Here is a 57671-nt window from a genome sequence, read left to right as displayed (position 1 = left end):
TTTCTGCATTCAACGCGACGTGAACGACCTCTTCTTTTGACCCGGCATCCCGCTGGCCTGCCAATTTTGGCAGATCCTGTTTTCTGGGGGAAACGATTTAAAATGCTCAAATTAATCCACGCTCTGTCGCGGTCGCAGAAGGTTTATGTCCTGCTGGCTGTCGACCTTGCCCTTATTCCGGCTGCGCTGCTGTTTACCTATTCTGTGCAGTCCCTGCCCAACTCTGCCTATGACACGCTGATTCAGACGCTGCCCGTTCTGCCTTATTTGATGCTGATCGGGGCTGGCCTGTCGATGTGGCTGGGCATCCCGCATATCCAGTTAAAAGCCTATGAGCACCACGCGGTGGGGCTGACAGCGATCTTTGCGATGCTGCTGGCCGGTGCGTCGGCGCTGCTGTCGGGCTTTGCCGGGCTGAACCTGCCGGCGGGCACCCATGTGATCTTTGGCATCGGGTATTTCCTGTTCTCGGTGGCCAGCCGCGCGGTGCTGTACCAGATCGTCACAGCCGTCTATCGCCGGGCGCAGCCACGCTGCCGGGTGCTGATTTATGGCGCTGGCACCACCGGCACCCAGCTGGCTCAGGCGCTGCGCGCGCATGACAGCATCGACCCCGTTGCCTTTGTCGACGACAACACCTCGCTGCAGGGTCTGCTGCTGGCGGGGCTGCCGGTCTATCCGCCAGCCCGCATCGCCGAACTGGTCCGCGACCGCGACATCAAGCGGGTGTTGCTGGCGATGCCGTCCCTCAGCCAGCCGAAACAGGCCCAGATCGCGCGCCGCCTGCAAAAGATGCGGCTTGAGGTGCAGGCGCTGCCCTCGTTTGCGCAGCTGATCGGCGAAGAGGCCCTGATCGACAAACTGACCCCGCTGCAGGCACAGTATTTCCTGCCGCGCAAATCCACCGACGGCAACCTGGGCGATGCCTGTTCCAGCTACGAGGGCCGCACGGTTCTGGTCTCGGGGGCGGGCGGATCGATCGGATCTGAACTCTGCCGCCAGCTGCTGGGCTGCCGGCCGACCCGGATCATCCTGTATGAACTCAGCGAACTGGCGCTTTATACCGTGCATCAGGAACTGGCTCAGCTGATCGAAGGCACCAAGATTGAAATCGTCCCGGTGCTGGGATCGGTCACGGATCCGCGCCAGGTGCGTCAGATCCTGGCGCAGCACAAGGTCCAGGTGGTTCTGCATGCCGCAGCTTACAAGCACGTGCCGCTGGTCGAAGCGAACCCGCTGGCCGGGCTGACCAACAACGTGTTCGGCACCCAGACTCTGGCCCGCGCGGCCGCCGAATCCGGGGTCGAACGCTTCATCCTGATTTCCTCGGACAAGGCCGTGCGCCCGACCAATGTGATGGGCGCGTCCAAGCGTCTGGCCGAACTGGTGGTTCAGGATCTGGCCACACGGCATCCCAACACCATCTTCACCATGGTCCGCTTCGGCAACGTGCTGGGGTCGTCCGGCTCTGTCGTGCCACTGTTTCAGGAACAGGTCAGTCGCGGCGGCCCGGTCACCGTGACCGACCCACGGGTGAAACGGTTCTTCATGACCATCCGCGAAGCCGTGCAACTGGTGCTGAAGGCCGGTTCCGAAGCGCGTGGCGGCGAGGTCTTTGTGCTCGACATGGGCAAGTCGGTCCCGATCATGCAACTGGCCCGTCAGGTCATCGAAAGCGCGGGTTATACGGTGCGCGACGCCGCCAATCCGGAGGGTGATATCGAGATCGACATCATCGGCCTGCGCCCGGGTGAAAAGCTTGAAGAAGAGCTGACGCTGTCGGGCGACCTGATCGGGACCCGCTATCAGAAGATCTTTTGCGCCCGCGAAGAGGCGCTGTCCGAGATCGAAGTGGCCTCGGTGCTGCGAGGCCTGCGCGAAGCGCTGGCCGCCAGTGACCCCGAAGCCGCCCGCGCGATCATCATCCGCTGGGTCGAAGGCTATAGTCAGAGCAAGGCGGGGCGCAAAACCTCCTGATACGTGGCCTTGGATTCGGCGCATTTTTTGGCCCCCACCGCACCTCACCCCCCTCCCGGACTCTGTGATGGGTAAATCCGCATCACCCTGTCATCCAAATGACGTCGTTTGCAGCACAGTCCAGCACTGTAGCGTTGATCCGCTTCGCCGCTTTATGATCTAAACGCATCAGAATTGCAGCCCTGGCAAGAAGGCCCAAAATCCCCGTGTCCAAAAAGCTCCCGCACACTGCCTGGACCCTTGCCCGCCCCTGTGCCTGGGCCGGTGCAGCGGTTGTGGCCGGATGGGGCCTGACGACCCTGACGACCGGGGCCGTGCTGGCCCAATCCGGCAATCAGGTGACGGTGGCCCCTGTCGATCTGAGCGGTCTGGACACCAAAGTGCGGATTCCCGGGTCCACACCCGGCAGCGCCGAAGCCGCACCGGTGTTCACACCGCTGCCGCCACCCAGCCTGAACTTTTATGGCTCGCCCGGTCTTATGGACATGCCATCGTCCGCGATGCTGCCCGACGGGCAGTTCACCACCGGGATCTCGTATTTTGGGGGCAACAGCCGCTATACGCTGACCTTCCAGGCCACCCCGTGGATGTCGGCCAGCTTCCGCTATAACGGGATCGAAAACTGGAACCTTGGCGGGTTCGAAACCTATTATGACCGTGGGTTCGATGTTCGGTTCCGGCTGCTGAAGGAAGGCCGCTATCGGCCCGAGATCACGATGGGCCTGCAGGATTTCGTCGGCACCGGGATTTATGCTGCGGAATATTTCGTGGCGAGCAAGAACTTCAAGACCCCCGGCTGGGGTGCCTACAGACTGCCCGGACACCTGAAGGTCACCGGCGGCATCGGTTGGGGCCGGCTTGGCAGCTACAACAGCTTTGGCGGCTATGGAGAACGTCCGTCCTTCGATCCCAATTCGACCGGTGGTCAGGTCGCCTGGGACCAGTGGTTCCGCGGCCCTGCTGCACTGTTTGGCGGGGTGGAATATCGCCCCAATGATCGCCTGGGGTTCAAGGTGGAGTATTCCTCGGACGACTATGTCACCGAGACCCAGACCACCAATGTGTTCACCAAGAAGTCACCGTTCAACTTCGGCGTTGAATACCAGTGGACCGACCGGACCCGGGTCGGGGCCTATTTTATGTACGGCTCGGAATTCGGCCTCACGGTGCAGTTCCAGCTGAACCCGAATCACCCGCCGTCCCCAATGATCGTGGCGCCATCGCCTCAGCCGATCACCCGCCGCCCCGACCGCAAAACCAGCCCCAATGCCTGGAACACCGGCTGGGCTGACAGCCAGGACGCCGCACTGACCTATGTCCAGCGTCTGCGACCGCTGATGAAAGAAAGTGGCCTGGTGCTGGAATCGCTGGATGTCAGCGCGCATGAAGCCGAGCTGCGGTTCCGTAACCTGCGCTATGGCGCGATGACCAACGCGGTTGGCCGTGCCGCGCGGGCACTGGCACTGGTGATGCCGGCCTCGGTCGAAACCTTCCGCCTGGTGCCCGTCCGCGATGGTATGGGCCTGTCGGCCACAGTCTTGCGCCGGTCGGATCTGGAAGCGCTTGAATTTGACGCGCTCAGCGCCGATGCCCTGCTGGCGGTGGCGGGCTTTACCGACGTCGGTGCCCCCAGTGACACCGCAATCAGAGATCCCGATCTGTATCCCGATTACGGCTGGGCGGTATCACCGTATTTCTCGCCGGCCTATTTCGATCCGGATCAGCCTTTCCGCCTGGATGTCGGCGTGACGCTGCGCGGCACCTGGCGCCCGGCACCGGGCTGGATCGTTTCGGGCGCGATCCGCCAGCGCATCGCCGGAAACGTCAAGGATGGGCGGGTGTCGAACTCGGTCCTGCCGCATGTGCGGACCGATCAGGTGAAGTATGCCCAGTACGACACCACGATGAACAACCTGTATGCCGCCAAATACTGGCAACCGCGCAACGATCTGTATGCCCGCATCACCGGCGGCTATCTGGAAACCATGTATGGCGGGATCTCGGGCGAAGTCCTGTGGAAACCGGTGAACAGCCGACTCGCATTGGGGGTTGAAGCCAACTGGGTCAAGCAGCGCGAATATGACCAGCTCTTTGGCTTTCTCGACTATTCGGTCGTCACCAGCCATGCCTCGGCCTATTACGATTTCGGCGGCGGTTATGAGGGCCAGGTGGACGTTGGCCGGTATCTGGCCGGCGACTATGGCGCGACCTTCAGCCTGGACCGGCGGTTCGACAATGGCTGGTCGGTCGGCGCCTTCTTCACGCTGACCAACGTATCGGCAGAAGATTTCGGCGAAGGGTCATTTGACAAGGGCATCCGGTTCCGGATGCCGCTTGGCTGGTTCCTGGGCAAGCCCAGCCAGAAGGGTGTCGGCACTGTCATCCGTCCGACCCAGCGGGATGGTGGCCAGCGCGTATACGTGCCGGGCCGACTGTTCAGTCAGGTCCAGGATGCACATCGCGAGGCGCTTACCAAACAATGGCCGAGGATCTGGGAATGATGTATCTGACCCGTCCGACACGCCCGACACAATTGTTGCGCGCCACAGTCCTGACGATGATCTGCGGGCTGGGACTTGCGGCCTGCACCGGCGGCAACGAAATCACCCCGGCCTCGAATCAGGTTTTCGAGGCGGGGTTCCAGAATATCGCCCGCCGCACCGCCCCCGAGGAAGAGCGTCCGCCCCTGACCCGGGCCGCCCTGGGAACAGTTCAGGTTGCGGCGCTGGAGGTCATCATCGAGCACACCGATACCCTGGCCTATGTGTTCCTCGACAAGACACTGCGCGACAGCAGCCCCGGCCAGATTCAGGTCTGGCGGTCTCAGGATGGCGCCCAGATCAGCACCCGCAATGGCATCATCATCAATACCCGCGGGCTGGGCGGCGACGTGATGTCGGCCACGGTGCCGGTCACCGGGACCGGTGCGGGGCCTTCGCATAGCGGGGCCCAGGTGCTGCAGATCCGCGCGGGCGCCGAAAAGGTCTGGCCCGCGACGCTGACCTGCGATCTGGTCGATATGGGGCCCGAGACGCTGGAAATTGTCGAACTGAAATATGGCACACGGCACCTGCGTCAGGTCTGCGAAGCCCGGGCCAACGAAACCGAAGGCGTGGTCATAAACGACTACTGGGTTGATTCGGGGCGTGGAATTGTCTGGAAGTCGCGACAATGGGCCGGGCCGCAACTGGGGTATATCCGGCTGCGGCGTCTGGTCGAATAATCAGGCCGGCATGGCCTGTGAAACTGCAATTCCGGCGCGCCAGATGCTGTATCATATTGCAGCGCAGCGAAAAAACGCCGAAATACATGGAAACCAGTGCTGGCTCTCGTTGAAAATGACGGGAATCTGCGCTACAACCTATCTCAAGTATAGCCAAAGGGGTTTTGGATTATGAAAAAAGTGTTTGCCGTTACGGCCCTGACAATCGCCGGTCTGGCCGGCGCAGCTTATGCCGATGCGCTTGATGACGCGCGTGAACGCGGCGTCTGCGGTGTCGGTTTTGAACCGATTTCAGCAGAGTATCTGGCCGATGGCCGTCTCTCGGCTGTGTGCCCTCCGGGTTCCGGCGCGGCCGCAGCCGCTGCAGGTAGCACCATTGCGGGCAGCACCGCGGGTGCAGCTGGCGCCTTGGGCGGCACAGCTCTGGCCGGTGGCGGCGCAATCGCAGCCGGTGTTCTCGGCCTGGCCGCGATTGTTGCGATCGCAGGCAGCGATGACAGCACCAGCGGCACAACAACAACCACGACCACGACGACCACCAACTAAATCGTCTGGTTCGACTCAAGTTTTAAAGCAGGCCCTTCAGGGGCCTGCTTTTTTATGTCTGAATGACTTTTACGCTTCAGGATCGGACACTCCGGCGGATCCTGCGCTCTGAGCATCTGACCCCAGGCCTCAGCCCCTTGGTGAATACAGATCGACGCTTTCAAAGGCGGCGCGCATCAACGCCCGCCCGGTTTCAAACGAGAAATTCTGCTGCACATAGGCCCGGGCATTGCCCGAAATCTCGTGCCACAGGGCGTCATCGGTCTGCAGCTGTGCAATCGCGGCGCACCATTCGGACGGGGTGGTGGCAATCAGGCAGTCGTGGCCATGCCGCACACCGATGCCTTCGGCCGCCGTCGGCGTCAACACGCAGGGCACACCATGGGCAAGAGCGGCCAGCACCTTGCCCTTGATCCCGGCCCCAGACAGCAGTGGTGCCACAAAAATCCGGCGCCGGTCATAGGCATCCGCCAGATCGGCGATATAGCCGATGGCATGGATCGCGCCGCCGGTTTCAGCAGAGTCGAGTTCCTGGATCTCATCCGGCATACCCGAGCCATAGATGTGGAACCCCACACCGGGCAGCTCGGTTTCCAGAAGCGGCATGACGTGACCGGCAAACCACTCTACCGCTTCGGCATTGGGCGCGTGATTGTAATTGCCAAGGAAAGACAGGCCCGAGCGCCCATCCAGCGGCGGCACCTCGTCGGGCATCTCGACCACCCAGGGGCATTTGGCAACCTGCACCTGACCACCGGTATGGGACTGGATCACCGAGTGTTCGACGTCATTATAGCTGAGCACAACATCCGCCTTGCCCATCACCGCGACTTCTTTCTTGCGGGTCTTGCGGGCCTTGGCCAACATCTTCTTGTCGTCGGCCACCAGACCGGCGCGCAATTCACGCAGGAAATGCAGATCGGCGTTGTTGAACAGGATCTTGGCCCGCGGCGCCAGCGCGCGGATCTTGTTGATTACTTTTTCGGCCACGTAATAGCGCGTGATATAGACCGCGTCGAAATCGGCGACGTGGCGGGTCAGGTAATCTGTCACCGACCGGGCGAAAGGCGCGCGGATCACCTCGACCCCCATCTTTTCCAGATCGTCCACATATGATCCCAGGTGCGACAGGTTGGCGGGCAGGAAGGTCACCTTGTACCCTAGGCTTTGGACCAGCCGGATTTCCTGCACAGCAGCAAAGCTGCCCGCATCGCGATCGGGGCGGGGAATGCCCTGATCGATGAACAGCACCCGGCCGATGATGCCGCGGTCCTTTTCCAGATCCGGGGTCACGCCTTCGGCCCCATGCCCGATATACGCTTTGGCCCAGCGGCGCTTGAACTTGGGTCGGTTGATCTCTTGATACCGCTTGAAGCCTGACCCGGTGTCGGTGCCGCTGGTCTTGCCTTCAAAATGGTAGACGACCGATGACGGGATGAACCAGGTGCTATAGCCCGCTTCGCGCAGCTTGAACGAAAAATCGGTGTCGTCGAAATACATCGGCTCAAGGTAAGACGACAGGCCGCCGACCTCGTCCCAGATCGTCTTTTTGGTCAGCAGCGCCGCGCCGGTCAGGTAATCGACCTGCCGGGCATAACAGAACCGCGGATCCCAGGGGTTGGCGCGATTGCCATAGTTCCACGGGTTGCCATTGCCCCAGACGATGCCACCGGCATCCTGCAGCTTGCCATCGGGATAGAGCAGCTTGGCCCCCACCGCGCCGACATTGTCAAAGCGCAAAAACCCGTCAACCAGCGCGTCTAACCAGCCGACCGTGACCTCGACATCATTGTTCAGCAACGCCACATAGGTGCCCCGCGCCGCTGCCACACCGGCATTGCAGGCCCGGATGAACCGCTGCGGGGTGTCGTTGCGCACCACGGTGATGCCGGCCACGATATCCTCAAGCCGGGCGGTGTCATCTTCCGACGCATCATCGACCAAGATCACCTCGAAGGTGGTGGTGTTATGGGCCAGCAGCAAGCTGGCCAGCGCCAGATAGGTCAGCTCAACCTTGTCATGCGCTGGCATCACCACCGATACATCGGGATTTTCCACCACCGGGAAGGCCAGCGGCTCAAGCTTGACGTTGTCATGCCCGCCTTCAACCACCTGCAGCGCATGGCCGATCTGGGCCAGCGTTTCGGGCGGGCTGCCTGCGGTCAGATGCGCGCGCAGCGCGCCATAGCGATGTTCGGCCTGCACCGCCAGCGACCCGGGGAAGGGCGCGCGGCTTTCGCGTTGCATGATCTCTATCCGCGTCAGCAGCCGGGGCGGCAGGACATAGGTGTGCAGCAACCGGTGCACCCCGGCCTCATCCGTCACGGTCAGACTGCGGTAATGGCCAGTCTGGTACTCTTGCGGGACGTCGATCCAGTCGCCATTCGGGCCCAGCGACCGGTAAAAGGCAAATTTGCCGTCCAGCAGCACCCGGTACACCGCCTGTTCCGAGGCCCGCACCCGCAGGCTGTTGCCATGATCGTCCAGAATCTCAAGGTCGCGGGGGCGGCCTTCGATCAGCACATGCCGGTCGTCCCCCAGGGTCAGAACCAGCGGTTCTTCGGGCTCGGCCTGACCGGGCAGCGCGGCGCGCAACCAGACGGCGCCCGGCACCGGTGTCCCCGACAGAACGAACCGTTCCAGCCGGTCTGAATCCGCGGCGTCGCTTTCAACCCGTGGGTCAGCGACGAACAACACCGGGGGCAATTCACTGTCGCCGCCCTGATACTTGTCATAGGCGATCGTCATCACCAGCTCGGTCGGATGCTCGGACGCGCCTAAGGTACAGTCGCGGGCCGCATAAGAGTCCGTCTCGTGCCCCCCCGCGCAGGCCGGATCAAAGGCAAGCTCAGCAGACATGGTGACGGTTTCCGCCCCGGCGCCGTCCCGGCGGATCCGGCGCAGCTCAAGATGGCCGCCACCACGATGCGACGCCAGATAGACCCGGAAGGTCAGCGGCGTGTCATGGGCGGGCAGGCGGATCGGCGCGGCCAGTTGCACCCGGGTGTGCTGGTCGTGGTTGTTGAATTCGACCTGAAGCGTCTGACGCCCCGCCAGGGTCCATTGCGCGCTGGCATTCAGCAGGGCAGTACAGGTGCCGTCCGGAACGTTCACCAGCAACGGCTGTTCAAGGAACGGGCGGTAATCCACCCCGCCCACGGGCGGTTCGGCTCCGTCTTTGGCAAAAGGCACCTTGTCGGTCCCAAGCTCAAGCGCCAGCCCCCGTGCAGCCAGAGCCGGCGCGACTTCGGCCAGAACAGTGCCGTCCGAGATGATGATCTGGGCCACGCCTTCGGGCAGATCTGTGGTCTTTGGCGCGCTCGTATCCATCGGTCTTACTCTTTGCTTTTGCGGGAAACCTGCCATGCGCCAGCCTGACCGGCACAGCGTCCTCCCGTTTCTGTCATGACAGGCCCCCGCCATGCGCGGGCCATTGCCGCACCATACCTCAAAGCGGGCAGAACGCGACCCTGCAGAGCATAGAAACCCTTGAGGTGTTTCGTAAAAGCGCCGCAGACCACCCCGCGGCATGGGCCCCAATACGAGTACCGATATGGGCCACAGCACAGATTATCCGAAAACCCCTCTGGCCGAACCCGATCCAGCCTGTATGATCGGGCGGTTATTTCAGGTAAGTCCTCGCAAAAACTGAACAAAAGGGTATCACTTTGGCTATTGTTCATCCCGTGATCCTGTGTGGCGGTGTCGGCACCCGTCTGTGGCCTTTGTCGCGCAAAAGCTATCCCAAGCAGTTCGTCCCGCTGGTCGGAGAAACCTCTCTGTTTCAGACCTGCGCCCAGCGGATGACCGGCACCGATGGCACTGTCGACTATGCCGCCCCCACGATCCTGACCAATGCCGACTTCCGGTTCATCGTCACCGAACAGCTGCATGAGATCGGCATCGATCCCGGCCCGGTGATGATCGAACCCGACGGGCGCAACACGGCGCCTGCCGTTCTGGCCGCCGCGCTGTATCTGGCGGCGCGCGATCCGGATGCGATCCTGCTAGTGGCGCCTTCGGATCATGTGGTGCCCGATGCTGAGGCGTTCCGTGCCGCCGTCGCGACAGGTGTTGCCGCGATCGAGGCGCGCGGTGATCTGATCACCTTTGGCATTACCCCGGACCAGCCCGAAACCGGATATGGGTATCTGCAGCTGTCCGCCCGCCCCGACGGGTCGGGGGCCGCCGTACCTTTGACCCGGTTCGTCGAAAAACCCGATCTTGAGACGGCACAGGCGATGCTGGCCGATGGCAGCTATCTGTGGAATTCGGGCATCTTCCTGTTTGCCGCCCGCGATATTCTGGCCGCCTTTGAACAACATGCCCCCGATCTGATCCCGCCCGTCAAGGCCGCCGTTGATCAGGCCCAGGTCGACCTTGGCTTTCTGCGGCTGGACCCCGAAGCCTGGGACGCAGCCGAAGAAATCTCGATCGACTATGCGGTGATGGAACGGGCAACGAACCTGTCTGTCGTGCCGTTCTCGGCAGGCTGGTCTGATCTGGGCAGCTGGACGGCCGTACGCGACCTTATCGGCCCCGATGAAAACGGGCTGGCCACCACTGGCCCGGTCACCGCCATCGACTGCCGCAACACGCTGCTGCGCGCGGAAAGCGATGATCAGCAACTGGTCGGGCTGGGGCTTGAGAACATCGTCGCCGTGGCCATGAAGGATGCGGTGCTGGTTGCGGATATGTCGCGGTCGCAGGACGTCAAGCTGGCGGTCACGGCGCTGAAGGCCAAGGGGGCGTCTCAGGCCACCGCGCTGCCTGTCGATTTCCGCCCCTGGGGCCATTTCGAGACCCTGATCCTGGCCAACAGGTTCCAGGTCAAGCGCATCGTGGTGAAACCCGGTGCCTCGCTGTCCCTGCAAAGCCACCACCACCGGTCTGAACACTGGATCGTGGTTGAAGGCACCGCCAGGGTCACCGTCGATGACACCGTGCATCTGCTGGCCGAGAACCAGTCGGTCTATATCCCGCTGGGCGCGGTGCACCGGATGGAAAACCCCGGCAAGATCGACATGGTGCTGATCGAGGTCCAGACCGGGTCGTATCTGGGCGAAGATGACATCATCCGCTACGAGGATATGTATGCGCGCGGCCAGGGTGCAAAAGGCTAAGAGCCAAGGGCCAACACATGATCCACACCGACGATTTCGCCTTTATCCACTTCATGAAGACCGGTGGCATGTCGCTGACCCGGTATCTGGTCAATGTTGCCGATGGCCCGGTGCATGCATTTTCGGAACCAAAATCACACCCGCAGACCCACGCGATGGCCACAGCGCCGGACAGCGCCGCAAAGCTGACCTGCCTCAGCGGCCCGCGCCACGCCAATGTCGCCCGCGCGGTGGACCTGATCCACGAGAACGGCCTGACCATGCCGCCCTGGGCCTTTGTCATGATCCGCCATCCTGTCGATCTGATGCTGTCGCTTTATAAGCACCTGCAGAAACCGCATGTCTGGACCCATCGTGGCATGACCCGCGACACGCTGCGCGGGCAGGTCAAGGTGGCCATGGAAAACGACTTTGCGGACTTTGCCCGCCAGTCCCGGTTTTATGCACTGGATGATGACGGGGCGGCGGCCTTTTTCGACCCTTCGGGCTTTGACCGGCTGGACGTGGTGCCGCTGCAGCGGATCAGTGAGTTTCTTGAGCTCCGCTTTGCCCGGACCCGGAATTACGCTGCGGTCAGTCTGAGCCATCAGAACCGGTCGCATGGGGGGCAACGCCCGGACGACATCGACCCGGACACCCGCGCCCATATCTGCAAGACCTACCCGCAGCTGCTTGAGATCTATGAATCCGCCTGCGCGGCACAGTGGCAGGCATGAGCATATGGTGAAACTGGCCTTCATGCATATACCCAAGACCGGGGGGCATTTCGACCGAGCGGGTCATTCTGCAGGCCTATGGCGAGGCTCTTACGGTCTGTCCGGCCTATCACGCGCCCGACTATCGCGGGACAACCCATGCCGATCTCCCGGGTTATGACTTTTATCAGGGGCATTTGCGGGTGGATTTCCTGGCCACGCTGCCCCCGGATACAAAAAAATCACCGTGGTGCGACCGCCGCAGGATCTGCATCTGTCGTTGTACAACCACATCGCCAGCCGCCCCGCCCACGCCCTGCATGCCGCCGCCAATGCCGCCGAAGCCGACTTTGCCAGCCTGATGAATGACAATGGGAGCCTGCACAACACTCAGGCCAAATACATTCTGGGCCATGACGCCTATCTCGATATCTGCCATGCTGGACGGCGACCCCGCGCCGCCCGCGTAACCGAGATGCTGACGGTCGCACGCGAGAATCTAAAGCAGTTCGACCTGATCGGCTGCACCCCGCGTCTGCCCCGGTTCATTGCCGACCTCGGCACACTGCTGAACCGCGATCTGCCCGCCCCCAAGCGAGAAAACCGCAACAAAACCATTGCGCTGAGCAAGGAGACGATGACCGAGGCCGATGCGGTCGCGATGCGGAACGCCAGCTGGGCCGATCAGCCGCTTTACCAGATGATTCGAACCGAGTTCCTCGACCCAGGCGGAGCCTGCCTTCAGGTTTGAGGCACGTGTCCGAGCGCCAAACAAACCCGGATCAAACCGACAGGATCTGCCGGATCAGCTTGCGCGCCGCCAAATCGTGCAGATCGGGCGTGGCATAATACCCGTTCAGCGCGCGGGTCCGGTCAGGCCGATCTGGAAAATCGCGCGCGTTATACACCTGTTCGACCACGCCGGTGCGATCGTTGACCAGCACCTGAGGGGGCATGTCCTTGAGCACGCAGGTCACCACCTCGAACCCCATGCCGGCCACCTTTTCCACCATCTCTGCATCGACGAAATGCGGGAACGTACCGACGGCGGATTTATCGAGTTTCACATTGTCCCCCGGTGCTTCGGAGGACAGCCACAGGAAAATCTTGCGCCCCGGGATCCGGGCCGCCAGATCCTGATGCCGGTCCAGCCACGCGGCCTGCACGGCGGCGACCTGAGCGCGAAACGCGTCTTCGCCATACTCTTCGCGCAGGGTTCGATAGGCTTTCTGTGCCTTGAGAACCTGTCCCTTGCGCGGGCCGTCCAGAAACCTCAGCACCCCGTTATTGCCCCGGGTCTCAAAAACACCGGCGCTGACAGACCGGGCTGACATCGACTGCACCACAACCATCTCGGCACCTGCAAGGCAGGTCATCAGCGGCGGCTTGCCCAGATAGAATTCAGGCCCCGCCCCGGAAAACCCAAGGTTCAGCACGGGTCGGCCAAGGATCTCCCCGATCTGCTGCGCAAAAGGACGGGGCACAAACCGGCCAAAGGTCTGCGCCGCGCCGATGCAGCAGATCGCTCCGGGGGCCGACAAATCTCCGCGCGGCCCGCGAAAGGCCAGCCGTGTGTTACCGTCGGCATACCACAGGTCATAATCTATGACGTTGCGGTCGGTTCCCTGATATCCGATGCCCATATCTGCCCCCTACGCCACCAGCCGCGACAGCCGGTCCAGCGTCACAGCGTCGGGTTCGTGGCAGACATGATCCAGCACGATCTTGCGCAACTGCTGGCAGAAATCGAGCGGCTTGCCGGGGCCCACGGTTTCGATCAGCTCGGCAATCGCAGGGCTGCGGTCGGTCAGTTCGATCCGACCCGCCTTGGCCCGTGTTTTGGGGTCGCCTGCCGCCAGACCGGCCGGAGGACGCAGTTGCATCTGGTCGGCTTCCAGCCGTTCGGGGATCAGTGCCATCAGCCGCGCCATCTCGGAAGCGGGATGGGCACAGAAGGCTTCATAGCTGATCAGGCGAAAGTGCTGGACCCGGGCGTTGTCGGTGATCTTTTTCAGCGCCCGGCTCTGTGCGTTGACCCAGCGCCCCAATGTGTCTTGCGACGCCTCGGTCAGCTTTTGTTCGCGCCACATCTGGCGCGAGGCTTCGACCTGCGACAGGAAGGCGGCGAATGGGCAGCGCAGGATCACGATCAGGGCCGGATAGATGCCCTGATCCGCCGCCGTCTGTAACAGTTTCAGCGACAGATCGACATTGACGCCCCGCGTCGTGGTCTCCTTGATCGCCAGATGCGGCTGGCCGAGCGACGGGGTCAGCCCATTCTCAGCCATCAGCCGGGCCGGATCTGTGGTCGCATAATCTTCGTCGCGGCGGCGGTGCCAGGGTTCGATCAATCCGGCCACTTTCGAATGCGACATGAAGGTGTTGGCGATCAGCGTGGTGCCGCTGCGCGGCGGACCGATCATCACAACCAGCGATGACGGGCGGGGCTGATCCATTGGAGGCTGAGGCGCCTGATCCATTCTGTGCAAATATCCTGAACCTGTTGGAGGCAGGTTTGCCCGCTCTGCCCGGGCTTGTCCAGCACCCGGATCCCAAGGGGGGTCCTAACCTCCGGCGGCCTGCGACCGGGACGCCTGACGCGCGATCAGGATCCGCGCAGCATCCAGAATGGCCAGATCGTCCCGATTGGCCTCTTCCAGTCGCGCATTCACCCGCGCATCCGCGTCGGTTTCGGGGCGGGTCTGCGTGGTGTTGGTCCGAACGGTTTCGGCGTGAAATTCCGGGAAATAGGGACACATCACGGCTTCAAGCCGCCTGAGCGTACCCTCGAAATCCTCGACCATGCCAATCACCGACAAGCATCGCAATGCGACCAACGCCCGAACCCGCTCACCACCCAGATCCGGTATCATCATTGCCAGGCGGTTGGTCTGAAAATTGCGACATTGCCGGTCACCCGTGCGGGCCAGTCGCGCCTCGACATAGCCCTCAAGGTCATGTGCCTTGGCCAGTTGCGCGCCCCAGCTGTCAGATTGCTGGGTCACCTCGAACCGATAGGCAGAGCGGATCCGCGCCACCGGATCACGCAACATCATCACGGTCAGTACCCGCACGCCGGGAATCTGCGGGATCGGCCCCACGGCCGTATGGGTGGAATAGGCCACCGCCTCGGGCGTGGCCTCGATCCAGGCCGCTATCTGGGCGGAATTGTCCCGGGTTTCTGTCGAAAATTCCCGTGTGACCCAAAGATCCCCAAAGTTGGCCTTCAGAATGTAATCCAGAGAACTTCCGGCATTCTTGAACAGATGATAATGCAAAAGAATGGTGCGGGTCATGTCCTAATCACTCGATACCGGAACACATGGTATCCGGGGCAAAATTGCGTGGAAAGGCGATATCACGCTCTGGTCACGATGACACGCATGTCTGTTTTGGAAACATGTGCCTGTTGTGTGCCACCCTACCGGGCACTCAGGCCCATCAGCCGTCCGCCTTGCCCCTGCGCCCTTCCTTTTGACCGTTCACAACATAATGCAGGAACGGGTTTCGCCCTGTCGCGGCCACATCCGGGTTAGCTTGCAAATAATACAGGGTCGAAAACTCCGGGCTCGGATCGCGGCCTTCCTTCCAACCGAACCGGGCATAATGCTCGACCGGATCCCCCCCGGCCTCGGCCACGCCGGGGTTCTTGAACAGATAGAATTCGGTGTCGAATGCGCTGCGGATCCGGTCGATTTCCGCAATCATATTATCATCCTGCGCGGCCTCAGCTGAGATGTCCATATCAACAGAAGCGGGCGCCTCATGCGCGACGCTTGCAAGCATGGGCTCTTCAGCTTCGGAGGGTGTGGTGGCTTCGTCTGGTGACCAGACCATGAGAACATAGTGCAGGAGCGGATTGACACCGGCCTCGGCCACATCCGGATTGGCCTCCAGATAAGCGCGCGTCGAAAAATCCGGGCTCGGATCGCGGCCTTCCTTCCAACCGAACCGGGCATAATGCTCGACCGGGTCCCCCCCGGCCTCGGCCACGCCAGGGTTCTTGAACAGGTAGAATTTGGCGTCAAAGGCGCTGCGGATCCGCTCGATTTCTTCAGCCATATCATCATTAAGCAGGACGTCCCCGGATAAGGCCCCCGCTGCAGAAACGGGCGCTTCAGGTGAGGCGTCTGCGCTGGAAGGAGAAACCTCCAGAGGATCGGAGGTCTCGACCACCGGGCCTGTCTCGTCAGAAGATGCTGTAACATCAGTGTTCGAGCAGATCATTGAGACATAGTGCAGGAACGGGTTGACGCCGGCCTCGGCCACATCCGGATTTGCGTCCAGATAGGAACGCGTCGAGAACTCCGGGTTTGGCTCGCGGCCTTCCCGCCAACCCGACCTGACATAATGCCCCATCGGATCCAGCCCGGCCGCCAGAACATCCGGGTATTTGTCCAGATAGAATTCAGCATCAAAATGCGCTTGAAGCGTTTCAAGAAAACGCAACCGAGATGCGTCATCTGGCATCTCAGTAAGAATTTCCAGTTTATCTAGAAGCAGCATTGCAACCTCTTCACTTAAGTCTTGGTGTTCGGGCTGCAGCCCACCTGTTCGATCTAAAACATCAAAGCTCATGAGACCAGCGTTGATGACGACGCTCGAAGGACGGCTCAAAGATGCCCTTCTCAAGCTCATCAGACTGGTTCAAAAGGCGCGGGACCGCACCGCCAGAACCGATACGTCTTCTGTCATACCGAAGAAAACATTCAGTTTCCCGATCAAAGCCCCTTGCTTGGTCCTTGTATTTCCTTCGAAATGCCCCCAATCCCAACAGGGTGACAGGAATGAAGAGAGTAGGCATTTCATGAAACGGGCATTGATTTCAGGGATCACGGGACAGGACGGAGCTTATCTGGCCGAACTTCTGCTGGCCAAAGGGTACGAGGTACACGGGATCAAGCGGCGCTCGTCCTCGTTCAATACCGCGCGGATCGACCATCTGTATCAGGACCCGCATGAAACCGGTCGTCGCTTCCATCTGCATTATGGCGATCTGAGCGACAGCACCAACCTGATCCGCCTGATCCAGGAAGTGCAGCCTGACGAACTGTATAACCTGGCCGCGCAAAGCCACGTGCAGGTCAGTTTCGACACGCCCGAATACACCGCCAATGCCGATGGCATCGGCACGCTGCGCATGTTGGAGGCGATCCGTATTCTGGGGCTGGAAAAGACCACCCGGTTCTATCAGGCCTCGACCTCGGAATTGTACGGTTTGGTGCAGGAAGTGCCACAATCCGAAACCACGCCGTTCTATCCACGCTCGCCCTATGCCGCCGCCAAGCTTTATGCCTATTGGATCACGGTGAACTATCGCGAAGCGTACGGCATGCATGCCTCCAACGGCATCCTGTTCAACCATGAAAGCCCGCTGCGCGGCGAAACCTTTGTCACCCGCAAGATCACCCGCGCGGCCGCCGCGATCAGCCTTGGCCTGCAGGACACCCTTTATCTGGGTAATCTGGATGCGCGGCGCGACTGGGGCCATGCACGGGACTATGTCGAAGGCATGTGGCGCATCGTCCAGCACGATACCCCGGATGATTTTGTGCTGGCCACCGGCGAAACCCACACCGTGCGCAGCTTTGTCGATGCCGCCTTTGCCGAGGTTGGGATCAAGCTCGACTGGAAAGGCGAGGGGGCCGATGAAAAGGGATATGAGGTCGGCACCAACCGCAGCCTCGTCGAAGTTGATCCACGTTATTTCCGCCCCACTGAAGTCGACCTGCTGATCGGGGATCCCAGCAAGGCGCGCGAAAAGCTGGGCTGGACCCATACCGCGTCGCTGGCCGACATGGTGTCGGAAATGGTCCGCTCGGATCTGGGCGTGGTGGCGCAGGAACGTCAGCGCCGCGATCGCGAGGGGTAAGGCCATGAGCTATGATCTGACCGGCAAACGCGTCTGGGTCGCGGGCCATCGCGGCATGGTGGGCGGTGCCGTGGTACGCCGACTGGAACGAGAGCCCTGCGACGTGATCACGGCCGGACGCGACGTGGTCGATCTGATCAACCAGCAGGCCGTGGCCGACTGGATGGCGGCGGAAAAGCCCGACGCGGTGGTGCTCTGCGCCGCCCGCGTTGGCGGCATTCTGGCCAACAACAGCTATCCGGTCGATTTTCTTTATGACAACCTGATGATCGAGGCCAACATCATCCGCGCGGCCCATGACGTGGGCGTGGAAAAGCTGTTGTTCCTTGGGTCGTCCTGCATCTATCCCAAGCTGGCCGATCAGCCGATTTCAGAAGATGCGCTTTTGACCGGCCCGCTGGAGCCCACCAATGAATGGTACGCGATCGCCAAGATCGCCGGCATCAAGCTGTGTCAGGCCTATCGCAAACAATACGGCGCCGATTTCATCTCGGCCCAGCCCACGAACCTGTATGGCCCCGGCGACAATTACGATCTGCAGACCTCTCACGTGCTGCCCGCCCTGATCCGAAAGTTTCACGAGGCAAAAGAGGCGGGCGCGCCGTCGGTCGAACTCTGGGGGTCAGGCACGCCGCTGCGCGAATTCCTGCATGTCGACGATCTGGCCGATGCGCTGGTGTTCTTGCTGAAAGACTATTCCGACGAGATCCCGCTGAACGTCGGATCAGGAGTCGAAGTCACGATCCGCGAACTGGCCGAAACCATCGCCGAGGTTGTCGGTTATCAGGCCGATCTGACCTTTGACGCCACCAAACCCGACGGCACCCCACGCAAGCTGATGGATTCAGCCCGCCTGCATGATCTGGGCTGGAATGATGCACGACCGCTGAAAGACGGCATCGCGCATGCCTATGCGCATTATCTTGAAAGTCTGTAGTCTGCACCACCCCCGCCTGCGGGAAAACACCCGCGCCCTGACGGCTCGATAATCTGTTCGGGAGCCCAAGCCTGCCCCCTATGCCGCATCGCAGACAACAGAGAATATCTGATCCATCTTTTGCATGGAAGCTCAACGCGGCCCGGTATAGCCTGCCGGGGGCAGGCGTTTTTCTCGCCGCTTTGGGATCACATTAATTTCACCAGGAGTGTCTTTTCTTGACCGACCACGTCAATTCGCTCGCGCAGCGGTTCTGGCAGGCTCCATCCGCTGAAGTTTTTGAACAGATTCAAGAAAACAGCATTTTAGACACAGAAACCCTGCGCAGTGTTGTTCTGCATTACAATGCGGCCATGCACTTGGGAATTATCGAGGGTGCAGAACTGGCCTTGAACCAACTTGCATCACGCTTTCCCCAACATCCGCTGCGCAAACTTTGGCCAGTGGAAATAAATCTGGCTCAGAATGACTTTGACGCTGCCATAGAGATTTTCGCCGCGCTGCCAGACACCCACAAGGCCGATCCGAATTTCCTGCTGAAATGGATCAATATCTGTATTGATGCCCAGCATACCCAAGGACTTGATATTGCCGCACAACATGTTGACGCCCTGCCCGATGGGATCAAAAAATTCGAGGCTGCGGCGTCTATGGCAAAAATACAACAAGACCTCGAAGGCGCCGCCGATAGTTATCGCAAAATTCTGGATCTGAAGCCCGATCATTCCGGTGCGGCTATTGAACTGTCCAAGCTTCTTGCCGCGAAAGGTGATCGGGCACAGGCCAGGAAAATTCTGGAAAACAGTTGGAACGTGGCCCCCGGTGTCCCACAGGTACGAGGCACCCTTCTATCGTTGGTCATTCAGGACGCACCCGAACAGCTGAATCAGGCCGCGCTTGATGATTTCATCACGATTGCGCAAAACAAACCCTTTGCCTTTGGTCTTGCGCTGTCCTGGGCGCAAGCAACAGACAATAGTTCCTACAGGGACAAAATGCTGCTCCGGCTCGACACCGAGTGGCCCGAAAGAGCGGCCGTCGAACGGGCCGAGATGGCTCTGGCCCAAGGCAACGCGAAACAGGCCCTCGCCCTGACCGACCAGACCCCCGAGGACCAAACCCTGCACCACAAGCACTTTATGGTGCGCGCAAAAGCCTTGCGCGCCCTTAGAGAACGCGCGGGTCTGGAAAAAATGATCGAAGAGCTGTCAACGGCTCCCACGTCTCCCAACCGTCTGATCATTGCAGCAGCCGCAGCCAACTTTGCCGACGACATGTCCGCGTCGGCGCGCCTGGCCCGAGCCGCCCGCATCGACGCCCCGGACATGCTAAGCGCCTGGAAATTGGAATCCGACGCCATGATACGGAACGGCGAGGGGCACGCAGTTCTCAAGATCCTGGATACGGTTCCAGATTCCATCACACACTCTGAGGTCATTATCGATTGCCGCTTCAGGGCTGCCCGGGCAATCGGAGATTTCACAACCGCCCGACAGACCCTGAAAGCCCTTGCACTGGAAGGGACCTTGAAGGCCAAATGTTCGTATGTCGAATTCCTTTGTCACATGGAAAACGTCGATGAGGCCCAGGAGTTTCTGACAACCTTAACACCCAGCTCCACTCATGAGATGGCCAGGGTCTCCTATGTCAAAGGCTGCGTCAGCTTGGCCCGGTTTGATCCCGACAACGCTATCGCTGAGTTTGACCAATCCATTCAGGCCGACCCAAACTTTGCGATGGCCTATTCCAAACGGGCCGTCGCACATCTGTTTCGCTTCGCCCCCCAGCATGCCACGGATGATCTCAACAAGGAGAGCCATCTGAAACGTGCTTACGGAACCAGACCGTGGAGAGCCCGGGATGGGATTCAAGGCCAGCTAATCAACGAACTGTTGCTGGCCCCGCAGATGACCGAAGCCGCGAGTCTGGCCCGGCAGACTGAAGATGCGCCTGAAACCCTTCTGAAGCTTTTTGCCGAAAACGATGGCAACACAATGCTGGCCATTGGTATCCTGATCGCGATGCGGCAAGGAAACCGGCTTGATGCCCAAGCGCCGGAACACCCGAATCAGGGGTCCTCCAAATTCATCCCGCCAAAGATTTTTCAGTACTGGGAAGGCGCCCCCCCAACAGCAGGTCTCAAGGCCGCAATGGATCAGGTCGCCGGGCGAAATCCCTGGGCTGAATATCACCGTTTCGATGGTGACAGCGGCCGGGCCTATGTCCGGGCTCATGGCAGTCCCGAAATGGCCCGGGCGTTCATGCTGGCCCGCCATCCGGCAGAGCGGGCCGACCTGCTGCGTCTTGTCGTTCTTGGACACGAGGGCGGCATCTGGATCGATGCCGACGATATCTGCCGCGAGGATCTGTCCGGGCTTCTGCCCCGGAATAGCAAACTCGTTCTGTTTCAAGAATGGTTGGGCAGCACAGCGAACAATTTTATCGCAGCTGCACCCGCCAGCCCGATCCTGCAACAGGTGGCAGAAGAAGCGACCAGAGACATTCTGAGCGGGGCCTCGGAATCTCTATGGCTGCGAACAGGTCCGGGGGCGCTATCGCGTTCCGTCGTGCGACACATGGCACGCTCAGGACATGCCCGTTTACCGGAAGGCATTCACATCCTCGCCGCATCCGAGATACTGAAACGCCTCGCGACAAACTGCCCGTTCCCCTACAAACAAACCCAGTTGAATTGGCAAGCTACGGGATGAAGAGGACTATCTAGCAGCTGTATCTTCAAGTTAATGGAACAGCCCAATTCTGGCTTTTTTTGATCTCCCCGGCTTGGAAAGTGGTTACCAAGCGCAAGATTCTCGTTATCTCAATGGTCTGAAATTTGGTTACCAAACCTCAGGTTTTGATTTCTTTTGGAAGGAGTAATGGGAGGAGCCGGCAAGAAATCGATTTCAACTGGCGACGAACATTCTGGCGTGATCCAGTCCAGTCTGACGCATCTCTTTCGGCGGCCTTGTCGGACGACCCCGGCGTCAGGCGACGGAGGGGGGCCCTAAGCGGCGCCCAGGCCCGCGTCTTCCAGGTGCTCGCGATCCGGCAGGTCGCGCAGGCTTTGCAACCCGAATGCGACAAGGAACGCCTCGGTGGTGACAAAGGTATAGGGCGCGCCGCGGCGGGGGCTGCGCGGGCCGGTCCCGATCAAGCCACGGGCATGCAATCGCCCGATCAGGTCGCGGCTGATGTCCTTGCCGAAAATCCCCTTCAACCCGTCGCGGGTGATCGGCTGGGAATAGGCGATGGCGGCCAGCACCGCGACGTCGAACTCATTCAGGTCCAGCAGCTGGTCGTCCACATCCGCCGCCGCCCGGATCGCCGGGGCATAGGTGGGCCGGGTGCGCAATATCCACCCGTCCGAGACCTGCGCCACCTCAAAAGATCGCCCCTCCAGATCAGCGGCGAGGTCTTCGATCAGAAGGTCAACCGACGCCCCCTGCCCGACCACACGCGCCAGATCATCCCGCGCGACGGGCGACGCGCTGGCAAACAGAACCGCCTCAATCCGCCGCATCCATTCGCGCCAGCGCCCCTCGGGCGGCAGGTGAGACAGCTCTCGGTCAAGTCCCGGTTCAGTTCGACCCTTCGCCATCTCTAAAGCCCGTACAGCCGAAACGTGTCACGCCCGGTCAACTCGCGCACCGCGCCAAGGTCGACCAGCCGATCGCACAGCCGGCGCGCGGCCCGATCCGGCAGCGGCAGGGCCGACGGGGCCACCGCGTCTTGGGACAAAAAGATTTCGACCGCCTCCCCTGCCCCCTTCGCGCGCAATTTCGGCGCGACTGCGTTCAAATGCGCGGCGCGTCGTGCCAGATCAGAGGCCTGGCGCACAACCTCGGCGGCCGAGGCGGTCACCGCACGGTGGCAGGCCTGCCGCAAATCTGCTCTGCGCTTGCCGAGGTCCGCGCGCTTCAGGCCCGCCGCCAGAATGGGCACCATGTGGCCCCATCCCAAGGCCCGCGCCAGCACCGCATCCGCCAGGATCAATGCGGCACCTTCCGACCGGGGTGCGTCTGACACAACGGTTTCGAATACCGCCGCCGCCCGCGTGACCGGCCCCCCTTGCCCCGTATCCAGCCACGCTGCGATTTGCGTCGCATCGACGTTGGCCAACGCGCCGTGCAGCGACTTGACGGACACCGTTCTCTCCGCCGCTCGCCGCCATTGCAGATAGGTTTCCCCGGCCGGGCCGGGCAGATCACCGGGACGCAGCAGGTGAAAGGTGTCACGCAAATCCCCGGCCCGTTCTTGTCGCCCCGAGAACACCATGCAGGCCTCTGCCGCCCGCAAGGCAAGGCGATCCCGCAGCAAGGGCTTGGGAACCTGATCGCCCGCAAGCACAACATGCAGATTGCTCAGGGCAGCACCCGACAAAAACGCAACATCTTCAGGGGTTTCGGCGCGCGCAGAGGTGACCCAGGACGGCATCCGGGCTAGCGTGATCGCATCGTCATTGGGCGTGAGGCGGGTAAATGTCATGGCCGGAACTTACCGGTTAGCGGCGCTTTTTTCCAGAAATATATCGCATAACCGCCCCGCCTTTCCGGCATCATTAATGTCCAATAAGTTTACATTATCGGATATTTATGCATACGCTGCAAAACCAGCGCAAAATCGGTGGGTTTTTGGGGAAAGATGGACTCAGAGAACGAAAAACCGACGCCATCAAACTCTGATCCGTCCAATGACTCTCAGGTCGACGCAAGACGCGATGAGATCGCCCTGCCGTCGCATGTTGCGGGATCTGGCTCGCTGGATCGGCTTGTCGAGACGGCCCAAACCTATGCCCGGGCTGCGGCGTCGGACAACACGCTGAAAGCCTATGCGAAAGACTGGGCGCATTTTGCGCGCTGGTGCCGCATGAAGGGCGCCGAGCCCCTGCCGCCCTCACCCGAGATCATCGGGCTCTACTTGACGGATCTGGCAGCCCCGACGGGCCCCGCCCCGGCCCTCTCGGTGTCGACAATAGACCGGCGCCTTTCGGGCCTGGCCTGGACCTATGCGCAGCGCGGCTTCACCCTGGATCGCAAGAACCGCCATATCGCCAGCGTGCTGGCCGGGATCAAACGCAAGCACGCGCGCCCGCCGGTGCAGAAAGAAGCGATCATGGCCGAGGATATCCTGGCCATGGTCGCCACCCTGCCCTTTGATCTGCGGGGCCTGCGTGATCGGGCGATCCTGCTGTTGGGGTACGCAGGCGGATTGCGGCGCAGCGAAATCGTCGCCCTGGACGTCCACAAGGACGACACGCCAGAGTCCGGCGGCTGGGTCGAGATCATGGACCAGGGCGCCCTGCTGACGCTCAACGCCAAGACCGGCTGGCGCGAGGTCGAAATCGGGCGCGGGTCCCGCGACCAGACCTGCCCGGTGCATGCGCTTGATCAATGGCTGCACTTCGCAAAGATCGATTTCGGGCCGGTGTTCGTGCGCACGTCACGCGATTGCGAACGCGCGTTGGCGGCCCGCCTGAGTGACAAACATGTCGCCCGCCTGATCAAACAGACCGTGCGCGACGCCGGTCTGCGCGATGACCTGCCCGAGAACGAACGGCTGGCGCTGTTCTCGGGCCACAGCCTGCGCGCCGGGCTGGCCAGCTCGGCCGAAGTCGACGAACGCTATGTCCAGAAACACCTCGGCCACGCCTCGGCCGAAATGACCCGCCGCTACCAACGCCGCCGGGATAGATTCCGCGTCAACCTCACCAAAGCCGCAGGGCTATAGACACCCTGACCCGGTACGGCAGGCCTGAAAGCGAACACGGCAACGTGTGGCGAATGTGATCCTGTCGTTGGAAATAGGGAACACACTATACAAGGGGCACCTGACCAGTCACCTCACTCCCCGATTATGGGGGCTAAGAACAAACGAACCGCAGCAGGTGGCGTTTCACAGCCAGCTGCCGTACCTATCCAGTTCGGTCTCAGACAGAGAGAACTCAAGAACTGCCTTATTATCAGTCTAATATTGGCTCAAAAATCCTCATTGAGGGTCAAGTCAATCAGACGAACAGGAAATCATCCGCATCCACCGTCAGGTGATCAACAGCGATCAGCCGGATCGTCACGTCTTCGAACTGCACAATCGTGTCTGCACCGGCATCCGCGACAGTCACGTCACTGAACCCTTCAGCCCCGTCCCCAATGACGATAAGATCGGCACCAATCCCGAAGTCGACGATCACATCACTGCCGTCGCCCGCGTTGAAGATGAATTGGTCCGCATGCTCGCCACCGATCAGCCGGTCATTGCCCTGGCCTCCGGTCAGCTCGTCCCGGCCTGCCCCCCCGTCAAGAATATCATTCATCGCACCACCATCAAGCCGGTCATTTCCAACCCCGCCCATCAAATGGTCGCGCCCCGGGCCGCCGTTCAGGGGGTCATTACCGCCGCCCCCATCCAGCACATCGTCGCCACCACCGGCGCGGATGACATCGATCCCTGCACCTGTCGTGATCGTGTTATCGGCAGCGGCTCGGTCGGTGAAGGTAAAGTGCTCGATCCCGCTGAAATAGACACCTTCGCCAGCATATCCGGTCGAAAAGGATCCGCTGTAACCGCCCCCTATATCCTCGGTCAGGCCGCCCAGATACATGAAGTCACTGGCCACCACCGTCAGCCGGTCAGATCCTTCGCCCGCAACGACCGTGTCAGCCTCACCGTTCCACCACAACCGGATCCGGTCATTGCCCGCGCCGGTGTCGATCTCATCCGATACAAAACTGAACCGATGCCCGATGACAGTGTCATCCCCGGCGCCGGTCACCATGGCCTCGAACCCTTCCATATTGCTGACAGTCCCGTTGATCAGGGTCGAAACCCTGTTCAGGTTGATCACGGCCGTATCAGTCCACCCCGACAAGTCTGCCCCGAACATATCGGTTCCGGCGCCGCCATCAGCGTGGTCATCACCACTGCCCACCAGCAACCTGTCATCCCCACCGCCGCCAAGCAGCACATCATCGCCGGATCCGGTCAGGATGACATTGTTCGTTCCGGCCCGGTCTTCGAAACTGAAATGCTCAATCCCGCTGAAATAGACACCTTCACCGGCATATCCGGTCGAAAAATGGCCATCATAGCCGCCGACAGGATTGGGCGTCGGGCTGTAGATAAACGACAGGTGCCAGTCGGCAACGATTGACAGGCGATCCTGCCCTTCACCGCCATCGACAACATCCTTGTCTGTGCTTGTCCACAACTGGATCAGGTCATCCCCCGACCCGGTTGCAATCGTGTCGGACATATAACTGCTGTTATGTCCGGTGATGACATCGTCACCCGCCCCGGTCACCAGATCGTAAAACCCCTCCATGTTGCTGACCGTGCCACTGATCAGGGTCGAGACCCCGTTCAGGTCGATCACCGCAGCATCCGTCCACCCCGACAGGTCTGCGCCAAACATATCGATTCCGGCACCGCCGTCAGCGTGGTCGTCGCCACTGCCTACATCCAGCGTGTCATCCCCGCCGCCGCCAAGCAGCACGTCATCGCCAGATCCGGTATAGATACGATTGCTCGCCCCAGCGAGATCCTCAAAGGTGAAATGCTCAATCCCACTGAAATAGACACCTTCACCGGCATATCCGGTCGAAAAATGGCCATCATAGCCGCTGATCGGATTGGGGGTGAGGCTCCCCAGGAAAGAAAGCGCCCCAAGACTCCACGTCACTGTCAGACGGTCTTCCCCGGTGGTGCCGATAATCGTCGAATGGGTATTTGCCACAAAATCAGCCATTGGTGTGTCCTCTCCTGTTTAACTTGTCCGGGACAGCACAGACCGATCCTGCCATCATGCGCCTGAACACATGCAGTGCGAGCCGCACGCGACCCGGGCGAAATAGAGGCATTAAATGGTTCCAGCAGTGCCTGCTGGCGTTCTCTCCCAACCCAATTTTCCCACATTTGCGCGGTCGCCAATATGATCCAAATCATGATTATGTGGCGTGCCCCCGGGGCGATCAGAAAGAAAGGTGAACGGCATAGCCGCAGGTGGATAACATCCGGATTGTCGGACTAGAACCTGTAATAGGCTCTATACCACTCGACAAACCGCTGAACGCCGGTTTGCAGGTCGACCTTTGGAGCGTATCCCGTGAGCTCCGTCAAAAGCCCGGTATCCGCCCAGGTTGCGTGCACGTCACCGGCTTGCATCGGGTGCATGATCTTTTCCGCCTCGCGCCCACAGGCCCGTTCGACGGCGCGAATGAAATCCATCAACTGAATGGGCTGGCTGTTGCCAATATTAACCACCCGGAACGGTGCCACCGGGCTGAGAGAATCTTGCTCGGAAACAGCATTTTTGCCTGGAACAGTGTCGATCAAACCGAAAATTCCGTCGATCAGATCATCGATATAGGTAAAGTCCCGCCTCAGGTCGCCGTGATTGAACACGTTGATCGGTCGGCCGTTCATAATTGCGTCCGTAAACAGGAATGGTGCCATGTCCGGCCGCCCCCACGGTCCGTAAACGGTGAAGAAGCGAAACATGGTTACAGGCAGCCCATAGAGGTGCGCATAAGAATGCGCCATCGCCTCGATCGCCTTCTTGGTGGCGGCATAGAACGACATCTGGCTGTCGGCCTTGTCGCGCTCGCCATAGGGCATCTGGGTATTCGCGCCATAGACCGAACTGGTCGACGCCAGCAGCATATGCGCGGGCGGATGGGTGCGGGCCGCTTCAAGCAGTTCGAATGTGCCGATCAGGTTCGCCTCAACATAGTCGCGCGGCTGTTCAATCGAATGACGCACGCCTGCCTGCGCGGCCAGATGCACCACGAGGTCAGGCTTATGCGTCGCGAAAATGTCCAGCAGGCGCCCCGGATCTTCGACCCGGCCAATCACTGGGGTGAAACCCATATCAGGCTCTAATAAGGCGTGTCTGGACTGTTTCAGCGACACTGAATAGTAGTCACTCAGCGCGTCCAGCCCGACCACCCGCCAGCCCTGCGCCAGCAACCGCTGTGCGACGTGAAAACCGATGAACCCGGCCGAGCCGGTAACCAAAGCTGTGCGTGGGGGCTGGTCTTGCGTCATGCGCCTCCAATGCGGCGAAACGCGGTTCCGATCAACCGGAAAATACCTGCATTTCAGAACTGCGCCGCCAGCTCGGCCATCCCTTCGGGCACCGGTGGCCAATTGACATCCGCTCCCGGCTCCTGCGTCAGATAGGCGACCCGCATCGCCTGAATCCAGTCCAGTCCGGCACGATAGGTCGCCAGGTCAACCGGGTTCAACCGGTCCGCAGCTGCTGCGGCAGCCAGATTGATTTGTGCGATCTCGTCCACCACAGCGAAGATACGGGCGCGGCATTCTGCTTTGGCTGCAAACCCGGCGGCAGCCACAGCGGCGGCGGCCTTGGCCTCGGTCGTAATCAGCCTGGAAAGGTCAATATTTCTCATGGGGTTTCCTCAGACTCGGGGGCCAGTGCGGGTGTTTCATAGATCGGCAACTCCATGTCGCCGTCCCCGGCGCTGATCGGCTCGGGGAACAGCGTTTCCTGTGGCGCGGTTGCACCATGGGGCAGGATCATGGTCAGGTGAATCACACCGTCGACCCGCTCCACGTCTGAGGCCAGAAACTCACAAGACACGGCCTCGCGCGGCAGGGACGCCCCATCCGGAATGCCCGAGAAATCGAACGCCTCGCCATTGATCGTGAGAACATCGCCGCTTTTACTGAGTGTCAGCGGCTCGTCCCGGCGACAGGGAGAAAATGAAATTTGCATGAGGCTACTCCTTAGAACCAACGGCCAATGGCGGTCAAATAGACGTCACAAGCGTCTGTTGCAGAGAAGTTGGTTACGCCGGTCGCACGCGTAACCCCAATATGGCAAGAGCCCGTGAGTACGTTTGCTGCTGCAAATGTCGAAACTCCTGCCCGCCCGGGCCCGGTAGCCCCAATCGAAGCCCAGTCAGGCAGAACACTGACCACGGTCTCTGACCCAGTTACAAACACGGCGGGGAATATCCACGTTCCGTACAGGATGGCTGGGCCGTTGTAGGGCACAGAGTAACCCGCCTTGGTGCAAACCAGCATACCATCTGCAAAGCGCACATAGTCGCCATTGGCGTTACTACCGCGTTCGATCACCGCCCCGGCAGGCACCCCGCCGCTTTGCGATACCGGGCCCAGAAGGGTGCCGGGCCCGTATCCGTAATCTGCCCGCATCAAACGGCCCGGCGTCACGTCATCAGCGCTTTGCTGCACCGCTGTCCCGGTCATCGCCCCATCGACCTGCACGCCTTGCGGCAACGCCGCCTGCCCGGTCGCGGCGTCAAACGACAGCCCTGTGGCCCAGACCGCGCCATCCGCGCTGACCTTGATGGCGAAATCATCCGCGCCTGCGGTGCCCATTTCCGCCCGGCCCGACCAGCCGGTCTGGAACAACAGGCTTGCCGTATCCCCTGCCCCGGCCTTGTTGATTTTCAACTGATGACCCGCGCCCTCATGGCTTAGCAACGTTGCCGCAGCGGCCACCGACAGCCGGTTTGTGGCGTCCGGTGTGGTGCCGACCCCGACACCATCCAGATTGTCGAGCGTATCCGGCACAGATGTCTGCGCAGCCCAGTCGGCTCCGTCGAACACCACCGCCTTGCCCTCGGCCAGCACCTGCGCCCGCCAGCCCTGTTTGGCGGCGAAAAACCCCCAGTCAGAGCCGTTATACTGGGCGATCATGCCGCCCTGCCCGGCCCAGCCTCCACTGGCCCCGGCCGCCACGATATGACAATCGCCAAACGCCGGAGAGCCCGGCGGCTCGGTCCTGTCGCGATCGATGACCGCGGTTTGCACAGCCACATCCAGCACCTGCAGCGCTTCGTTATGGGTGACATGTTTCTGCGCCTGGGACGGCAGCAGATACGGCAGGGACAAAGTCGGAGAAGTATCAGGCATCGGGGCCCTCGCATGACGGATCGAAACACGGTTCAGAACGGCCCCCAGAGTTAGGACCAAGAGGTTAAGGCCCCCCGACCAGACCGTACGGTGCCCCGACCCCGCTCAGACGATGACCAGATCGTCTGACAACGTATCCGGATTGCGGACTCCGATGATCCGCAGGATGTTTCCATCGCCGAAGTCGAACACCAGATCACCATTCGTCACCCGCGCCAGATCCAGAACCTGCTCCACGGTTCTGCCCCCGCCCCACAACGCATCATCCAGTTCAATCGTATCGATGTCGTTCTGGAAATCAGTGATCACGTCCTGTCCTTCAGTAAACAGGAACGTATCCGCGCCCTGGCCGCCCGTCAGATCATCGTCACCTGCCCCGCCCTCCAGATGATCCGGGCCGCCATTGCCTTGCAGCGCATCGTCGCCGCCACCACCGTCCAGGGTATCTGCACCACCACCACCGTCGAGGGTATCTGAACCACCTCCGCCGTCCAGCGTGTCGTCGCCAGCCCCACCGTGCAATAGGTCGGCCCCGCCTTCGCCTTGCAAGTCATCCTTGCCGTTCTGTCCCGACAACAGGTCAGCCCCGCCACCGCCTTTCAGCGTGTCGGCCCCGCCCCCACCATCCAGGACATCCTCATTGGCGCCTCCCTCAAGCCAATCGGCCCCACCATTGCCATAGAGTCGGTCATTGCCATCGTCGCCCTGCATCGTATCGGCCCCGCTGCGGCCCCTGAGAACATCGTCGCCCTCGCCGCCAGTCAGCAAATCCGCGCCAGCACCAGCCGACAGCTTGTCATTGCCGTCGCCGCCTGCCAGCCGGTCATCCCCCCCGCCTCCGATCAGCCCGTCATCGCCGTCGCCACCCTCCAGAACATCGTTCCCACCCCGGCCAAAAAGCTTGTCCCGCCCCCCATTGCCACGCAACGTGTCGGCCCCATCACCGCCATCCAGCAGGTCAGCCCCGCCTCCCCCCTCCAGATCATCATCGCCGGCATCGCCCCGCAATGTATCATCCCCGTCGCCGCCGATCAGACTGTCAGCGCCGTCGCCCCCGTCCAACTCATCCGCTCCGGTTCCTCCGGACAGGTCATCGTCTCCTGCCCCGCCCTCCAGCCGATCATCCCCGCCCTCGCCCGTCAGCGTATCATCGCCGGATCCGCCCAGCAGGATGTCATCCCCGTCGGTGCCCAGCAGCGTGTCATCCTCGGCCCCGATCCAGGTCACATCGAAATGCAGGAACCCGCCGGTGATCGCGTTCAGCACCTGGGTCACGCTCAGGGCATCACCACTGCTGGAATAGATCCGCAAACTCTCGTTTCCGAACGCGATCTCGGCCCCGTCCGACAGGCTGATAACCGTCAGTTGCGCCGTACTGCGCAGCATCGGCCAGAACGACAGGTCCAGCCGGTCTTCGTTCGGGTTAAAATCCCGGATCCGATCCTTTTGTCCGTCAGCGCTCAGCACAAAGGTATCGGCCCCGGCCCCACCTTCCAGCCAGTCCGCGCCCTGGCCCCCGCTGATCACGTCGTCGCCACCGCCACCGCGCAGATCGTCATTGCCTGCGCTATCGCTCAGCAGGTCATCGCCCGACCCACCCTGCACCATGCTGGTTGCCGCACTGGCCTTAAGCACCTGCCCCGCGTCCAGATCCACGGTGATCCGCGTGGCCCCTGCTTCGGTGGCCGATCCGGCATAGATTTCGACCCCATCCTTGCCCGCCGCCATGGCCAGACCCGAGATATTCTGAAGGCTGCTGGTCAGCCCGTCCTCGACACTATCCAGCAGCCGCAGCCGCCCGCCGGGCAGCAGTTCGAACAACGACACCCCGTCATCGGCCCCGCCCGCCGTGACATAGGCCCGACCGTCGACCATGACCGCATCCAGCGCGGTAACGTTCTGGAACCGGCTGGTCAGGTCATCGACCAGATGATCGGTGGCGCTGAGCGATCCGTCCGCAGCCACCAACAGCACCGACAACGACGATGAGCCCCGCGCAGCCAGGATCAGAAAGCTTTGCCCGCCCAGTTCGACCATCGTCAACGCCGAAGGCGCGTCGATTCCAAGCCCTTCAGCGGCGCCAATTTCGTCGATCTGCTTCAGCTCCCCATTGGTCTTGACCTTATAGACCCCGACCCGGTCGCCGGTGCCATCTGCGGCAAAGAGATATGCCTGATCGTCGATGGTCCCTGAGATCATCGCGGTGATCCCGGATGCCCCGCCGGGCAAGGTAATCGGGCTGCCACCTTCAGCCGCCAGCGCCTGTGTCGGGTCAGCCACATAGCGGTTCAGCATGTCGCCCCCGTTCCCCACAGCATAAACGTATTGCGTATCGCCCGAGGTGACTGCGGCCAGCGCCACAGCCTCTCCACTCCCCCCCGCATCATCCAGATAGGTGATCGCGGTCGGCAGGCAGCCGTCGGCTTCCAGCGTGAAGGCTGGCAAACCACCCGCTGCTGCAGCCATGGTTACCGCTTGCAAACCACTGCCGAAATCGATCAGTTCCAGACCGTAACTGCCCAGTGGGGACAGCCCGCCAGGCAGGCTTTGCCAATCCAGCAACGGCGTGTTGACCGCGTCCAGATCGAAGGCTGAAATCGACAGTCCTTCGCGGCTGGTAGCATACAGCACCGTCGATCCATCGGCACTGACTCCGACATCCAGATCGCTCAAAACCCCGACCGGTTCCGCTGACGTGCCAAGCAAAACCGAGTGTATGGAAAGCACGGCCATGCCCCGCATCCTTTTCCCACCGCCCCCACGGCAGGGTCAGGATCGGGGAGGGGTGTTAACGCGGATGAAAGGTTCTGTGGCGGAAATTGGACGTTTTGTACGGATTAAATTCACCTTTTATGCGGTTTTGTACAAAACATTTCGGAAGCACAGTGCAGGGGAGAAATGTTTCGCGTGCGAAACATTAGGTCACACTCTATGACCTATCAGAGGCGACCTCGCAACCACTGCTCCAGCGCCTCGATCAAGGCCTCATCAACCGCATCCCCGGTCAGTTCCACCTTGCCAGAGCCGCTGCTCATCCGCAGACCGTCGGCAATCTGGCGGGTCACGCGACTGGCCCGATCGGACGGAGCTTTTGAGGCATCCGTCTTGGTCGGCGGGGCAGGGGCGGCGACATCGGCACCTGGCACGGGAACGGGGGTTTGCGTCTCTTGCACGGCCTCTCTCAGCACCTGCAATTCAGGCCCCGGCGTGTCGCGCGGGATTTTGGCCAGCCGGGCTTTCAACCGGTCTGCAAGACCGGGGTCGCGCACCAGTTCGCGCACCAGATCCAGCCCGAGCTTTTCCGAGATCGCCGTGGGATGGCGCAGCGTGTCATCCAGCGACTCGACCAGCGCGATGAAGCTGCCAATCTTGGAGCGTTTGGACCGCGTGGTGGAGGCATAAAGCCCCTGCAAGGCGGCGCGCTGGGTGTCATAGACCCCTTGGCGCATCGCCCGCACCGCGATCCGGGCGCGTTCATAATGGCTGAGATTTACGCGGATCTCGTTTTCCTCGACCATCGCGACATAGGCATCCTGCGCGGTGTCGGGGGCGATGACCAAGGCGCGAACGGAGCCGAAATTAGGCTCTGACCCTGCGGAATAGAGACGTTTCAGAGCCGTCAGACGCCGCCAGCCCGAGATCAGGCCATAGGCCCGCCCGTCGACCGGATCGGGCAGGCGCACGACCTCGATCGGCATCTGCTGACCACGGGCGCGCAAGGAATCCATCAGCGCCGTCATTTCGTCTTCGTCCTGCACCAGACGGTCCCGGACCAGATAATTCTCATCAATCTGATCCAGCGGGATCTCTTCGATCATCCGCCCCGATGCGCGGGCCGCTTTCACTACGTCGGCCAGATCTTCGAGGGCGGCCCGGGCCGAGGCCTCGCCTGCCACCTGAGCAATCGGAGCCGACGTCATCGGCATGGATTTGGTTTCCGGGGCGCGTTGACCCGCATCGGGGCCGCTCAGATATTCGCCCTGTGCCGGGGTCAGTCGTTTGCGTTTAGCCATCTGCTCACTCTCCTCTGCGCCGCGCGGTCCGGCGCAATATCAGTCTCTAAACCGCCAGTTCGCCCTTGGCTTCGCGCTCTTCCCGGCGCCAGATCCCCAAGAGCAGGCGTTTGAAGGCAGCATAGGTTTCGTCAAAGGTTTCGCGCCCGCGGGCATAGGTCTCGCGGTTGAAATCGCGGTAATCGGCTTCGTAGATCCCGCTGACCTGTTCGCCCGCCTGACCGATCAGCGCGGTGAAATCCTGACGGTGCGGCGACAGGGTCTGGCCCAGATAGGCCTGCACCAAAGCCGCCAGTTCGCCCTGCTGGGCGCCGTCATAGCGGGTGATCACGGCGCGCACCGCATCCCATTCGAACGCCATGCCCGGACGGCCCAGGGCGCGGGCGGCCATGTTTTCCCCCTCTTCGATGCTGGCGAAAGTCGAATGCAGCATGTCAAAGAACCGGCCCGTGCTGTCAAATTCAAGGAAAGAGGCGCCGAACGGCACCAGTAGGATGTCAGCCGCCGCCAGCCCGTTGATGGTGAGATAGCCAAGGGCAGGGGGGGTATCGATGAAGACAAGGTCATAGTCGTTCAGCACCCCGTCGGCCTCAAGCCGGTCGGTCAGCGCATCCCACAGCTTCCAGGTGCGGGCCGCCATGCGCCAGACCGGGATCTGGAATTCGGCCCAGTAGAGGTTCAGCTGCGCCCCGATCAGATCGATATTGGGCCAGTGGGTGGATTGGATGACGTCCCGGGCGGACATGTCGAGCGCGGCGGTCAAGGATTCGTCCAATGGCTGAGGCGCTTCGCCCCGGTCCAGCCGGCGCTGGTTGTCGGCCCGCAGATGTTCGCCGTAATGGCGCGCCAGCAACGGGAACGCGGTGCCCCATTCATCGTCCACCTTGCCGCCAAAGATCGAGGTCATCGAGCCCTGACTGTCGAGATCGATCACCAGAACGCGATAACCATCAAGGGCCGCCGACATGGCCAGGTGCGCCGCTGTCGAGGTCTTGCCCACGCCGCCCTTGAAGTTGGCCACGGCGACAAGTTTTGCCGGCAGACCTTCGGGCCGGTAAGGCAGGTAATTCTTGGCCTTGGACCCTTGTGCTCCGAAAAAGGCGCGCAGGCGCAGCACCTCGTCCAGAGTGAACCATTTTGCGCCGCCGTCTGTTTCGCTTGTACCCTGGGGCAGATCCGGGTTCTGTTTCAGCACGCGCCGGAAATGGGCAGGGGCAACGGGGATCAGATAACGGGTGATTTCCCAGGTTGAAAACAGGCGCAGGGATTTGCGTCCGGCATCGTCCAGACCGCGGCTGGCCAGATCAGACCGGCCCCGGGCGCAGGCTTCGGCGATGGCAGCAAAGCCGCCCGTCGTTGTCGGTGTATCCAGATCGGCAAGAGCCTGATCCGGATCGATATTGAAATACGGGGGCAGGGGATTGCCAGCGTTGTCTTTTGCCATGAAGGAAATAGCTCGATGTGCCGTGTTTTTCGCATGATAGCACGAAACGTGTGACATGGAAGCATAACGCGCACAAAAGCGATTTTTTCTAAGCAAATCCGACAGGTGAGGGGGATGCTGTGCCTCATCATCTGTAGCGGTGTCGATTTTTTTATCTGTTATATATGAGTTATGTTTTAGTTAAGGAAGATCTTTGGGTTTTGGAAGCCTTTGAATAACAAGGAGATTTTGGAAGTATTCCAGAGCAGGGTGACTCTGATCCCCCGAAAGACCGACTCTGATCCCCCGATGATGTGACTCCGAACCCCCGATGGATCAGCGTTGCGACAGGCTGTGGATAACTCTAGGGTGGGTGTCACTAAAACCACGATAATGAGTCGGACACCCACCGAGGACCGACCAGGGCACGAGCAGGACGTGAGGCAATGACAGGGGTAGGTACCGGGGCGGGGGGGCTTCTTCCCGACCGAACACGGCAGGGCGATTTTTTTCTCTGCGATGTTTTTGACGCGATTCCAAAAGATGACATGGCCAGCATGGAGCATCCGCTGTTCTCGCTTGCCACCCGTCCGGATCGCCGGATCCTGAGCTATGATCACAATGGGGTTGCGATCACGGTGACGCCGTCGGTCAAGGGGCTGGCGACGATCCACGACAAGGACATTCTGATCTTTTGTATTAGTCAGCTGATGGCGGCGATCAACATGGGGCGGCAGGTCAGCCGCACACTGCATCTGAAGGCGCATGATCTGTTGCTGGCGACCAACCGCGAAACCAGTGGCGATGCGTACCGACGATTGCGCGAGGCGTTCGAGCGACTGGCCGGGACCCGGATCACCACCAATATTGTCACCGGCGAGACCGAGACGACCAGCGGCTTTGGGCTGATCGAATCCTGGGAGATCGTGCGCAAGACCCGCGGCGGGCGCATGGTCAGCGTGTCGGTGACTTTGTCGGACTGGCTGTATCGCGCGGTGCTGAGCAAATCTGTGCTGACGCTGAGCCGGGATTACTTTCGGCTCAGGAAACCGCTGGAGCGGCGGATCTATGAACTGGCGCGCAAACATTGCGGCAAACAGGACAGCTGGCGGATCTCGGTCGATACGCTGCTGAAGAAATCCGGCTCGGCCTCGCCGCGGCGGGTGTTCCGCAAGATGATCCGCGACATGATCGCGGCCGATCATCTGCCCGATTACGAGATGAGCGAAGAGCCGGGGGATTTGATTCGCTTCACCTCGCGCAGCCGGGTTGTCGAAACCCCGCCGCAGGGGCTGCCGATGCTGAAACCCGATACCTATGATGCCGCGCGCGCGATCCTGCCGGGGTGGGACGTTTATGGGCTGGAGGCCGAATGGCACGCGGTCTGGCAGCGCAGCGGCGCGCCCCGGCTTTATAAACCGGATGCTGCCTTTTTGGGCTGGCTGCGTAAGCGGGCTGAAACCGGCTGAGCGGATCGGCGATACACGCGACCGGTTTGGCACAGGTTTGGCGCATAATTTGCCAACATCGGCATTTTATCTCCTGTTTGTTGTGTTTGAACTGTATGTCGCATCGTGATGCAGTGACAGCACTTCAAGTGCTTGTTATTGGATCATTTGGATATGGTTTGAACTTAGAGTATTTGGATAGATGCAGATCGAAGAAACGTCCCTTCCCGGTGTAAAGATCCTGACCCCCAAGAGATTTGGCGATGACCGCGGCTTTTTCAGCGAAAGCTGGAATCGCAAGCTGTTGGCCGATCACGGAATCGACCTGGAGTTCGTGCAGGACAACCATTCGGTTTCGGCGGCGGTGAATACCGTGCGCGGCCTGCATTTCCAGTCACCGCCCCACGCCCAGGACAAGCTGGTGCGCTGTGGCCAGGGCGCGCTGTTCGACGTTGCTGTCGATGTGCGCAAAGGGTCACCTACCTATGGTGAGTGGTTCGGGATCGAACTGACGGCAACAAACGGCAAACAGCTGCTGGTGCCCAAAGGGTTCCTGCACGGGTTTTCGACCCGCGCGCCCAACACCGAGATCATCTATAAATGCACCGATTACTATTCGCCCGAATGCGATGGCGCCGTGCGCTTTGATGATCCGGGTATCGGCATCGATTGGGGTCTGAGCGGGGACGCGGTTCTGTCGGCCAAGGATGCGGTCGCACCGCTGCTGGCCGATTTCGACAGCCCGTTCAGCTGGGAAGGATAAGACAATGAAACTTCTCGTAACCGGCGGCGCCGGATTCATCGGCTCGGCCGTGGTGCGTCAGGCGATCCGCGATGGCCATCAGGTGGTGAACCTGGATGCGCTGACCTATGCGGCCTGCCTGGAAAACGTGGCGGGCGTATCCAACAGCCCGAACTATGCCTTCGTGCAGGCCGACATCCGGGATCGGGCCGCGCTGGACGCGGCCTTTGCCACGCATAAGCCCGATATGGTGATGCATCTGGCCGCGGAATCCCATGTTGATCGGTCAATCGATGGCCCCGGCGATTTCATCGAGACCAATATCACCGGCACCTACAACATGCTGGAAGCGGCGCGCAGCTATTGGATGGCGCAGGGCAAGCCCGAGGGCTTCCGGTTTCACCATATCTCGACCGATGAGGTGTTCGGCTCACTGCCCAATGATCCGGACGTGCTGTTCACCGAAGACACGCCTTATGATCCGCGTTCGCCCTATTCGGCGTCCAAGGCCAGCAGTGACCATCTGGTGCGGGCCTGGGCCGAGACCTATGGCCTGCCGGTGGTGCTGACCAATTGTTCGAACAATTACGGCCCCTTCCATTTCCCCGAAAAGCTGATCCCGGTGATCATCCTGAACGCTTTGGCGGGCAAAGAGCTGCCGATCTATGGCGACGGATCCAACATCCGCGATTGGCTCTATGTCGAGGATCACGCCGATGCGCTGCTGGTGGTGGTGCAAAAGGGTGAACTGGGCCGGTCCTATAATATCGGTGGCGAGAACGAGCGCACCAATCTGGAACTGGTCAAGACGCTGTGCGGCATTCTGGACGAGCTGAGCCCGCGGGCCGATGGCAAGGCCTACGCCGAGCAGATCACCTTTGTCACCGACCGCCCCGGGCATGATGCGCGTTATGCCATCGACCCCACCCGCATCCGCGAGGAACTGGGCTGGCGGCCTTCGGTCACGGTCGAGGAAGGCCTGACCAAGACCGTGCAATGGTATCTGGATAACGAAGCCTGGTGGCGCCCCCTGCAGGAGCGTCACGGCGTTGGTCAACGATTGGGAACCAAGGCGTAATCGGGATGTAATCCGGTCGTGGGGGTGATTTTTCGTCGAAAAATCGTGTCTGCGGCGGGCGTATTTGAAAAGAGATGAAGGGGAGGGGGGACCCCCGCCCCGACAGGGAGCCTTGAGATGAAAGTTCTTGTTTTCGGAGAAATTGGCCAGCTTGGCCAGGAACTGATGCGCCGGGCCGGTTATATCGAACTGGAAGTGCGCGGGCTGGACGAGGCAGATTTTACTGCACCCGACAGCTGCACCGCCTTTGTCGATGCGACTGACGCGGATGCGGTGATCAATGCGGTGGCCTATACGGCTGTCGACAAGGCCGAAGAACAAGAAGATCTGGCCGAGGTGATCAACGCCACCACTGCGGGTGCACTGGCCCGCGCGGCCGCCGCACGGGGGCTGCCCTTTGTGCAGGTGTCGACCGATTACGTGTTCGATGGCTCGGGCGATCAGCCCTTTGCGGTGGACCATCCCACCGGCCCCCTGGGCGTCTATGGCCGCACCAAGCTGAATGGCGAGATTGCCGTCCGCGAGGCCGGTGGGCCGCACGCGATCCTGCGGACCTCGTGGGTGGTTTCATCCCACGGGCACAACTTTATCAAGACCATGCTGAAGCTGGGCCGCGAGCGCGACAAGCTGACCATTGTTGCCGATCAGATCGGTGGGCCAACCCCGGCGGCGGCGCTGGCCGATGCCTGTCTGGCGGCGGCAACGACACTGGTGGCAGATCCGTCCAAGACCGGCACCTATCACGTCTCGGGCGGCCCCGATGTCAGCTGGGCCGATTTCGCCCGCGAGATCTTTGCCCAGGCCGGGATCACCTGTGAGGTCGAAGACATCCCGTCCAGCGCCTATCCGACTCCGGCCAAGCGCCCGTTCAATTCGCGCATGGACAATTCGGCAACCGAAGCCGCCTTTGGCGTGCCGCGCCCGGACTGGAAACAGGGTCTGAATGACATCCTGAAGGATCTGGGCGAGGTCTGAGCCATGGGCGTGCGGCAGCTGAGATATGCGGCGGAAAAGCCGGTTGTGCTGGGGCGCAACATTTCGCATCAGCGTGCCGCGTCCCATGCGCTGGTGCATTACGGCTCGGGCACGGTCTATAGCTTTATTCCCAAGAACGCCTGCACCACGCTGCGCCTGAGTCTGGCTGTGGCCAATGGCTGTGTCAGCGATCTGGACGACTGGACCTGGATCCACCAGAACAACGGCACGTTTCAGGCCGATCTGCGGGATCTGGCGGCGGCGGCGTTCACCTTTACGGTGCTGCGCTGCCCGCATGCCCGGCTGGCCAGTGTGTTTCTGGACAAGATCCTGATGCGCGGCGCCGAATACTGGGATCTGTTCCATGCTGAAAACGACCAGCTCGATCACGACACGCTGACCTTTCGCGATTTTGTGACGCTGATGCTGAAACCCGGGCGGCTGCGGTCGAACATCCACTGGCGCCCGCAGATCGATTTTCTGGTCTATGATGACTATGACGCCTGGTACACGGTCGAAGCGTTTGCCGCCGCTGCAGCCGGGATCGAGACCCGTGCTTTTCCGATCATTGACGCCCGCGGCCTCAGCCGCCACGGCACCGATCAGGTGGCGCTGCTGGAGCAGGGCTGTTTTGCCGACACCCCCTGTCTGGAACTGGCCGGGATGCGGCGCGGCGGACACCTGCCGGCCCACGGCGCGCTCTATGACGACAAGCTGGCAACCCGGGTGGCCAAGGCCTATGCCGAGGACATCACCCTCTACCGGGACCGCTGCGGTGCGGCGGGCCTGAGTTTCCCCGATATCGAATTAGAAGACGAAGATTCCAGAAGGACATCACAATGACCAATCGCAAGGGTATCATTCTGGCCGGCGGCTCGGGCACGCGGCTGTATCCGATTACCATCGGCGTATCGAAACAGCTACTGCCGATCTATGACAAGCCGATGATCTATTACCCGATCTCGGTGCTGATGCTGGCCGGTATCCGCGAGATCTGCATGATCACCACGCCAGAGGATCAGGCCCAGTTTCAGCGCACCCTGGGCGATGGCAGCCAATGGGGTGTCGAGATCACCTATGTCATCCAGCCCAGCCCCGACGGGCTGGCGCAGGCCTATATTCTGGCCGAGGATTTTCTGGATGGCGCGCCATCGGCGATGGTGCTGGGCGATAACATCTTCTTTGGCCACGGGTTGCCCGACCTGATGGCCGAGGCCGACCGCCAGACCGGCGGCGGCACGGTATTTGGCTATCACGTGTCCGACCCGGAACGCTATGGCGTGGCCGAATTTGACAGCGCCGGGTCGGTCAAGGCGATCATCGAGAAACCCGAAGTGCCGCCCAGCAACTATGCGGTGACCGGGCTTTATTTCCTGGATGGCACCGCGCCGGAACGGGCGCGGGCGGTGCAGCCGTCGGACCGGGGCGAGCTTGAGATCACCTCACTTCTGGAAATGTATCTGGGTGACGGCCTGCTGACCATGAAACGTATGGGGCGTGGCTATGCCTGGCTTGATACTGGTACGCATGGCAGCCTGCTGGATGCGGGCAATTTCGTGCGCACGCTGGAAAAACGCCAGGGCCTGCAAACCGGCTGTCCCGAAGAGATCGCATTTGACCAGGGCTGGATCACTTCAGAGCAGCTGGCTGAACGGGCCGATCTGTTCAAGAAGAACAACTATGGGCAATATCTGGCAGCCTTGTTGGGCTGATTTATGAGTCGGGCGCTTCGTGCACAGATTTTCTGCAAGCGAAATTGCGCCCGACACCCTATTTGAATAGCAAGGTTGCCGGATGAACGATGGCGAGACAATCGGTGTGGGATGAAAATGTCAGAATCCCCAGATGCCGGAGGTTTCACTCAATCCGAAGGCCGCCGGTGTAGCTGATCCTCTAACTTGGCAAAGGCAGGTATATTCCCGAACTCGGGGCGAATGCTGTTCAGAAGGGTCAAGGCATCAGCGTGCCGGTCTGCATAGCTCAGCAATCGGATGACGCCATGGGCAAAAGAAAAGCTGTGGCGGGCGAGGTCAGATGAGGCTGCCAGAGCCAGAGCTTTTTCGGTGGCCGCTTCCAACTGTGCTTTAGGTGTATACTGGGCCAGCGGTGTCAGAATCCAGAACATGCGATTCAAGCCCGTGTTCATCGACACCAGACGCGCTTGGTTTCTTTCCCGTACGTTTTGTAGCCTGGCGATGCTTTGTCGTACGGCAGGCAAACCGGGCAGCAAAGCTTTGAGTGCGGTCTGGCTCAGGGCGATGTCTCGCGCTTCATTTGCTGGCAAGACATGGCGCGTACCGGGGGCGCGCAAGGCATCGAACAATGCGCAGGCCGCAGTCATCCAGGGGTCTGTGGTGTCATGCCCGGCGTGCGCGCGGTACAGCGCTGGCTTTACGCCGTCTCGACTGAAATGGGCGATAGCCTCAGGATCCGGATGCAGCCCGGCGAAGTCTGCCGCCGCCTTCAGCGTGGGATTGGGATCTGTCAGAATATCGCCGTGCGTGATCATCAGCGTGTTGTCGTCTGCAAGCGCTATCAGCGTCTCAAACATGGTCACCGCCCAAAGAGCGGCCATGGGTTCGGAATCCGCGATCGCAGCAAAACTCTCAGGGGACCGTTCGACCCGCTGCCGTTGGCTTTTGGCGACCTCTGACGGGTTGCGCAGGATCAGAATTCTACGCAAGTCGAACCCCGCAGCCGGGATCACGCGTTCCCAGAACGGCGCGAGCGTTCCTATTCTTGGATCCTTGAGCACGAAGGGCCCGGATCCGGGAAACGCATCTTGCAACAGGGTTGTGGCCTCATCATGCCATTCCGACAGGGCAGGGGTATCGAAATCGACAGTGCTGGCCCGGAACCCCCAATTGTCCCATGAGGCTCCGAGATGAGCAAGCAGCCGGTCATTGAAGTTGCGTATGGCGGGGTGTTCGGCATAGCCGTCGGGGTTGTGATCATCGTGGATGTCGTCAAACGCGCCGGCATCCGCCCCCATTGCAACCAGCGCATTGGTCAGAAGCGATGTGCCGGAACGGTGCACGCCCAGCACGACGGTGAGGCGCCGTCTCATGCGGTGTAGCCGACCCTTTCAGCGACTACGGCAAAATCGGGGTCCTCGGCCAGCGTGGCATCATAAGCCGCGTCGATCATGTCTGAAATATGCTGTTCGTTCCGAGCCGGGTTCATTTCACTTGCGACCTCGACCGGGCTGGTTGAGGTGTCCGCTTCGAGGAATTCCAGGATCTGGGGCAACTGATCTTTGGCCTTTTCGATCTTCACGGTCATGACCACTCCGGGATTGGCCGCGCTGAAGCTCTCTAGATAGGCTGTTGTGCGCTTCCACCGCTGCATATTGTCGTTGACCAGTTGTGTGATCATGTCGTGCAATGTGGTTTCGTCGATGTCTGCGGCAAATATTTTTGGTTTCCAGGCCCGGATCGAACTGGATACGGTGCCGCGCGGATGGCGTACGACATGGATGAACTTGGTCGCGGGGAAAAGTTCAAGCATGCGCTCGGGCACATGGGAATCCGCCCCATAGCGGATTTCCTTGAACCCCCACCGCGTTTTGCCCTCTGGCAGGCGGCGGCTGAACAGGTTGGTGATGACGGCGCGCTCTTCTTCCGTGATGGCTTTGGCATCGAATGGTGACAACCACGCGGCGCGCGTGCCATCCCGTTTCAGGGTGACGTATGGGTCTTCGTCGACGAAGGGAAAGCTGAAGTCCTGCAACGCCTTGCTGTTGCGCGCCTGTCTTGACCAGTTGAACAGGCTGCGCAGGATGCCGTCATGTTCGCCCCAGATCCAGATATTGGACGCGCCGCAAAGAGAGGTTTGAAGAAAGGTGGAGCCACAGCGCCCTGTCCCCAAAATGACAATGGGTTTTTGTTCAGTCATGTATCCCCCGATTTCGACAATTGCATGCGCAGCATCCCATCCTGTCCACGATAAGGTTCCTCAAGATTCCAAGATGTTGAGTAACAGAAAACATTCAGAACCGCTAGGTTCGCGGGTCTGAGCGCTTAGGTGGATGGTAGGCCCTTGGATCACGATGTCTGACGGCGTTCGTAATCCTCAATGCGCTTTTGCGCGTGTTCTTCAACATTGAACGCGTCATTGGGAAAGAGGTTCATGAACCGCTCGGTCATGACACACAGCACGATGTCGGGCTTTACGGTTTCGCACAGCGTATAATCGACGCTTGTTGACCAGACGAAGATCACCTTGCGGAACGTTTCGGACATCAATCCGGTAAGGAGATTGTCGCGATACTCGGAGAATGAATCTCCAAACAGGATGACGGTCTGATCGTTGGGGGCCGTTTCGTTCTCGAATACGATTTTTGAGCCGACATGCAGCTTGCCCTCGTTGAGGAGGTTGTGATCGCGTTTATACCGGATAAGCCCTTCGTCATTCACGATTTTGGCGTCGCTGAGAAACTTTGCAAACTGGGCCTTTTCAGTCACGGGGATGGGAAGCTTTGAGCCCAGATCCAGAACCAGATCGACTTCTCTTGTCGGGCGCGACAAAAGATCTGCCCTGACTTTCAGACCCATTGTGGAACAGATCAGCTGATAAGCGACAAAGGCTCCTACATGGCTCCAGTGGCTGTCGGTTTTCAGGTAAAGACGTTCGGGGTTTTTCAGCTTTGTGGTGAAATAACCAACGGCATCAATGATATTCTGGCGCAGCGGGGCAGGGGCGGTTTTGAAGAAAGATGCTCCACGGCTGCGGTCGAATGCGATGGGCCATCCCAGCTTGTCTCCGAGGACGGTCATCTTTTCGGGGATCATCACCTGCCTGAATTGTGCGTTGATCGCTTTCAGGCGGTCAGCACGCTCTTGGGCAATGGCATGCCAGCGGGCGCACACGGCCAAATGGTCCGCTTCGTCCTCAAGATACATATTCAGGACGTTGTTCGACCCACCAGAAAGGAACAGCCAGCCATCAGCACCGATGGCCACGTCACCGACAAGGGCCCCAACGGGCTGGTTGAACTCTGCGGTGCCGTCAGGGGCAACAGGACGTTTGACGTCAACCACTTTACAAGAGCGATAATAATCTTCGCCGAACTCTTTTATCAACTCAAAATAATGCTGCTCAGAGACGCCAATCGCTTCGCTGCCATGTACCCAGCGTTGTTGGGAGAAATCGACATCGTCTGGTGTATCAAGCCCAAGGAAATCAAAAATCTGCCCGACGACTATGGCTCCATGTGCGCGCAGGTCGTCATTATGCACGACGATGACGTTGTCATGGCCAAAGACCGAAACGAATTTTTCGATCTTCTGCTCGTATCTGGAAAAGGCAATGATCCGCTCGCGGATCGTTTCCAGTTCCTTTGTATCAGCGGCATCCCAGTTGCGCGCCATCAGGTCGTCGAAATTTATATCCTTGAGGGCAGGTGTCTTTATTGTGTTTTTCAGATGATTGAAATGCGAGACGGCGCGTTCGACCGGGTTGCGGATGAGGATGATGATCTTGGCCTTGGAGGAAAACTTTTTGATCCGCTCCGCAGTTGGAACATTCAGACACATGTCAAAATATGTCGGGCTGGCATCGACATAGAAATCAGCCGTTTCGCTGTCTTTGAAATAGTCGAGATACCAGTTGCGTTTTTCTTTATGAAAGAGCGAGAAATAGTTGATCTCTTCCTCGCGTCCACCGCTGATTTTGCCGTGCGTCGTGAGGACCTGATGCAGCGATGACGTGCCACCCTCTGTCGGGCCAATAACAAAGACATTGGGCCGTTTGGAGCTTCTCGTGGATGTTTTCTTGCGTGCCATAAGGCCAATTCCTTTCCAATTATCTGCGGCATCCGCGCACTGGATTTTCTTATTTCCCGCTTTCAATGCAATCCACTAGAATTTACTCACTCGGATAACCTCTAGAAATAAGGCCATTCTTTTCGAGTACGCTCACCACAAGGTAATCTTCAACATACTGATTTCAGGTATTCCCAAGCCGGTTATAAACAGCAAAATCGTCTGCGAGGTTGGTTTTTAGAGCAGCTTTCGCCTCTTGTGACAGATGTGTCGGAAATAGGGTTGCGGCATCCTCATATTGGCTCTTGTAGTTTGCCTTGATACGAACGCCAGCTTTGCTGTCCACGTCCTGAATGGGCAAATCAGGCCGCTCACCTGTGAGGGCTTCAACGATGTCGTGAAGATCTTTTTCCAGAGTCTCCATATCAAAGACATGCATGCTTTCAGAAGGAATACGCTCCAGGACGTCAAGTGGAGTATAGAATGACTGACCCATGCCCATATGGGCAAACCTGGAAAATTTCTTTGCCCTCCGTTTCGTTTCCGGATCAGTCGATATCAATCCTAACGCCACAGCCTCCACAGTAGGAAACTCTTCGTACAGGGCATTGATATCCCCAGACTTGATTGCTCCCTTTAAGAAAAGGTTGTGCTTATCCCAGTTAAAAGCCGAAACAAATCGTGTAATCGGATCGCGGCGGGCAATCAGAAATATGAAATCGTCAGGGTGAGATTTAGATATTTCAGATATCTTCTTATCTGCGTCTTGAACATGCATCTCGAACAGGATGTAGTTGTCATCGAGGACCCTGTGTAAAAAAATCGACGCCGCAGACCCACCACATTTCCCTACATGCGCAAACAGGATCCGATTTTTCGGCGAAAGGAGCATGTCTTCGACTTCGGGGTTGAGTAAGACTTTCATATAACTCCGCCTAGTTCCTGTATTTCCTATTGGTGGGCTTCAATCCTAAGCCAACAAATCCCCGTATACTGCCTTTTCGGCAGCCGCCCAGTTCGGAGAGGCCTGGTACATCTCTTCAAGATCCGTTTTGGTAAACCAGAAGCTATGATCCCGGATATACCCAAACTTGTTTTCATTCAGACGTCTACCGAGTGGTTCAAGTCGCTTTCCAAAGAACTTTTCGAAATCATCATGAATAGATTCTACTTTAACCCAGGTATCTACGGGCGGGTTATTGAAGCGATTGAATACGGCCTCAGCTGAATTCAAAACGCCAGAATTTTCGAGAAACTGGCCTCGGCAAAGTTGCTCTCTCGTGACGGTGTGGTGCGGCGGCCTTGATGCTTCGTAATGTACCCTGCTTAATAACCAATCAGGAAGCCGCCGAAAGATTACGACGATCTTTTTTCCATCGACCGAGAATTCTGGCAGTCTCGATTGCCGTTGCGGGATATTTTCATGCCAAATTACATTATCCTGATCGAGTTTGTCGAATTGTACAGAATTATCATTGCTGAAATTCTTCTTCAACAGTGCCTGAGCAGACGTTCCGCCACACTTGGGAAAGTGCAGCCAAATCCAATCCGACCCAACAATCATGAGTTTGTTCCTTGCGTGAGATGCTGCATCGCAGCATTGTAATTTTCTGCTTGTTTTTCCAGCGTTTTTCTGTCCAGCTTGACCAACGATCCAACCAGCTTGTGCATGGTGTCGATCTCGGCAAGGTGCTTTTCTACCTTCAGTGCGTGGGTGACGCTGATGCGGTGGCGGCGGTGCGTGTTCAGGGCGTCGGGGATATAGCTGACACGGCTGTCCTTTCGGGCGCAGATCTCGGCGTAGAGACGCCAGTCTCCGGCAACGTTGTACGTATACAGCTCGTCGCCCACGGCGTCGAAGGCCTCCAATAGCGTTTCGCGGTGGAAGATGACGCCCGACACGTTCAGGATCACATTCTTGACCGCAAGGAAGCGGGCCAGGAACTCCGGGCCGTCCATGTCAAAGGCGCGGTCAAAGGCCCCGTCTTCGATCTGGTTCACGTAGGGCTTGTAACTGTCACCCATCGGCAGGCTGTGTTCGTCGATCTGATTGCTGTCGGTAAAGCCCAGAACACTGCCGGCCTGCTGCATCTGGTCGATCACCCGGGCCACAAAGGTCGGGTCGGCCAAATCGTCCGCCTCGCCGATCCAGACATAGTCACCCTTGGCAAGCTCGACCCCCTTGCGCCATTGCGGGAAGGGGGATCCGCTGTTTGTTTCGTTGATGTGCAGATCGATCAGGCGACCGGCGGCTTCGGCCGTGCGTTCGATTTCGGCGACGCTGCCATCGGGCGAGCAATCGTCAAGGACAATTACCTCGTAGAGCGGCGTGGTCTGTTCAAAAACAGTGTGCAGGCGTGCCCCGATATAGTCCTCGTACTTGTAGTTCGGAACGACAGCCGAGATCTTCGGCAGGTTCGGGGCAAGTCGTTGGGCCAGCCCGAACACGTAGTTCGAGAAATTGTAGTTCTGTTCGATCTCGGCCCGGCGGGCATCGGCAGCGCGACGGTTGCGTCGGGAAATCGCGGACAGGATGGCGTCCGTGATGCCCATAGGGTTGTTGTGTGGCACCAGAACCCCATGAGTGCGGATCAGCGTGTCACATCCACCGCAGCCTTCGTGGCCAATGACCGGCAGGCCGCAGGCCAGCGCTTCGAGGACTACGGATGGGAACGGATCTTCGCGCGAGGACAGGTAAAACGCATCCGCAGCGGCAAAAAAGCGCGCTATGTCTTCGCGGTGGCCAAGAATGCGGACACGATCGCCCAGACCCGAGGCATCGATTTCCGGCTGGAACCAGGTGGTGGCTTCACCACCGGGGGAGCCGACCCAGAGAAAGGCGATATCGTCATGGGCATCACAGAGCGACAGGCCAGCCGAGATGAAACGATCAATCCCTTTGCGCAGGTCGGCGAACCCGACACCCAGTATGATCTTGGTCTTGGCTTTCAGCCCCAGCTCGGCGCGCAACCCGCCGTCACCCGGTGCGATGTCGAGCACGCTGGTGTTGTAGAGCCCCTGCGGGAAGATTTCCGCGACATTTGCTATATCGCTGGCAATGTCTTCAAACCCTTGCTGAACGATTTCGGCAGGAAAGATCACATGGTCCGAGTTTTCTGCGATCATCCGGGCGGGATGTTCCAGATTATAGCTTTTGAGAAGATTGGGCAGTTCGTGGATCAGTGATGCGATCCGGAAACCGGCCGCTCTCAGGGCGGGTGCGAGTTTGCCCGATGGCGTGGTGTTGGTGATTGCCGCGCTGTATCCCTGCGCTGCAAGCGACTGAGCCAGCGCCGCATCATCGCCCTCGAACTGGTCGGCAAAGATGACCGAGCCGATTTTACTCATAGTGGCGGTTGTTGTCTCGAACGAGTCACCATGCGTGTTGGAGTCGAGAATCACAAAGGTGACCTCGTAGCCGAAGTGACGCGTCAGGGTTTCACCAATCCGGGTGATTAGTTTCTGCGCGCCAAAAGCCAGGGTGTCATGGCCCACCAGCAGCATTTTGGGCTTGTTGGAGGCCGTTTCGGTAAACTCGGCCCCATAGGTGCCATGCACCACACGCGATACGGTGTTCAGATAAGCCGACCCAAAATGCACGTCAGGCTCAAGATAGGCGCCTTCGGCCCATTCGTTCCAGGCGTTGATACAGACAATGGGTTCGCCATAGATCGGGTTTGTTTCGCTGTACGTGATGGCCCAGTCCAGCCATTCTGCAAATTTGTCCGGGGTTGAATGGGCGACGATGGTGCCCCGGCCCGGGCGGCGGGCTTCATTATCCCATGACGGAAATACCGTGCGGATCAGCGGAAAGTCCGGGGTCGGATCTTCGCAGGCCACTTGCACAACGGCGTCGTATTCCCGGACGTTACCGGTGTATTTCGTATCAAAGAAGGCCATCGAGCTTGAGACGTCCGGCGCGTCCGACAGGATCTTATGCGGCGGGAATTCGATCGCGCCGTCCAGATCGAATTCGCGCGGGTCGTTGTCACCAAAGGCTTGGGCATTGAAGATCAGCGGATCCAGACCGTGACGGTCACGGAACACGTCGCGCCATGTGTCCATGCGCTCACGGGCGCCGGGAATGTGGCCGGGGCGATAGAGGAAGAACAACGGTCGGTCGCCGATCCGGATATAGCGGGGGTCTTTCATGTGGCGGGCCAGATCGTCGATCAGAGGGATGTCATCCTCTTCGCGGTATTTCTGCCCCAGGATCACTTCCTTTTCAGAACCATCCCAGGTGCGGGTCCAGTTCTCATTGGCCCACATCAGACAGAAGGGGAAATCAAGACTCGGATCTGCCAGCATCCGTTCCATCGGTGCCTCAAGAACCCGCTCACCGTCGAACCAGTAGTGATAGAAACAGAATCCGTGGATACCAGCGGCCTTGGCCATCTCGATCTGGCTGCGCATCACGTCGCTTTCGACCAGATCGTAACATCCCAGATCGCGGGGAATACGCGGCTGGATATGCCCCATGAACCGTGGCATCGCCCGCGGCAGGTTGCGCCATTCGGTAAAGCCGGTGCCCCAGTTTTCGTCGTTTACCTTGATGGGGTGGAATTGCGGCAGGTAATACGCAAGAACCTTGGCGCGCTTGCGGCGACCGATACCGATCTTGGGGTCGAAGTCTTCGAAGTCAGGACCGGGCGCAACAGCAAGGGCATGCGCCTCATAGACATCACCGTCGGCCTGACGGCCCAATTTGGTGACCGGGCGGCCTTCGTTCTTGCCGACGATGCAATAATGCATGAAGGGATTCATCCCGACAGCGGCAACATCTGCGTTTTCACTCAGATAGTGACGGGATGAGAACCACGGCGTCGGATCGCGGCCTTCCTTCCAGCCAACTTTGAGATAATGGTCGACAGGGTCTTCGGGCCGGTCTTCCAGAAGGAAGGAGGACAAGTAGAATTCTTTGTCGAAGTCCTCTTCGATTGCCCAGCAATCTTCATGTCGCGCTTCTGATGCGCCCGCGTCGATCTCAACCGGAGCTTTGATCGGCTCCGGGTCGGGCACGTCTGCTGCTTCGGTTTGTTGCTGGGTCAGGAAATGCACAAACGGGTTCACCCCCGAGATGGCGACGTCGAGATTTGCTTCCAGATAGTGTCTGGTTGAGAAATCCGGGCTGGGATCGCGACCCTCCCGCCAGCCAAGTTGCACGTAGTGCTCCAGTGGGTCGAGCCCGGCTTCGGCGACACCGGGGTATTGGGACAGGTAGAAGTCAGCGTCAAAGCTGTCGCGAATTGCGTCCATGTCAGCAACAAGCTCGGGCGGAAGCTGTGGTTCTGTCACGGCGTCGGCGGCGGGCCTGCCCGACCAGCCTTTGGCTTTGCCCTGGGTGACATAATGCATGAATGGGTTGATGTCGGCCTGCGCGATGTCGGGGTGTGCCCCCAAATAATAATCGGTCGAGAAATCCGGGCTGGGATTGCGGCCCTCCCGCCAGCCAAGCTGCACGTAGTGCTTCAGCGGGTCGAGTCCGGCTTCGGCGACACCGGGGTATTGGGACAGGTAGAAGTCAGCGTCAAAACTGTCGCGAATTGCGTCCATCTCGGCGGCCATTTCAAAATCCATTCCGGGCGCAAGGCCAATTTCGCTGGCCCCCTCCGCGCTCGGCACGCCCGGCCGCCCTTCGGCTTTGCCCCGGGTGACGTAATGGATGAACGGGTGTGTGTCAGCGTCCGTAATGTCGGGGTTTGCCCCCAGATAGTAATCGGTCGAGAAATCCGGGCTGGGATTGCGGCCCTCCCGCCAGCCAAACTGGAGATAATGCTCTAGCGGTTCGAAACCGGCCTCGACGACATCGGGGTACTTGGTTGTATAAAAAACCCTGTCAAAAGCCAGCGTCAGCTGATCTAGTAAATCCAAATCAAAAATTTCTTCTAAATTACTGACATATTTATCAGATTTTCCAAGTTGTGACATGCTAAATTTACTCTTCGGTAATGTGACACAGTTAGACGGTTTATAACGGGCACCCAAGAGATGTTCTATCGAATTCGTGACGGCGCACCACCCCAGTTGACGCACCTTTAAGGGGGGGCTGATTTTTCAGCAGATGCGCTGATTATCGTTATAAATCAGCGGGTTGTCTTGATTGACTTAGTCCGACTGGAACAGGTCGCGGGTAAAGACCTTGTCGCGAACGTCTTCCAGATCGGGCTCCATGCGGTTGGCGACGATCAGGTCGCAGTCGCGTTTGAACGCCTCAAGATCATGAGTCACGGGCGACAGAAAGAATTCCGGCGCGTCCAGGCTGGGTTCATAGACCGTCACCGGAATGCCCTTGGATTTGACCCGCTTCATGATGCCCTGAACTGAACTGGACCGGAAATTGTCCGACCCTGCCTTCATGGTCAGCCGATAGATGCCCAGGGATTTGGGCGCCCGGTCGATGATCATGTCGGCGATATAATCCTTGCGGGTGCGGTTGGCGTCGACAATGGCGCGGATCAGGTTCTGCGGCACCTCGGAATAATTCGCCAGAAGCTGCTTGCTGTCCTTGGGCAGGCAATAGCCGCCATAACCGAACGAGGGGTTGTTGTAATGCGCCCCGATCCGCGGATCCAGGCCGACGCCTTCGATGATCTGGCGCGGGTCCATGCCCTTGTGATGGGCATAGGTATCCAATTCGTTGAAATAGGCCACGCGCATGGCAAGGTAGGTGTTGGAAAACAGCTTGATCGCCTCGGCCTCGGCCGGATCGGTCAACAGCACGGGGACGTCTGTTTCCAGCGCGCCCTCGAGCAGCAGGCTGGCAAAATCGCGAGCCCGGTCCGAGCGTTCGCCCACCACGATGCGCGACGGGTGCAGGTTGTCATAGAGCGCGCGGCCTTCGCGCAGGAATTCGGGGCTGAAGATCACGTTGTCGCGCCCGGTTTCGCCGCGGATCTGGTCGACAAAGCCCACGGGGATCGTCGATTTGATCACCATCAGCGCGTCCGAACCGCTGGCATTGACCGCGCGGATCACCGCCTCGACCGACGAGGTGTCGAAATGGTTGGTGTCGGGGTCGTAATTGGTGGGCGTGGCGATCAGGATCAGATCGGCCTGCGCAAAGGCGGCATCCGCGTCGGTGGTGGCGGTCAGATCCAGCCCGCCCCGATCCAGGAATTCGGAAATCTCGTCATCGACGATCGGGCTGATCCCGGCGCTCAGCTGTGCGATCTTGTCGTCTGACAGATCCACCCCGGTGACGCTGTGCCTTTGCGCCAGCAGCACCGCATTGGCAAGTCCCACATATCCCAGTCCGACGACGGTGATGTTCATCTTGTTATCCTTTGTCGCCGCGACGGGCCGCCTGTCAGGCGGCCCGGTCTGGAGGTTCAGTTCGGGTCAGGCAAGCGCCGGTTTAGATGACCCCGGCAGCGTTGAAGACACCGAAGAAGTTACCGATGATGTTCGAGATGGTCAGCGCATCGTTGATCGGCGATTCCGTGGCCACGACAAGATCTTCGGGATTGATCTGGAACTTGCGGGCCGAGAACAACCCGTCGGTCGAGGTCAGGTCGATGGTGAACACCACCCGGGTCTGGCGCGGGCCGCGCACCCCGGGCTGTACCGCCGAGGGGCTGTATTCGCGGATGATCAGCAGGCCTTGCGGGTCAGCGGTCTTGTTGTCGATGCCGCCCATGACGGCCACGGCGTCCATCGCCGACATCTGGTCTTTGGTGAAGATGTTGACGGCTTCTTTGCCGGCGGCCCCGAAGGACAGGAAATAGCGTTCGTCTTCTTCGATAAAGACCCGGTCGCCGCCCCGCAGCAGCGTATCACGCGACGGGCTGTCGAGCAGGTTGTCGACCGAGGTGCCATAGATCGAATTGCCGCGCATCAGGCGGATCTGGGCGTTGTTCAGACCTTCCTTGACGCCGCCACCCTGGGCCAGCAGCCCGAGCACGGAAAAGTTGCGGTCTGGCATCGCATAGGTGCCGGGCTGGCCGACGCCACCGACCAGATCGACCGAGTTGTTGGGGCCTTCGGTCATGGCAAGCTGGACCTGCGCTGAAGGCACGATCGCCTCAAGCGAACTTTGCAGTTCCTTGCGGGCCAGATCCGGGGTCAGGCCGATCACGCTGATATCGCCCACGTAAGGCACGAAGATCGATCCGTTCGAGGCGACTTCGACTTCGCCCAGCGTGGCGGTGCGCTGTTCTGCGGCCGTCAGCAGCGAATTGTCCGAGCTGTCCCAGATCTGGATATCAAGCATATCGCCGGGCTGGATGATCTGGGTCCGCGCGCCGGTGCTTTTGCCGATCCAGTTCAGCCGTTCCTGCGCGCCGGTCGGGGGCCATTGCGACACCGTGGGCAGAAACGCCCGGGTCACCGGGTAGACCGAAAAATCGAGCGTCTCGTTGCCGGCCTGTTTTGTCACCTGCTCGGCGACCGGGCCGCCCGACGGCAGGCGCCCACAGGTGGCCAGAAGAACGGTCAGCCCCAGGAATGTCAGAAATTTGATCACGATGTGCATGAACCGGTCTGCCTATGCTCTGAAGAATACACGGCGAAAGCCGTTGCAATTTTACGTCCGAAAGATACTGGCAGGGGGGTGGTGGTCAAGTGGCGGTCAGCGGACAGGAGCATAATGATGAGATTTCCCCGGATTTTGGTCATTGGTGCAACAGGCCGGATCGGCGGGATCTTGCGCAGGTGCTGGCCTGCGGGCCAGATCCAGTGGCAAAGCCGCGCAGAACAGGCCGGTGCGGGCTGGACCGTGCTGGATCCGCTCGGCGACCCTCAGGCGCTGGCAGAGGCCACAAAAGGCGTCGATTCTGTGCTGTGCCTTGCGGGCGTGACCCCTGCGGGGGCGGCGCGTGGCGGCCATATGGATGACAACACCGGGCTGGCTTTGGCGACAATCCGGGCCGCTGCGGCGACCGGGACCCGAGTGTTGCTGGCCTCGTCGGCGGCGGTTTATGGCAGCCAGACGGGGGTGCTGACCGAAGATCTGGCCCCCACGCCGCTGTCAGACTATGGCCGCGCCAAGGCCCGGATGGAGGCAGAGGGCCTCGGCCTTGGTGAAAAATCAGGCGTCCCTGTTACCGCGCTGCGGATTGGCAACGTGGCGGGTGTGGATGCCATTCTGGGCGGCTGGCGACCCGGGTTTGCGCTGGACCGGTTCGCGGACGGGCGCACGCCCCGGCGCAGCTATATCGGGCCGGTGACGCTGGCCCGGGTGCTGGGCGATCTGGCCGCTGTTCCCAATCTGCCGCCGATCCTGAATGTCGCCGCGCCGGGCGTGGTGGAAATGGGTGCCTTGCTGGACGCCGCCGGTCTGGCCTGGACCCCAAGGGATGCGCCACAAACCGCCATCGCGCAGGTCTGTCTGTCGACAACTGCGCTGGAAGCGGTCACAAGCTTTGCCGATGCCGACAGCACGCCGGCGGCCATGGTGGCCGAATGGCGCAGCCTTTAGCCCCAAGACGGAGCCGCCCCCACGATGACCTGGCGCAAACGCCTGTTCGACCTGTTCTTTGTCACGCTGCTGATCGTGATCCTCGGACCCATCCTGCTGGGTCTGCTGATCTGGCTTCTGGTGAAGGAAGGCCGCCCGGTGTTCTACGTGGCCGAGCGGATGAAAGGGGTGGATCAGCCGTTTATGCTGTGGAAGCTCAGGACCATGTCGGTCGTGGACGAAGACAGCGGCGTGTCGGGCGGCGATAAAACCGCACGGATCACCTCTACCGGGGCCTGGCTGCGCGCCAAGCGGCTGGATGAGTTTCCGCAGCTGTGGAACATCCTGAAGGGGGATCTGAGTTTTGTCGGTCCGCGCCCGCCGCTGAGGCAATATGTCGAACAGGACCCCGAGCTTTACGGTGAGGTTCTGAAATCGCGCCCCGGCGTCACCGGGCTGGCGTCAATCGTCTATCACCGCCACGAAGCCGCGCTGCTGGACCGCTGCGCCACCCCGGAAGAGACGGATGCGGTCTATACAAGGATTTGTGTCCCGGCCAAGGCGCGGCTGGATCTGATCTATCAGCGCCATCAGAACACCTGCTATGATTTTGATCTGGTGTTCCAGACCATCGGCAACCTGTTCCGCCGGAAAACCTGACCTGACAAGGGCGATCCTGCCCGCGATGATAGACAAGTTACTGTGATCCGGTTACAGGCCGTGGAGATTGCGGTCGGGTCGCATTGCGTCCTGTCGGCAAAAACGGTTTACACGATCTCGCCCACGCAGTGGGGCACCGGAAATTCTTGAGGAGCGCGGGACGCGTGATTAACCGACTTCGAGGCCTGTTTCAGCGCTATGCCCAGACGCATCGCTATATCGAAGCCCCCGGATTTCAACTGACCAGCGGCTCTGAGCCGCTGCAGGGCTATGTCGACCGGGTCGTGATGGCCGGCACGCGGGTGACCTTCATCGGCTGGAGCACCGCCGACCGGATCTTGCTGTCCGGGGCCGACGGAGAATCCACGACCCGCCCCGACATCCCCCGTCAGGATGTGGCCAACGCGATCGGCGTGCCGCCCCGGGTCGGATTCGAGATTTCGCAACCCTATGGCAACGGACGGTTTTCGCTGACCGTGGACACCGGCGGGGTCAATCACCGCCACGATGTCGCGCCGATTTCGGTGCGAAACCTGAAACGCAGCCGTCGGGATCTGGCACTGCGGTTCTTGTGGACCGCGCTGAAAGTATCGCCCTTGATCCTGAAGGCGATCCGCAACAGCGACCCGGCCGCGCGTGCCGCCGTAAAGACGGCGCTTGGGCTGAACGCGGCGTTTGAGGCCGGACCGATGGAAACCCGGATCTTTGCGACGGACGGCGACCCGGCGAAAATGCCCGATCCGGCTCCGGTCACCCTGATCCTGCCGGTCTATAATGCCCTCGATCTGCTGCCCGAAGTGCTGAAGCGGGTGGTCGACAATACCGATCTGCCCTGGCGGATGATCGTGATCGAGGATTGTTCGCCGGATGAAAATGTCCGGCCCTGGCTGACCGACTGGGTTGCGGCCCGGGACAAGGTCAGCCCCGGTCAGGTCGAACTGATCCTGAATGACGAAAACCGGGGCTTCATCGGCTCGGTCAATGCCGGGCTGGTGCGCGCGGCCGAGATCGGCCATCACGTGATCCTGCTGAATTCGGATGCGTTTGTACCGTCGGGCTGGGCCAGCCGCCTGATCCGTCCGATGCTGCTGCACGACAATGTCGCCAGCACCACGCCGATGTCGAACGACGCCGAGATCTTTTCGGTGCCCGCGATCTGCCAGCGCATGCCGCTGGACTCCGGACAGGGCGATGTGATCGATGCAACGGCACAACAGTTTCACCCCGATGCGTTGCTGACCGTGACCCCCACGGGTGTGGGCTTTTGCATGGGGATGAACCCCGACTATCTGCAAAAGGTGCCGCAGCTGGATACGGTGTTCGGGCGCGGCTACGGCGAAGAGGTCGACTGGTGCCAGAAGGTGCGCGCCCTTGGCGGGCGGCATCTGGGCGTGCCGGGGCTGTTTGTCGAACATCGCGGCGGCACCAGCTTTGGCTCGGAAGAAAAGCTGAAACTGGTCGCCAAGAACAACGACATGATTGCGTCGCGCTATCCCGATTATGACGCCGAGGTGCAGCAGTTTCTGTCAGCGGACCCGATGGTCACCGCCCGGATTGCGCTGGCCATGGCCTGGGCTGCGTCGCGGACGGACGGGGCCTTGCCGATCTACATGGCCCATTCTCTGGGCGGCGGGGCGGACAAATATCTGGAGCGCCGCATTCGCGAAGACATCGAAACCACCGGACGGCCTGCGATCGTGCTGCGTGTCGGCGGCGGCATGGGGCGCTGGCAGGTCGAACTGGTCAGCGATCACGGCACCACCGCCGGGATGACGGATGATTTCGACTTTGTCGAAAAATTGCTGGAGCCCGTGACCCGGCGCCACATCGTCTATTCCTGCGGGGTCGGGGACCCCGATCCTGTGGAATTGCCCGACTATCTGCTGCGGCTGAAGCGCGAGGGCGATACGCTCGAAGTTCTGGTGCATGATTTCTTCATGCTGAGCCCGTCCTATACGCTGCTGGACCAGGATGGCACGTATCGCGGCCCGGTCGAAAGCACCCGCCAGGACAAGGCGCATCAGGGCGCGCGTCCCGGGGGCAAGCTGGTCACGCTGCAGGGCTGGCGCAAGGCATGGGGCGGTCTTTTGCGGGCCGCGCAGGACATCGTGGTCTTCAGCGAAGACAGCCGCACCCAGGTTTTGACCGCCTTTCCGGGCCTGACCAAGCGCATCGTGATGCAGCCACATACGCTTTTGGGGGCGGTGCCCCAAATCATGCGGCCCGAGGGGGAGACCCGCGTGATCGCGGTTCTGGGCAATATCGGCTATCAGAAAGGCGCCGCCGTGGTCAGCGAACTGGGCCGGATGATAGAAGGCGTGCCGGACCGGAAACTGGTGCTGATCGGCAATGTGGATCCGGCCTATATGCCCCCGGCATCGGTGCCGGTGCATGGCAATTACCGGCTGGAAGATCTGCCGGGACTGGTTGCGCGCTATGGCATCACTGACTGGCTGGTGCCGTCGATCTGGCCCGAGACATTTTCCTATACCACGCACGAGGCGCTGGCGACCGGGCTACCGGTCTATGCCTTCGACATCGGCGCGCAGGGCGATGCGGTGGCAAAGGCCGAGAACGGACACCCCATTGCGTTCACCCCGGAAAGCAATCTGGCGCGCAGCTTGTTTGACGCGTTTGGCGGATAACGCGGTTGCGGGGCCGGGCAGATGCAATGTCGTGCTCCGTCTCTTGGCGGTCCGGTTTGAAGACTGCTGAAATTTTGTGCCGGGGTCTGCAATCGGCTTCACATCAGAATCATTGTCGCATGTCATACCCTGTGCCAGTAGCGAACCGACCCGCCGATACGTTAGACATACAAACAGAATTTTATTGAGGACGATCATGCGCAAGAAGGTGACGAAAGCGATTTTTCCGGTTGCGGGTTTGGGGACGCGGTTCCTGCCG

General features: G+C 60.2%; 43 protein-coding genes. 20 read left to right on the top strand and 23 right to left on the bottom strand.

What is annotated here, in order from left to right:
• Positions 1-102: 102 nt before the first annotated feature.
• The 4 genes from FOY56_RS22415 to FOY56_RS22400 all read left to right on the top strand — a co-directional run bounded on the left by FOY56_RS22415 (position 103) and on the right by FOY56_RS22400 (position 5746).
• Positions 103-1977 carry a polysaccharide biosynthesis protein gene (locus FOY56_RS22415; RefSeq protein WP_146348388.1) on the top strand — a complete coding sequence of 625 codons (1875 nt, stop codon included), beginning with the start codon at positions 103-105 and terminating at the stop codon, positions 1975-1977.
• A 206-nt stretch (positions 1978-2183) separates the two neighbouring features.
• Entirely contained in the window at positions 2184-4478 is a 2295-nt protein-coding gene (locus FOY56_RS22410; RefSeq protein ID WP_246139567.1) for a YjbH domain-containing protein, read from the top strand.
• A complete protein-coding gene (locus tag FOY56_RS22405) occupies positions 4475-5200 on the top strand; it encodes a YjbF family lipoprotein (protein ID WP_186766438.1) in 726 nt (241 codons plus the stop codon). The genes FOY56_RS22410 and FOY56_RS22405 overlap by 4 nt, the downstream gene beginning before the upstream one ends.
• 171 nt (positions 5201-5371) lie before the next feature.
• Positions 5372-5746 (top strand): hypothetical protein, encoded by a 375-nt coding sequence (locus FOY56_RS22400; RefSeq protein ID WP_146348386.1) that lies wholly within the window; start codon positions 5372-5374, stop codon positions 5744-5746.
• A 129-nt stretch (positions 5747-5875) separates the two neighbouring features.
• On the opposite strand, the gene FOY56_RS22395 is transcribed toward FOY56_RS22400, so the two are convergent.
• On the bottom strand, positions 5876-9076 hold the full coding sequence (locus tag FOY56_RS22395) for a glycosyltransferase (RefSeq protein ID WP_186766437.1): 3201 nt from the start codon (positions 9074-9076) through the stop codon (positions 5876-5878).
• 338 nt (positions 9077-9414) lie between these two features.
• Between FOY56_RS22395 and FOY56_RS22390 the strand changes: the two genes are divergently transcribed.
• The 3 genes from FOY56_RS22390 to FOY56_RS24005 all read left to right on the top strand — a co-directional run bounded on the left by FOY56_RS22390 (position 9415) and on the right by FOY56_RS24005 (position 12315).
• The gene (locus FOY56_RS22390) at positions 9415-10869 is read left to right on the top strand and encodes a mannose-1-phosphate guanylyltransferase/mannose-6-phosphate isomerase (protein WP_146348384.1); all 1455 of its coding nucleotides are present in this window, start codon (positions 9415-9417) and stop codon (positions 10867-10869) included.
• Positions 10870-10886: 17 nt separating this feature from the next.
• Complete coding sequence (locus FOY56_RS22385; RefSeq protein ID WP_146348383.1) at positions 10887-11585, top strand: sulfotransferase family 2 domain-containing protein; 699 nt, start codon at positions 10887-10889, stop codon at positions 11583-11585.
• Positions 11586-11811: 226 nt separating this feature from the next.
• Complete coding sequence (locus FOY56_RS24005; RefSeq protein ID WP_246139566.1) at positions 11812-12315, top strand: hypothetical protein; 504 nt, start codon at positions 11812-11814, stop codon at positions 12313-12315.
• Positions 12316-12346: 31 nt separating this feature from the next.
• Here FOY56_RS24005 and FOY56_RS22370 read toward each other — a convergent pair whose 3' ends face one another.
• The 4 genes from FOY56_RS22370 to FOY56_RS22355 all read right to left on the bottom strand — a co-directional run bounded on the left by FOY56_RS22370 (position 12347) and on the right by FOY56_RS22355 (position 16070).
• The gene (locus FOY56_RS22370; RefSeq protein WP_146348380.1) at positions 12347-13207 is read right to left on the bottom strand and encodes a DUF6473 family protein; all 861 of its coding nucleotides are present in this window, start codon (positions 13205-13207) and stop codon (positions 12347-12349) included.
• Positions 13208-13216: 9 nt separating this feature from the next.
• The gene (locus FOY56_RS22365; RefSeq protein WP_146348379.1) at positions 13217-14044 is read right to left on the bottom strand and encodes a sulfotransferase family protein; all 828 of its coding nucleotides are present in this window, start codon (positions 14042-14044) and stop codon (positions 13217-13219) included.
• Positions 14045-14128: 84 nt separating this feature from the next.
• The gene (locus FOY56_RS22360; RefSeq protein ID WP_146348378.1) at positions 14129-14860 is read right to left on the bottom strand and encodes a sulfotransferase family 2 domain-containing protein; all 732 of its coding nucleotides are present in this window, start codon (positions 14858-14860) and stop codon (positions 14129-14131) included.
• A gap of 145 nt (positions 14861-15005) precedes the next feature.
• Complete coding sequence (locus FOY56_RS22355) at positions 15006-16070, bottom strand: hypothetical protein (protein ID WP_222435023.1); 1065 nt, start codon at positions 16068-16070, stop codon at positions 15006-15008.
• Positions 16071-16371: 301 nt separating this feature from the next.
• Between FOY56_RS22355 and gmd the strand changes: the two genes are divergently transcribed.
• The 3 genes from gmd (at position 16372) to FOY56_RS22340 (ending at position 21084) form a co-directional block, all read left to right on the top strand.
• Positions 16372-17436 carry a GDP-mannose 4,6-dehydratase gene (gene gmd, locus FOY56_RS22350; protein WP_146348376.1) on the top strand — a complete coding sequence of 355 codons (1065 nt, stop codon included), beginning with the start codon at positions 16372-16374 and terminating at the stop codon, positions 17434-17436.
• A 4-nt stretch (positions 17437-17440) separates the two neighbouring features.
• Positions 17441-18373: a GDP-L-fucose synthase gene (gene fcl / locus FOY56_RS22345; RefSeq protein WP_146348375.1), complete on the top strand. Its 933-nt coding sequence runs from the start codon at positions 17441-17443 to the stop codon at positions 18371-18373.
• 218 nt (positions 18374-18591) lie between these two features.
• On the top strand, positions 18592-21084 hold the full coding sequence (locus tag FOY56_RS22340) for a tetratricopeptide repeat protein (protein ID WP_146348374.1): 2493 nt from the start codon (positions 18592-18594) through the stop codon (positions 21082-21084).
• A 296-nt stretch (positions 21085-21380) separates the two neighbouring features.
• Here FOY56_RS22340 and scpB read toward each other — a convergent pair whose 3' ends face one another.
• The gene (gene scpB / locus FOY56_RS22335) at positions 21381-21974 is read right to left on the bottom strand and encodes an SMC-Scp complex subunit ScpB (protein ID WP_146348373.1); all 594 of its coding nucleotides are present in this window, start codon (positions 21972-21974) and stop codon (positions 21381-21383) included.
• Between the two features lie 2 nt (positions 21975-21976).
• Positions 21977-22861 (bottom strand): DUF1403 family protein, encoded by an 885-nt coding sequence (locus FOY56_RS22330; protein WP_146348372.1) that lies wholly within the window; start codon positions 22859-22861, stop codon positions 21977-21979.
• A gap of 156 nt (positions 22862-23017) precedes the next feature.
• Between FOY56_RS22330 and FOY56_RS22325 the strand changes: the two genes are divergently transcribed.
• The gene (locus tag FOY56_RS22325; protein WP_146348371.1) at positions 23018-24103 is read left to right on the top strand and encodes a tyrosine-type recombinase/integrase; all 1086 of its coding nucleotides are present in this window, start codon (positions 23018-23020) and stop codon (positions 24101-24103) included.
• Between the two features lie 277 nt (positions 24104-24380).
• Here the strand turns inward: FOY56_RS22325 and FOY56_RS22320 are convergent, their stop codons facing one another.
• The 8 genes from FOY56_RS22320 to FOY56_RS22285 form a co-directional block, all read right to left on the bottom strand.
• Positions 24381-26117, bottom strand: coding sequence for a calcium-binding protein (locus tag FOY56_RS22320; RefSeq protein WP_146348370.1), 1737 nt, complete (start codon positions 26115-26117; stop codon positions 24381-24383).
• A gap of 278 nt (positions 26118-26395) precedes the next feature.
• Positions 26396-27415, bottom strand: coding sequence for an NAD-dependent epimerase/dehydratase family protein (locus FOY56_RS22315; protein WP_146348369.1), 1020 nt, complete (start codon positions 27413-27415; stop codon positions 26396-26398).
• Between the two features lie 53 nt (positions 27416-27468).
• Entirely contained in the window at positions 27469-27780 is a 312-nt protein-coding gene (locus tag FOY56_RS22310) for a hypothetical protein (protein ID WP_146348368.1), read from the bottom strand.
• Positions 27777-28106: a hypothetical protein gene (locus tag FOY56_RS22305; protein ID WP_146348367.1), complete on the bottom strand. Its 330-nt coding sequence runs from the start codon at positions 28104-28106 to the stop codon at positions 27777-27779. Before FOY56_RS22305 ends, FOY56_RS22310 begins: the two co-directional genes overlap by 4 nt.
• An 11-nt stretch (positions 28107-28117) precedes the next feature.
• A complete protein-coding gene (locus FOY56_RS22300; protein WP_146348366.1) occupies positions 28118-29272 on the bottom strand; it encodes a DUF2793 domain-containing protein in 1155 nt (384 codons plus the stop codon).
• A 105-nt stretch (positions 29273-29377) separates the two neighbouring features.
• On the bottom strand, positions 29378-32005 hold the full coding sequence (locus FOY56_RS22295; protein WP_186766435.1) for a calcium-binding protein: 2628 nt from the start codon (positions 32003-32005) through the stop codon (positions 29378-29380).
• Between the two features lie 206 nt (positions 32006-32211).
• On the bottom strand, positions 32212-33285 hold the full coding sequence (locus FOY56_RS22290; RefSeq protein ID WP_146348364.1) for a ParB/RepB/Spo0J family partition protein: 1074 nt from the start codon (positions 33283-33285) through the stop codon (positions 32212-32214).
• Positions 33286-33331: 46 nt separating this feature from the next.
• Complete coding sequence (locus FOY56_RS22285) at positions 33332-34729, bottom strand: AAA family ATPase (RefSeq protein WP_146348363.1); 1398 nt, start codon at positions 34727-34729, stop codon at positions 33332-33334.
• A gap of 425 nt (positions 34730-35154) precedes the next feature.
• Between FOY56_RS22285 and FOY56_RS22280 the strand changes: the two genes are divergently transcribed.
• The 6 genes from FOY56_RS22280 to rfbA all read left to right on the top strand — a co-directional run bounded on the left by FOY56_RS22280 (position 35155) and on the right by rfbA (position 40663).
• Positions 35155-36177 carry a replication initiator protein A gene (locus tag FOY56_RS22280; RefSeq protein ID WP_146348362.1) on the top strand — a complete coding sequence of 341 codons (1023 nt, stop codon included), beginning with the start codon at positions 35155-35157 and terminating at the stop codon, positions 36175-36177.
• Positions 36178-36358: 181 nt separating this feature from the next.
• Positions 36359-36919, top strand: coding sequence for a dTDP-4-dehydrorhamnose 3,5-epimerase (rfbC, locus tag FOY56_RS22275; RefSeq protein WP_146348361.1), 561 nt, complete (start codon positions 36359-36361; stop codon positions 36917-36919).
• A gap of 4 nt (positions 36920-36923) precedes the next feature.
• The gene (rfbB, locus tag FOY56_RS22270) at positions 36924-37976 is read left to right on the top strand and encodes a dTDP-glucose 4,6-dehydratase (RefSeq protein ID WP_146348360.1); all 1053 of its coding nucleotides are present in this window, start codon (positions 36924-36926) and stop codon (positions 37974-37976) included.
• A gap of 117 nt (positions 37977-38093) precedes the next feature.
• Positions 38094-38951, top strand: coding sequence for a dTDP-4-dehydrorhamnose reductase (rfbD, locus tag FOY56_RS22265; protein ID WP_146348359.1), 858 nt, complete (start codon positions 38094-38096; stop codon positions 38949-38951).
• Between the two features lie 9 nt (positions 38952-38960).
• Positions 38961-39794 (top strand): sulfotransferase family 2 domain-containing protein, encoded by an 834-nt coding sequence (locus tag FOY56_RS22260; protein WP_246139565.1) that lies wholly within the window; start codon positions 38961-38963, stop codon positions 39792-39794.
• Positions 39791-40663, top strand: a complete 873-nt coding sequence (gene rfbA, locus FOY56_RS22255; protein ID WP_146348357.1) for a glucose-1-phosphate thymidylyltransferase RfbA — start codon at positions 39791-39793, stop codon at positions 40661-40663. Before FOY56_RS22260 ends, rfbA begins: the two co-directional genes overlap by 4 nt.
• 149 nt (positions 40664-40812) lie before the next feature.
• Here rfbA and FOY56_RS22250 read toward each other — a convergent pair whose 3' ends face one another.
• The 8 genes from FOY56_RS22250 to FOY56_RS22215 all read right to left on the bottom strand — a co-directional run bounded on the left by FOY56_RS22250 (position 40813) and on the right by FOY56_RS22215 (position 53183).
• Positions 40813-42018 carry a sulfotransferase family protein gene (locus FOY56_RS22250; RefSeq protein WP_146348356.1) on the bottom strand — a complete coding sequence of 402 codons (1206 nt, stop codon included), beginning with the start codon at positions 42016-42018 and terminating at the stop codon, positions 40813-40815.
• Positions 42015-42845 carry a sulfotransferase gene (locus FOY56_RS22245; protein WP_146348355.1) on the bottom strand — a complete coding sequence of 277 codons (831 nt, stop codon included), beginning with the start codon at positions 42843-42845 and terminating at the stop codon, positions 42015-42017. The genes FOY56_RS22250 and FOY56_RS22245 overlap by 4 nt, the downstream gene beginning before the upstream one ends.
• A gap of 149 nt (positions 42846-42994) precedes the next feature.
• Positions 42995-44734, bottom strand: a complete 1740-nt coding sequence (locus tag FOY56_RS22240; RefSeq protein ID WP_146348354.1) for a sulfotransferase domain-containing protein — start codon at positions 44732-44734, stop codon at positions 42995-42997.
• A gap of 163 nt (positions 44735-44897) precedes the next feature.
• On the bottom strand, positions 44898-45638 hold the full coding sequence (locus FOY56_RS22235; RefSeq protein ID WP_146348353.1) for a sulfotransferase family 2 domain-containing protein: 741 nt from the start codon (positions 45636-45638) through the stop codon (positions 44898-44900).
• 45 nt (positions 45639-45683) lie between these two features.
• Positions 45684-46277, bottom strand: coding sequence for a hypothetical protein (locus FOY56_RS22230; RefSeq protein WP_146348352.1), 594 nt, complete (start codon positions 46275-46277; stop codon positions 45684-45686).
• Positions 46274-50584 (bottom strand): glycoside hydrolase family 99-like domain-containing protein, encoded by a 4311-nt coding sequence (locus FOY56_RS22225; protein ID WP_186766434.1) that lies wholly within the window; start codon positions 50582-50584, stop codon positions 46274-46276. Before FOY56_RS22225 ends, FOY56_RS22230 begins: the two co-directional genes overlap by 4 nt.
• Before the next feature lie 234 nt (positions 50585-50818).
• A complete protein-coding gene (locus tag FOY56_RS22220) occupies positions 50819-51985 on the bottom strand; it encodes a nucleotide sugar dehydrogenase (protein WP_146348350.1) in 1167 nt (388 codons plus the stop codon).
• Between the two features lie 82 nt (positions 51986-52067).
• Positions 52068-53183: a polysaccharide biosynthesis/export family protein gene (locus tag FOY56_RS22215; RefSeq protein WP_146348349.1), complete on the bottom strand. Its 1116-nt coding sequence runs from the start codon at positions 53181-53183 to the stop codon at positions 52068-52070.
• A gap of 114 nt (positions 53184-53297) precedes the next feature.
• Here FOY56_RS22215 and FOY56_RS22210 point away from each other — a divergent pair, with 114 nt between their 5' ends.
• The 3 genes from FOY56_RS22210 to FOY56_RS22200 all read left to right on the top strand — a co-directional run bounded on the left by FOY56_RS22210 (position 53298) and on the right by FOY56_RS22200 (position 57412).
• A complete protein-coding gene (locus FOY56_RS22210; protein WP_246139564.1) occupies positions 53298-54128 on the top strand; it encodes an NAD-dependent epimerase/dehydratase family protein in 831 nt (276 codons plus the stop codon).
• Positions 54129-54152: 24 nt separating this feature from the next.
• Positions 54153-54767 (top strand): sugar transferase, encoded by a 615-nt coding sequence (locus FOY56_RS22205; RefSeq protein WP_146348348.1) that lies wholly within the window; start codon positions 54153-54155, stop codon positions 54765-54767.
• Between the two features lie 164 nt (positions 54768-54931).
• On the top strand, positions 54932-57412 hold the full coding sequence (locus FOY56_RS22200; RefSeq protein ID WP_246139563.1) for a glycosyltransferase: 2481 nt from the start codon (positions 54932-54934) through the stop codon (positions 57410-57412).
• The last annotated feature ends 259 nt before the right edge of the window (positions 57413-57671 follow it).

This window comes from Falsiphaeobacter marinintestinus (genome assembly GCF_007923355.1).
GTDB classification, from domain to species: Bacteria; Pseudomonadota; Alphaproteobacteria; order Rhodobacterales; family Rhodobacteraceae; genus Phaeobacter_A; species Phaeobacter_A marinintestinus.
The sequence above is the reverse complement of the archived record's forward strand: the minus strand, read 5'-3'. Positions and strand labels throughout refer to the sequence as shown.

Excerpts from the sequence above, each read along its gene's own strand:
- FOY56_RS22240 (WP_146348354.1), bottom strand. The coding sequence starts at position 44,734 with ATGGCACGCAAGAAAACATCCACGAGAAGCTCCAAACGGCCCAATGTC.
- rfbB (WP_146348360.1), top strand. The coding sequence starts at position 36,924 with ATGAAACTTCTCGTAACCGGCGGCGCCGGATTCATCGGCTCGGCCGTG.
- FOY56_RS22220 (WP_146348350.1), bottom strand. The coding sequence starts at position 51,985 with ATGAACATCACCGTCGTCGGACTGGGATATGTGGGACTTGCCAATGCG.
- FOY56_RS22385 (WP_146348383.1), top strand. The coding sequence starts at position 10,887 with ATGATCCACACCGACGATTTCGCCTTTATCCACTTCATGAAGACCGGT.
- FOY56_RS22215 (WP_146348349.1), bottom strand. The coding sequence starts at position 53,183 with ATGCACATCGTGATCAAATTTCTGACATTCCTGGGGCTGACCGTTCTT.
- FOY56_RS22245 (WP_146348355.1), bottom strand. The coding sequence starts at position 42,845 with ATGACTGAACAAAAACCCATTGTCATTTTGGGGACAGGGCGCTGTGGC.
- FOY56_RS22290 (WP_146348364.1), bottom strand. The coding sequence starts at position 33,285 with ATGGCTAAACGCAAACGACTGACCCCGGCACAGGGCGAATATCTGAGC.
- FOY56_RS22415 (WP_146348388.1), top strand. The coding sequence starts at position 103 with ATGCTCAAATTAATCCACGCTCTGTCGCGGTCGCAGAAGGTTTATGTC.
- FOY56_RS22320 (WP_146348370.1), bottom strand. The coding sequence starts at position 26,117 with ATGGCTGATTTTGTGGCAAATACCCATTCGACGATTATCGGCACCACC.
- FOY56_RS22365 (WP_146348379.1), bottom strand. The coding sequence starts at position 14,044 with ATGGATCAGGCGCCTCAGCCTCCAATGGATCAGCCCCGCCCGTCATCG.
- rfbD (WP_146348359.1), top strand. The coding sequence starts at position 38,094 with ATGAAAGTTCTTGTTTTCGGAGAAATTGGCCAGCTTGGCCAGGAACTG.
- FOY56_RS22235 (WP_146348353.1), bottom strand. The coding sequence starts at position 45,638 with ATGAAAGTCTTACTCAACCCCGAAGTCGAAGACATGCTCCTTTCGCCG.
- FOY56_RS22400 (WP_146348386.1), top strand. The coding sequence starts at position 5,372 with ATGAAAAAAGTGTTTGCCGTTACGGCCCTGACAATCGCCGGTCTGGCC.
- FOY56_RS22330 (WP_146348372.1), bottom strand. The coding sequence starts at position 22,861 with ATGACATTTACCCGCCTCACGCCCAATGACGATGCGATCACGCTAGCC.
- FOY56_RS22280 (WP_146348362.1), top strand. The coding sequence starts at position 35,155 with ATGACAGGGGTAGGTACCGGGGCGGGGGGGCTTCTTCCCGACCGAACA.
- FOY56_RS22395 (WP_186766437.1), bottom strand. The coding sequence starts at position 9,076 with ATGGATACGAGCGCGCCAAAGACCACAGATCTGCCCGAAGGCGTGGCC.
- FOY56_RS22315 (WP_146348369.1), bottom strand. The coding sequence starts at position 27,415 with ATGACGCAAGACCAGCCCCCACGCACAGCTTTGGTTACCGGCTCGGCC.
- rfbC (WP_146348361.1), top strand. The coding sequence starts at position 36,359 with ATGCAGATCGAAGAAACGTCCCTTCCCGGTGTAAAGATCCTGACCCCC.
- gmd (WP_146348376.1), top strand. The coding sequence starts at position 16,372 with ATGAAACGGGCATTGATTTCAGGGATCACGGGACAGGACGGAGCTTAT.
- FOY56_RS22325 (WP_146348371.1), top strand. The coding sequence starts at position 23,018 with ATGGACTCAGAGAACGAAAAACCGACGCCATCAAACTCTGATCCGTCC.
- FOY56_RS22205 (WP_146348348.1), top strand. The coding sequence starts at position 54,153 with ATGACCTGGCGCAAACGCCTGTTCGACCTGTTCTTTGTCACGCTGCTG.
- FOY56_RS22210 (WP_246139564.1), top strand. The coding sequence starts at position 53,298 with ATGATGAGATTTCCCCGGATTTTGGTCATTGGTGCAACAGGCCGGATC.
- fcl (WP_146348375.1), top strand. The coding sequence starts at position 17,441 with ATGAGCTATGATCTGACCGGCAAACGCGTCTGGGTCGCGGGCCATCGC.
- FOY56_RS22360 (WP_146348378.1), bottom strand. The coding sequence starts at position 14,860 with ATGACCCGCACCATTCTTTTGCATTATCATCTGTTCAAGAATGCCGGA.
- FOY56_RS22250 (WP_146348356.1), bottom strand. The coding sequence starts at position 42,018 with ATGAGACGGCGCCTCACCGTCGTGCTGGGCGTGCACCGTTCCGGCACA.
- FOY56_RS22295 (WP_186766435.1), bottom strand. The coding sequence starts at position 32,005 with ATGGCCGTGCTTTCCATACACTCGGTTTTGCTTGGCACGTCAGCGGAA.
- scpB (WP_146348373.1), bottom strand. The coding sequence starts at position 21,974 with ATGGCGAAGGGTCGAACTGAACCGGGACTTGACCGAGAGCTGTCTCAC.
- FOY56_RS22300 (WP_146348366.1), bottom strand. The coding sequence starts at position 29,272 with ATGCCTGATACTTCTCCGACTTTGTCCCTGCCGTATCTGCTGCCGTCC.
- FOY56_RS22305 (WP_146348367.1), bottom strand. The coding sequence starts at position 28,106 with ATGCAAATTTCATTTTCTCCCTGTCGCCGGGACGAGCCGCTGACACTC.
- FOY56_RS22405 (WP_186766438.1), top strand. The coding sequence starts at position 4,475 with ATGATGTATCTGACCCGTCCGACACGCCCGACACAATTGTTGCGCGCC.
- FOY56_RS22285 (WP_146348363.1), bottom strand. The coding sequence starts at position 34,729 with ATGGCAAAAGACAACGCTGGCAATCCCCTGCCCCCGTATTTCAATATC.
- FOY56_RS22310 (WP_146348368.1), bottom strand. The coding sequence starts at position 27,780 with ATGAGAAATATTGACCTTTCCAGGCTGATTACGACCGAGGCCAAGGCC.
- FOY56_RS22355 (WP_222435023.1), bottom strand. The coding sequence starts at position 16,070 with ATGCTGCTTCTAGATAAACTGGAAATTCTTACTGAGATGCCAGATGAC.
- FOY56_RS22230 (WP_146348352.1), bottom strand. The coding sequence starts at position 46,277 with ATGATTGTTGGGTCGGATTGGATTTGGCTGCACTTTCCCAAGTGTGGC.
- rfbA (WP_146348357.1), top strand. The coding sequence starts at position 39,791 with ATGACCAATCGCAAGGGTATCATTCTGGCCGGCGGCTCGGGCACGCGG.
- FOY56_RS22370 (WP_146348380.1), bottom strand. The coding sequence starts at position 13,207 with ATGGGCATCGGATATCAGGGAACCGACCGCAACGTCATAGATTATGAC.